This is a genomic window from Achromobacter veterisilvae, from assembly GCF_900496975.1.
Classification (GTDB): Bacteria; Pseudomonadota; Gammaproteobacteria; order Burkholderiales; family Burkholderiaceae_B; genus Achromobacter; species Achromobacter veterisilvae.
Genome location: NZ_UFQC01000014.1, coordinates 1 through 57120, shown reverse-complemented (window position 1 = coordinate 57120; position 57120 = coordinate 1). Strand labels below are relative to the sequence as shown.

Genomic DNA, 57120 nt, shown 5'->3' with positions numbered 1-57120 from the left:
CACGCCCAGCATTTCGCGGGCGCTCGAGGCGGTGGCCAGCGATCCGGGCAACGATGCCATCGTGCTGTTCGTCGGGCTGATGCACAGCATCGCCACGGCCTTCACCGACGCCATCGCGCATGCGCGCCAGCGCACGCGCCGTCCCATCATCGTGATCTGGATCGGCGTCAAGGAGACGTCGGCGGCCGTCCTGGAACAGGCCAGCATTCCGGTGTTCCGCGATATTCCTCCCGCCGTGGCAGCCCTGGGCGCCGCGGTGCGCCTCAACGCATTGCGCGAGGCGGCGTTGGCCATGCCGGCGCCGCCCGAGGGCCGCTCGCCGGCCGCGCCGGCCGGCAAGACCGCCTTCATGGCGGAGTGGGCCGGCAAGGCGCTGCTGCGCGACATGGGCATAGAGGGCATTCCCGCAAGCGTGCTGGTGGGGGAGGATCCGCCCGACAGCCTGCCCCGGCCATTGCGCTATCCGGTCGTCGCCAAGCTGCAGGCCAGCGATGTGCTCCACAAGAGCGACATAGGCGGCGTGGTGCTCGGGATAGCGGACGACGACAGCCTGCGGGCCGCGCTGCGGCGCCTGGGGCAGATCGCGCGCGATAGGCGCATCGAGGACTGGAGCATCCTGATCGAGGCCATGCAGCCGTTCGACCACGAACTGCTGCTGGGCTTGCGCCGCGATCCGAAGTTCGGCCCCACGCTCACGCTGGGCCGCGGCGGGGTCGAAGTGGAACTCGATCCGGACGTGGCCAGCCGCCTGTTGCCGCTCGACGCCGCGAGCATCCAGGAAATGATCGAGGGCTTGCGGTCGGCCCGGCTGCTGCGGGGGTTTCGCGGGCGGGCGGCGGTGGATGTGCCCGCGCTGGCAAGGCAGGTCGCCCGTCTGTGCGACGCTTTTCTCGCGCGGCCCGACCTGGCTGAAATCGAGATCAACCCATTGGCGGTGGGGGGCGGGCAGGCCTGGGTGCTCGATGCCGTGGTGGGCAGGTCCGAATGACCGGCGCGTCGGCCCATGTGCTGGTCCGGGACGCGGACGGCGTCCGCAACCTCGTCCTGAACCGCGCCGGCAAGGCAAATGCGCTCAGCGCGGCAATGCTTGCCGGATTGCGGCGTTCGATCGACCGCGTGGCGGAGGACGGCATCGGCATGGTCGTGCTCAGCAGCGCCTCGCCCACGCTGTTCTGCGCCGGCGGCGATATCGAGGAATTCGCCAGCGGCGCGGCGCAACTGGACGCGCAGGGCGCGGGCCTGCGCGAGCTCATGGCCGCGATGGCGCGTTGCCCGGCGCCCATCGTGGCCGTCGCCCGGGGCAAAGCCGCCGGGGCCGGCGTCATGCTGCTGGCGATGACCGATATCGTCATCGCCGCGGCGGACCTGAGTCTCGTGTGCCCGGAGATCGCCTTCAACATGTACCCCGTCATGGTCCAGGTCGCGCTGGAGACGAAGATCAGCGCGGCGCGGGCCAGGCAGTTGTGCCTGAGCGGCCAGCCGCTGGAGGCGGCCGCGGCCCGCGAGCTGGGCCTGGTGACCGACGTGCTGGCGGCGGGGGAGTTCGACGCGCTCGCGGCCCGGCGCCTGGCCTTTTATTGCGCGCGCGGCGAAGCGCTCGCGATCGCCCGCAAGGCGCGCCTGCGGATGGAGCCGCCCGAGGCGGTGGTCCAGCGGATCGAAGCGCTCGAGCCGCTGATGCACGAGAACTTCAGCCGTCCCGGCGTGCAGGAGGCGATACGCGCCTACCTGGCCGGGCTGCGCGGCGCGCGCGCCGATTGAGGGCAGGCCCGGTTTGTGCCGGGTGGCGCTCTATGCCACAATTTTTGACCTTTTCTATCCAGAGAAATTCTCTGTCTTCCGAATGACGACCGAACAGCCAGAAAAACTCGTGGGCGCGCTTGTGGGCGGGTTGCGCGTGCTCCGCTACCTCAGCGCGGCGCCCTCGGGCGTGGGCGTCACTCGCGTGGCGCGGGATCTTCAGCTCAATTCCAGCACTTGCTACAACTTCCTCAAGACGCTGGTCTACGAGGGACTGGTGACGTTCGACGAAGCCACCAAGACCTACTCCATCGCGCTGGGTCTGGTGGAGCTGGCCAAAGGGGTGCTGGAGCAGGGTTCCTACGTGAGGCTGATCCATCCGCACCTGCGCGATATCGCGCGCGTGCATGGCGTTACGGCGACGCTCTGGCAGCGCACCTCCAACGAGCGCGTCGTGCTGGTGGACCGGGCCGACACCGACAGTTCGGTGCGGGTCCACATGAGCGTCGGCCAGCGCCTGCCCATGTACATCGCGGCGCTGGGCCGATGCATGGCGGCGCATTCGGGCTTGGACGAGGACGAATTGCGCCAACGTTTCGACAGCCTGCGCTGGGACGACAAGCCCCCCTTCCGGGAATACCTGGCGGGCGTGCGGGAGGCGGGTGAAAACGGCTATGCGATCGACGCCGGCAAATACGTGAAGGGCGTGAGCACCGTCTCGGCCGCCGTGCTCGACGAATTCGGCAAACCGGCCATGGCCATCAGCGCGGTCGGCTTCAGCGCGCAGTTTTCCGGCGACGCGCTCAAGCGCCTGGGAGTAGACCTGCGCGATCGCGCCGCGCTGATCACGCGCGCGCTCTCGGGCGGCCGGGGCTGATCCTCCGCCTGGCTTGACGTTGCGCCCTTGCGCCCGCGCAGGCGCGGAAGGCGGCTGTCCGCCGCCTGGCCCGACTCCGTAAAAAACATGATTGACGTCCGCCGGGACCGTGCTTATCATTCATTTAACCGTCCGGTTAGTAAATTAACTGACCGATAACTAATATGTAACGAAGCAGCCGCAAGCCGGCGCTTCGATTCAGAAATCGCGGTGGTTACGAGGAGGCAATGGTGGCTAGCGCCAACAAAGAGCAATTGCTGGACGCATACCGGCGCATGTTGCGCATCCGGTTGGCGGAACTCAGGCTGGGACGCTTGTTCGCCGATGGAGAGGTGCCCGGGTTCATCCATCTCAGCATTGGGCAGGAGGCCGTCGCCGCCGCGATGGGAATGGTGCTGCGGCCGGACGACACGGTCGCGTCCACGCATCGGGGCCATGGCCATGCGCTGGCGAAGGGCATCGATATCGAGGAGTTCTTCCTGGAGTTGATGGCGCGCGACGAAGGAATCTGCAAGGGACGCGGCGGGTCGATGCACGTGGCCAATATGTCCATCGGCATGCTGGGCGCCAACGCGATCGTCGGCGCAAGCATCCCGATCGCCCTGGGCAGCGCGTTGGCCCATCAGGTCAGGAAAAAGGATGCCGTCGCGGTGGCCTTCTTCGGCGATGGCGCCATGGCCGAAGGCGTGCTGCACGAAAGCCTGAACCTGGCCTCGCTGTGGCGCCTGCCGCTGCTGTTCCTGTGCGAGAACAACGGTTGGGCGGAGTTTTCCCCCACCCACAAGCAGTTCGTGGCGCCGCTGGAAAAACTGTCGGCCGCCTTTTCAATTCCCCACGAAAAAATCGACGGCAATGACGTGCTGCGGGTGGCGGACGCCGCGCGCGCGGCCGTGCAGAGCATCCGCGCGGGCAACGGTCCGCGGGTGCTCGAATGCATAACCCATCGGTGGCGCGGCCACTATGAAGGCGATCCCCAGAAATACCGTCCTTCCGAGGAAATCGAAGGCCTGGGCGAACACGATCCGGTCGCGCGTTTCGAGGCGGTGCTCGATAAGCGGGGCGTGGCCAAGTCGCAGCGCCAGCAGGCGTACGAAGAGGTCCAGGCGCAGGTCGAACGGGCCGTCGAGCGTGCGCGCCAGGGCCGGTCGCCGGTCTGGCAGGCTGCCCGCGACGATGTGTACACCACTACAGAGGCGAACTGAGATGGCCGAACTTCGTTTTGCCCATGCCATCAACCGCGCGTTGGCCGAGTGCATGGAGGAAGACCCCGCGGTGTTCCTGTTCGGGGAAGACATCGCGGAGGCGGGCGGGCCGTTCGGCGTGACGCGTGGCCTGCATGCCCGCTTCGGTCCGGACCGCATCCGGGACACCCCGATCTCCGAGGCGGCGATGGCCAACGCCGCCGTCGGCGCGGCCTTGTCCGGCCTGCGGCCCGTGCTCGAAATCATGTTCATGGATTTCATGACGCTGGCCATGGACGCGCTGGTCAACCAGGCCGCCAAGGCGCGGTTCATGTTCGGCGGGCAGGCCAGCGTGCCGATGGTGGTGCGTACGCCGCACGGCGGCGGCATCAGCGCGGGCCCGCAGCATTCCCAATGCCTGGAAGCCTGGTTCGCGCATATCCCGGGCCTGAAAGTGGTGTGCCCCAGCAATCCCGCCGATGCCTATGGCCTGCTGAAATCCGCGATCCGGGATCCGGACCCGGTGGTCTTCGTGGAGAACAAGGCCCTGTACGCCCTGAAGGGCGAAGTGGCGGAGGATGCGGGACCGATTCCCCTGGGCCAGGCGCGGCTGGCCCGCGCGGGACGCGACCTGACGGTGGTCAGCTACGGCGCGACGGTGCACAAGGTGTTGCGCGCCGCCGAAGCGCTGGCCGCCGACGGTATTGAAGCGGAGGTCCTGGACCTGCGCAGCATCCAGCCCTGGGACGAGCAGGCGGTGCTTGCCTCGCTGCGCCGCACGCATCGGCTGCTCATCGTGCACGAAGCCGTCGAGGCATTCGGCGTGGGCGCCGAAATCGCCGCGCGCATGGCGGATATCGGCTTCGACGAGCTGGACGCGCCCATCGTCCGTGTCGCCGCGCCCTTCGTTCCGGTGCCGTTCGCCCCAGCGCTTGAAGAACAGTATCAGCCCCAAGAGGCCGACGTCATCGCGGCCGCGCGCAAGCTCTGCGCCTGACTCCAGGAGACAGCATGAACGAATCAAGCATCCTTGCCGAAATCCGCAACCGCGTCGGCATCCTCACCATCAACCGGCCGAAGCTGCACAATGCGCTCGATACGTCGACGCTGCTCCAGTTGGAGCAGGCGTTCGCCGCGCTGGAGGCCAACGACGAATGCCGCGTCATCGTCATTACCGGGGCGGGAGACAAATCCTTCGTGGCCGGCGGCGACCTGGCGGACCTGAATTCGCGCCAGGGGCTGGCCCACTACCAGGAATTCGCCGAAGACATCCACCGCGTATTCCGGCGCATCGAAATCAGCGACAAGCCCACGATCGCCGCGGTCAATGGATGGGCCCTCGGCGGCGGCACCGAACTGTTGCTCGCAATGGACCTGCGCATCCTGGCGGACAGCGCCATGATCGCGCTCACCGAGATCAACCTGGGCCTGTTCCCGGGGGCGGGCGGGACGCAACGCATCATCCGGCAGGTTTCTCCCTGCGTGGCCAAGGCGTTGATGTTCACCGGCGGGCGCATCGGCGCCGCCGAGGCCGTAAGCATCGGCCTGGCCAACCGGGTGGTGCCGCAAAGCCAGCTCATGGAGGAAACCCTCGCGCTGGCCGGCCAGATCGCCGGCAAATCGCCGCTGGTGCTCAAGTTGCTCAAGCGCACGCTGCGCGACGGCGCGGACATGCCGCTGGCCAACGCGCTGGCGCACGAGCAGGCCATGATAGGGCTGGTGCTGGATACGCGCGATGCGCACGAAGGCGTCGGCGCGTTTCTCGAAAAGCGCGAAGCGCGCTTTACGGGGCAGTAACCCATGAGCCCGTTGAACGACCTCCTGATGCCCAAGCTCGGCCTGACCATGACGGAGGGCATGCTGATCGAATGGTGCGTGGCGGCCGGCGATCAGGTCAAGGCTGGCGATCCCCTGTTCGTGGTGGAGACGGACAAGGTGGCCAACGAGATCGCCGCGGAAGCCGACGGCCTGATCGGCGAGATTCTCGTTCCCGCGGGGGAAACGGTGCCGGTCGGCGCGGTGGTCGCCCACTGGACGGGGCCGGGCCAGCAGGCCGTGCAGGAACCGGGCGGATCCGCCCCGGCCGAGTCGCCCGCGGCGAGCGTGCCGGCCGTCCCGCCCGCGCCCGCTACGGGCGGCAGGATCGTGGCCACGCCGCTGGCGCGGCGCCTGGCCCGCGAAATGGACCTGGACCTTGCCGGGGTCGTCGGCACGGGGCCGGGCGGGCGCATCAAGGCGGCGGACGTCCGCCACGCGAAGGCGCCGGCGCCGGAAGCCCCGCTCCAGGAGCGCGGGCAGCGCGTCGCCGCCAGCGGGCTGGTGCAGTCCATGGCCAGGCGGATGACGCAGGCCAAGCAGGTTCCGCATTTCTACCTGGCGGCGGAGGCCGAGATCGGCGAGCTGCTTGACTTGCGGCGCCGCCTGAACGATCAGCCTGGCGCGCCCAGGCTGACGCTGAACCATTTCGTTATCGCGGCCGTGGCCCGCGCGTTGGCGGCGCTGCCGCAGCAGAACCGCATCTGGAGCGACGGCCAGATTGTCCAGTTCGATGAGGTCGATGTCGGGGTGGCGGTCTCCACCGAGCGTGGATTGATGGCGCCTGTGCTGCATGGCCTGGCCGCGGCGACGCTGGACGGGATCGCCCGGCAGTCCGACGGCTTGCTCGAACGCGTTCGAAGCGGAAACGCCACGCACGCGGACATGAACGGCGGCGCGATCTCCATCTCCAACGCGGGCATGTTCAACGTCACCTACATGACGCCGATCATCAATCCGCCGCAGTCGGCGATTCTCGGAGTCGGCAGCGTGCGGGACGTTTTCCGCCCCGACGCGCAAGGCGCGCCGGCGCTCAAGCGCGAAATGGGCCTGGTGCTGGCCGCGGACCACCGGCTGCACGACGGCGCCGGCGCCCTGAAATTCCTCAATTACGTCATCGACCTGCTGCAGGACCCGTACCGGCTGCTGCGCACCCAGACTCAAGGATAGACCCCATGGATTTTTCGCTTTCGGACGAGCAGAAGCTGATCGTCGAGACCGCGCGCCGGATCGGCGAAACCTACGGCGTGGACTACTGGTACGAACAGGACCGCGAGAAGGCCTTTCCGCAGGAATGCTGGCAGGCCATTTGCGACGCCGGCCTCGCGGGCGCCGCATTGCCGGAGGCGCATGGCGGGTCCGGCCTGGGCATGGTGGAACTGGCGCTGATCGTCGAAGAGCTTTCGGCGGGCGGCGGTGGTTCGACGCTGGGCCAGTTGTTCATGATCAATCCGATATTCGGGGGCGTGCCCATTTCCAGGTTCGGCAGCGAACGGATGAAGCGCGAGCTGCTGCCCGGGCTGATAGGCGGGCAGATCAATTTCTGCATGGCGCTCACCGAGCCGGACGCCGGCACCAATACGCTGGCCATGAAGAGCTTCGCCGAAGCGCAGCCGGACGGCGGCTGGAGACTGGACGGCCGCAAGATCTGGATCACCGCGGTGGACGCCGCGCAGAAAATGCTGGTCGTGGCCCGCACCGCCAAGCCGGTCGAAGGCGCGCGGCCCACCGACGGCATCTCGATGTTCATCATCGACGTCGAGCGAGAGGGCCTGACCTATTCTTCCATCGACAAGGTCGGCACGCAGACCCTCAGCGCCTGCTCGGTGTTCTTCGACAACGTCCGTATCGAACCGCATGAACTGGTCGGCACGCTGGACAAGGGGTTCCGCGAACTTCTGGATGTGCTCAATACCGAGCGCATCGTGACGACGGCCAGCCTGGTCGGGGCGGGCCGCCTGGCTGAACGCCTGGCGGTGCAGTACGCCAACGATCGCAAGGTATTCGGCGGCAAGCCCATCAGCGCCTACCAGGGCTTGCAGTTTCCCCTGGCCCAGTCGCACGCCGAATTGCAGTGCGCCCGTCTCATGAACCTGAACGCCGCCGCCCTGTGCGACCAGGGGCTGCCGTACGGAACCGAGGCCAACATCGCCAAGCTCATCGGCTCGCAAGCGGCCAGCCATGCCATCGAACGCAGTATGCAGACCATGGGCGGCATGGGCTATGCGCGCGAATTCCACGTCGAGCGGCTGTGGCGCGACGCCCGCCTGTTCAAGTTTGCGCCGGTATCCGAGGAGATGATCCTGAACTACATCGCCATTCACGACCTCGGCATGCCGAAATCGTACTGAACCTGCACAATCGAGACGCGGGACCGGCTCCGGCCGCTACCCGCGCACTGAGCCGCCATCCAAGGGAGACCCAACATGTTCAACCTGAGCGCATCGATTGCGTATCACGCCCGGCGCGAGCCCGATCGCGCAGCCATCATCTACCGGGACGAGGCGATAAGCTACGCCGACTTCCAGGAGCGGATCCGCCAGGCGGCGGCCCTGCTCCAGTCGCGCGGCGTCGGCCGCAACGACGTCGTGGCCCTGTTCATGAAGAACAGCGCCGCCTTCCTGGAACTCGCCTTCGCCGCCAGCTATCTCGGGGCGGTCTTTTTGCCGATCAACTATCGGTTGGCGGCCCCGGAGGCCGGCTACATACTGGAAGACGCCAACGCCAAGCTGTTGTTCGTGGATGACGAATTTCCGGAAATCGTGGCGCTGGAAACGCCCAAGGTGATTGTCGATGCCGCGGCCCAGGCCGATTCGCGCCGCCTGGCCGAGCCTGGCCTGGCCGTTCCCGAGCAGGCCGCCACGGCGGAGCACGACCTGGTGCGCCTGATGTACACGTCGGGCACCACTTCCAGGCCGAAGGGGGTGATGCATTCCTACGGCAACATCCACTGGAAGTCGATCGACCACGTCATCGCGCTCGGGCTGACCAGCAAGGAGCGGCTGCTGGTGGTCGGGCCGCTGTACCACGTCGGGGCGTTCGACCTGCCGGGCATCGCGGTGCTTTGGGTGGGCGGCACGCTGTGCGTGCACCGTGAGTTCGATCCGGAGGCCGTGCTCGCGTCGATCGAACGCCATCGCCTGACCTGCGGATGGATGGCGCCCGTGATGCTCAGCCGCGTGCTGGCCGTGCCGAATCCCGAGCGGTTCGCCCTGGAGACCTTCGGCTGGTGCATCGCCGGCGGCGAGAAGACGCCCGAATCCCGCATCCGCGACTTTACCCGCGTGTTCACCCATGGCCGCTTCATCGACGGTTTCGGCATGACGGAGACCTGCAGCGGGGACACGCTGATGGAGCCGGGCCGCGAGATCGAGAAGATCGGCTCCACCGGCCGCGCCCTGCCGCACGTGGAAATCCGCATCGCCGATCACGAAGGACGCTGGCTGCCGGCCGGCCAGATAGGCGAAATCTGCGTGCGGGGGCCCAAGGTGACCCGGGGGTACTGGAACGCGCCCGAAAAAACCGCCGAGGCTTTTTTCGGCGGCTGGTTGCGCAGCGGCGACGTGGGCTACCTGGATGACGAAGGCTTTCTGTTCGTGACCGACCGCAGCAAGGACATGATCCTGACCGGCGCCGAGAACGTGGCTTCCAGCGAGGTCGAGGCCGTCCTGTACGAAATGCCGCAGATCGCCGAAGCCGCCGTCATCGGCGTGCATGACGAGAAATGGGGCGAGCGCATCACCGCCGTCGTGGTGCTCAATCCCGGTCAGACGTTGACGCTGGAGGAGATCGATCGCCATTGCCGCAAGCGCGTCGCCAACTTCAAGGTGCCGCGCGAGTTGAAGATCGTGGAGGAGCTGCCCCGCAATCCGTCCGGGAAAGTCCTCAAGCGGGTGCTGCGGGACCAGTACAACGCCTGACGCTCCATCGGGGAGCGGGCAGGACAGAAAAGGGGAAGACATCATGCGTTTGGCCGGACGATTCGCGGAATTTTCCGCGCAGCTTGCCATGGGGAACCTGCCGCAATCGGTGATCGAAAAAGCCCGGGCCTGCGTGCTCAACGGCTACGGCATCGCGCTGGGTTCGCATCCCACGCCGTTTTTCGGCGTGGCCGAGCGCGCCGCGCTGGCCATGGACGGCGAGCGTCCGGACGGCGCCACGCTGCTGGGCAGCGGCCGCCGCAGCACTGTCGCCGGCGCGGCGCTGGCCAACGCCGCGTTGTTCCATGGCCGGGCCCAGGAGGACACCTGCGGCGTGGCGCATTTCGGCGCCATCCTGCTGCCGCTGCTGACCGCGCTGGTGGAGCGGGGGGAAGGGCGCATGGAGGATTTCCTGCCGGCGCTGGTGGCGGGATATGAAGTGGGCGGCGCGCTGGAGTCCGCCTATTCGGCGCGGACCACGGCGGCGGGACTGCGCGCGTCGCCGCTCTACGGAACGATCGCGGCCGCGGCGGCCACGGCGCGGCTGTGGCGCTTGTCCGTGGAGCGGACCGCGGCGGCCCTGTCCAATGCCGCCTCGTTCACGGGCGGCATCCTGCAATCATTCGGAGACGGCACCGACGAGTGGCGCTATCAGGTCGGCATGGCGGGGCGCAACGGCCTGGCGGCCGCGACGCTCGCGGCCAACGGTTCGGTGTCGGCGGCCGGCGCCTTCGAGGGGCACGCCGGCTTCACGCGCGCCTTCGTCCGGACCGAGTGCGATGCCGATGCCATCGCCGGCGGATTGGGCAGGGACTGGTCCCTGCTCAAAGTCACGTTCAAGCCCTATCCCGTGTGCGCGCTCAACCAGACGCCGGTGCGCGCCAGCCTGTTGTTGCGCGAACGGCTGGGCGACCGGATGGACGGCTTGCGGGGCTTGCGGGTCTACCTCAATCCCACCGTCGTGGGTTATGCGGGCATGGACAAGGAAGGGCCGTTCCAGAGCGTTTCCGGGACGCTGATGAGCACGCAGTTCTGCGTGGCCACGACATTGCTGCACGGCGCGCCGACCATCGCGCGCATGGCGGATTTCGACGACGCGGCCGTCAAGGGCCTGATCCCCCGGATCACGCTCCATGCCGACGAATCGCTGGGTTTGCTGGCCTGCCGCCTGGAGGCCGATACGGGCAATGGCGAGCCCCCCTCCATCCTGCGGATGGACACCGACCATACCGAATACAGCTACGACCGGGCCCGTGTATCGACGCTCGTGCGCGGCATCGGCGAGGAAACCGGCGTGGCGCAACGCGCCTACGACCGCATCGAACGATTCGCGGCCGCTTTGCCGGACGCGGACCTGGACGATGTCCTGGCCGCTTTCAAAGAGATCCAGACGGCCCGCTGAGAGGCCCGCGGATGGCGCTTCGCGAACCCGGAGCGCCTCACAACGACGAGCAAGAACCTAGGAGGAGACAATATGTCCTGGTACAGGAAATCCACGCCCACGTGGCTGGCGGTGGCGGCCGCCATGCTGGTTTCAGGAAGCGCCCTGGCTGCCGACACGGTCAAGATCGGCATGACGTCAGCCCTGACCGGCCCCTACAGCGAATTCGGCGAAGGCAACCGCCGCGCCGTCGAACTCGCTGTCGAGCAGTGGAACGCCAAGGGCGGCATCAACGGCAAGAAGATCGAGATCGCCATGCTGCTGGACGATCAGTTGAATCCCGACCGCGCGGTGCAGAACATGCGCGCGATCCTGGACAACAAGGAGATCGTCGGCATCATCGGCCCGGCCGGCAGCGGCCCGACGCTGGCGGTGATCGACATGGCCCAGGCGGACGGCCGGCCCTACATGAACCCCATCGCGCAGACACCGGTAGTGACCTACTCCGGCGAGAAGACCGGCGAGAAACCGCGTCCCAATGTGTTCTCCTTCGCGCTGCAGAACGACATCGAGGCGGTAGCCATGGGCGAATACCTGGCGAAGCGCTTCAAGCGCGTCGGCATCGTGCATGAAAGCACCGCCTACGGCGTGACCGGCGTCGATTACCTGGCCGCCTCCATCGGCAGGAACGGCGGCGCCAAGCCGGTGGCCACGGACTCCTACAACCAGGGCGCGCAGGACATGACCGCGCAAGTGGCGCGCATGAAGCGCGCCAACGTCGACGCGATCGCGGCCATCGGCCTGGGCAAGGACCTGGCCGTCCTGCGCCGGACCATGGCGCGGCTCAACGTGAACGTCCCGCTGGTCGCTTCCAACGGGGCGTTGGGCCAGCCCTACCAGGAAGGCGCCGGCGACCTGACGCTGGGAACTCTGGGCACGATGATAGGCGCGTTCGGCAACCCCTTGCGCCCGGCCGCGGCGGATTTCGCCAAGGCCTACAAGGCCAAGTACGGCGCGGACCGCTGGTGGGGCAACGACCCGGAGAATCCGCAATTGTTCATGGCGATCTCGGTGTCCAACGGCTATGACGCGGCCAACGTCCTGTTCGAAGGGATACGGCTGGCCAATTCCAGCGACCCCAAGGCCATCATTGCCGCGATCGAGTCGATCAAGGACTTCCAGGGCGTGAACACCACCTACAACTTCTCGAAGGACCGCCACCATGGCATCGAGACCGACGGCGTGAAGGTGTTCGAGTACGTCAAGAAGGACGACAGGATCCGGCTGCAGCCGGTTGCCCAGTAATCGGCGCGCCGCGCATCCGGCGCCGTATCGCGCCGGATGCGCGCCATGCCTGCATGGATGATGGTGATATGGATTTCTTTATCCAAATGGTCGTTTCGGGATTGAGCGTCGGCGCCGTCTATGCGCTGATCGGCCTGGGCCTGAACCTGACGTTCTGGACCACGCGCGTGCTCAATTTCGGGCAGGGCTCGGTGCTGATGGCCGGCGCGATGCTGACGGCGGTCATGGTCGGCGCGGGGGTCAATGTCTTTCTCGCGGTGGGTGTGTCGCTGCTGGCGACTTCCTTCATCCTGTGGGTGGTCGAACTGGTCGGCGTCCGTCCCACGCGGCGCATCGCCGGCAGCATGGGGTGGGTGGTTTCCACCCTGGGGATAGGAATTTTTCTCCAGGGAGTGGCGAGCTGGCTGTTCGGCACGCAGGCGGTGGCGTTCCCGGACGTGCTGTTCAGCAGCGCGGATACCGTCGAGTTCATGGGCGCCTATCTCTCGCTCCAATACATCGCCGTGTTCGCCATCAGCGTTCTGATCGTCTGCCTGATGGAACTGTTCCTGCGGCATTCCGTCTGGGGCTACGGTGTGCGCGCGGTCGCTCACGACCGCGAACTGGCGTCGCTGATGGGCATTCCGGTCTACCGCGTGGTGGTCTTCTCATTCCTGGTCAGCGGCGTGCTGGCCGGGGTCGCCGGCATCCTGGTCTCGCAGGTGTCGGGCACCGTCGATCCGAATTTCGGCCTGCACCTGCTGATCCTGGCCTTCGTCGCCGCCGTGATGGGCGGGATGGGCAGCGCGTTCGGCTCGCTGGTGGGCGGGTTGATCCTCGGCGTCCTGGAAAAGCTGGTGGGTGGCTATGTATCTCCCGCGGCCGCGGAGGTCGTCGCCTTCGCGCTTCTGATAGGCGTGTTGACGGTGCGGCCGCAGGGGTTGTTCGGCAAGCGCGAAACAGTGAAGGTGTGACGACGATGAAACAGCTAGGGCAACTCCTGACGAACTCCTGGACGCTGGGCGCGCTGGCCGTGGCGCTGGCCATCGGGGCCGGCCACGTCGCGACCGGCACGGTGCAGATGTGGAGCTTCGTCATCATCAACATCCTGCTCGCGCAGGGAATCAATCTGCTGACGGGCATCAACGGCCAGATTTCCCTCGGCCACGCGGGTTTCTTCGCCATCGGCGCCTATGCCAGCGCGATCGCGCTGAAGTCCTTCGGCATTCCGTTTCCGGTCGCGCTGGTCCTGGCCACTTTCGCCGCGGCGGCGGTGGGGTTCCTGCTCGCGGGACCCGCCGGCCGGGTGCGCGAGTTTTACCTGGCGATGATGTCGCTGGGGTTCGGCCTCATCGTCTACGAGCTGGCGCGGGAGTTGCGCGGCGTCACGGGCGGGGTCATGGGTATGCGGGGCATTCCGTCGTCGCAGATCGGCACGTTGCAGATCTTCGGCTGGCACATCGACACGGTCGCCTATTTCCGCATCCTGCTGGCGGTGCTGCTGCTGGTGATGCTGATGCTGCGCAATTTCGTGAAAAGCCATTTCGGCCGGGCTTTCTACGCGGTGCACGTCAGCGAGATCGCCGCCGGTTCGCTGGGCATTTCGCAAGCCGCCGTCAAGCGCGCCGCCTATGCCATCAGCGGCGGCCTGGCGGGCCTGGCCGGGGGATTCTACGCCCACATGATCGGCTATCTCACGCCCGAGAGTTTCGGCCTCATGCGTTCCATCGAGATACTGGTGATGTCCATCGTGGGCGGCCTGGGCACGTTGGCGGGGCAGGTGTACGGCGCCATTCTCTTCACCTATCTACCCCAGAAGCTGCAGGCCTTCAACGACTACCAATACATCGTTTACGGCTTGATCCTGGTGTTCATTTTCACGCTGCTGCCCAAGGGGCTGGCCGGCTTGCTGCGCACGCAGACGCGCTACAGCAAGTTCGACCAGTTGGGGGCCGCCGCCGCGGGCACGGCCGAACCTCCGCTGTCCGTGCGCGAGCCCAAGGCGGGGCAGGACGCCGGCCAGCCGTTGATACGCATCGAGGACGTGGTCATGGAATTCTCGGGCCTGCGCGCGCTGGCCGGGGTCTCGCTCGCGCTGCGCGCGGGGAGCATCACGGCGCTGGTCGGCCCCAACGGGTCGGGCAAGAGCACGCTGGTCAACGTCGTGAGCGGCATCTATACGCCGACCTCGGGCCGCATTCTCTACAAGGGCCGGGACATTGCCGGCTGGCCGGCGCACAAGGTGGCGCGGGCCGGCATCACCCGCACATTCCAGGACCCGCGCAACGTGCCCACCTTCACCGTGCGCGAGAATATCCTGATGGGCGCCCACCGCCGCTATCGGCACGGCGCCGTGGCCGCGGCGCTCAATACGTCCGCTGCGCGGCGGGAGGAAGGCGCATTCCTGCGCCAAGTGGATGCGCTGATGGCGGCGGCCGGGCTGACCGAACAGGCGGACGCCACGATGAGCGAGCTGCCATATGGCATCCAGCGGCTGGCCGAAGTCGCGCGCGCCCTGGCGAGCGATCCGGAATTGCTGCTGCTGGACGAACCGGCGGCCGGCCTGTCGGAAGTGGAATCCGCGCATTTGGTCAGGCTCGTCCGCCTGGCGCGCGACCATGGCGTGGCCATCATGATCATCGACCATCACATGGATTTCCTGGCCGAACTGGCGGAGGAGGTCGTGGTGTTCGAGGCCGGAGAAGAGATCTACCGGGGCGACATGGACGGCATGCGCGCCGACTCGGCAGTGATCCAGGCCTATCTCGGCGTTGAGGAGCCCGTCCATGCTTGAAGTACGCAATCTGCAGGTCAGTTACGGAGCGATCGAGGCCGTGCGCGGCGTCAGCCTGACGGCGCGCCCCGATGGAATCACCGCGCTCATCGGCGCCAACGGCGCGGGCAAGTCGTCCTTGATGCGCGCGATTTCGGGCGTCACGCCCATCAAGGGCGGACAGATCCTGCTGGACGGCGAGGACATCTCGCGGCTGCCGCCGCACGAGCGAGCCCGCCGCGGCCTGGCGCACGCCATGGAAGGGCGGCGGATCTTCCATCAGCACACGGTGGAGGAGAACCTGATCACGGCCTGGCATTTCCGCAAGCCCAAGGGCAATTTCAAGGCCGCGCTGGAACAGGTGTACGGCAATTTCCCCGTCCTGGCGCAGCGGCGGGCGGCCAAGGCGGGGACGCTGAGCGGCGGGCAGCAGCAGATGCTGATCCTGTCCATGGCCACGCTGCACGAGCCGCGCTGCGTGCTGCTCGATGAGCCGTCGCTTGGCCTGGCGCCCATCGTGGTCGCCCAGATCTTCGACTTCATCAAGCAGTATTGCGCGCAGGGCAAGCGGGTCGTCCTGCTCAGCGAACAAATGGCCAGCCTGGCGCTCAAGGTGGCCGATTTCGGCTATGTGCTCAAGCATGGCCAGACGGTGTTCGAAGGGACGCGCGACGTGCTCACGCGCAATGCGGGCACGGAGCTTTCCAGCGCCTATCTGGGCGGAAGCAGGACGGAACAGGCGACATGAAAACGGACAAAACGGAAAAAGCGGACAAAGGGCCGATGGGCGACGTCATCGATACGGAATTGCTCGTCCTGGGCGGCGGGCCCGGCGGCTATACGGCGGCATTCCGCGCCGCGGATCTCGGCCTGTCCGTGACGCTGGTGGAAGCGCGCGAGACATTGGGGGGCGTCTGCCTGAACGTGGGCTGCATTCCGTCCAAGGCACTGCTGCACGCCGCGCGGTCGCTGGAGGACGCCCGGGCCTTGTCCGAACTGGGCATCGAGTTCGGCGAACCCCGGATTCGCCTGGACAAGCTGCGGACCTGGAAGGAGGCGCTGGTCGCCAAGCTGAGCGGCGGCCTTGCCGGCCTGGCCCGCCGGCGCAAGCTGCGGGTGGTGACCGGCAGGGGGGAATTCACCGGCCCGAACCGCCTGGCGGTCGCCGATGGCCCCACGGTGAACTTCAAGCAGGCCATCATCGCCGTGGGGTCGCATCCCGTGCGCCTGCCGGGCCTGCCGGAAGACCCCCGCATCATGGATTCGAGCGCCGCGTTGGCGCTCAAGGACGTTCCCGGGCGCCTGCTCGTCGTGGGAGGCGGCGTCATCGGGATGGAACTGGCCACGGTCTACGCGGCGCTGGGCGCCCGGGTCACGGTGGTGGAGCTGACCGAGGGCCTGCTGCCGGGTTGCGACCGCGACCTGGTCAAACCGCTGGAAGCGCGCGTGGCCGGCCGCTACGAGGCGATCCTGACCGGCACGCGGGTGGTCTCCGCGCAGGCGCGCGAAGATGGCGTGCACGTCATCCTCGAGGGGGCGAGCGTCGCCGGGCCCCAGGTGTATGATGCCGTCTTGGTGGCCGTCGGCCGCCGGCCCAACGGCGCCGGGATCGGGGCCGAACGGGCGGGTGTCCAGGTGGACGAGCGCGGCTTCATCGCGGTGGACGCGAGGCAGCGCACCAATGTCCCGCACATTTTCGCCATCGGCGACGTCGTCGGGGAACCCATGCTGGCCCACAAGGCGGCATACGAAGGCAAGGTGGCCGCCGAAGTCGCCGCGGGCAGGAAGGCCGGCAACGACGCCAAGGTCATTCCCGCCGTCGCGTACACGGATCCCGAAGTGGCTTGGGTAGGTTTGACGGAGACGGCCGCTCGCCGGGATGGCGTGGCGTACGAGTCGGCCAGCTTCCCATGGGCGGCCAGCGGCAGGGCGTTGAGCCTGGGACGCGGCGAGGGCTTGACCAAGATCCTGGTCGACCCGCGCACCCATGCCTTGCTGGGGGTGGGAATGGTGGGGCCGCAAGCGGGCGACCTGATCGCCGAGGCGGCGCTGGCCATCGAAATGGGCGCGGAGCCCGGCGATATCGCGCTGACCATACACCCGCATCCGACCTTGTCCGAGACACTGGCGTTCGCCGCCGAAGCGTATGAGGGCACGCTCACCGAGTTGTACCTCAATGGGAAAAAAAGTTAAATATGCGGCCGGTCCACGCAACTCACCGGGAGGGTTTGATCAGTGGCAACATGGAATAATTCGGTGCCGACGCACAAGGCGATGCATCAGTTGAAGCGCGAAGCGTTGTTGCGCCAGGCGATTGCCGCGTTCAACCAAAAAGGATTCCACGCTACGTCGCTCGGCGATATCGCGACCAGCCTTGGCGTCACCAAGGCCGCCTTGTATCACTACTTTCCGAACAAGCATGCGCTGCTGTACGAAGCCTTCGCTGAGGCGTTGCGCGTGGGCTTCGACGCCATCGAGCAGGCGGAACGCAAGGGCGGCACCGGCCTGGAGAAACTACAGCTCGCCCTCAAGGAGTACCTGGAGGTGACGCTCAGCGAAATGAGCCGGTGCGTCATCATCACGGAAGAGCACGCGCTCGAGCCGGACGACCGGGCCGAGATCGTCAGGCAGCGCGACCGCTTCGAAGCCAAGCTGCGCGGTTTCGTGCGCGAGGGGATCGAAGACGGGAGCGTCATTCCCTGCGATCCCAAGCTGGCCATTTTCTCGATTTTCGGCGCGGTGAACTGGGTGCCGAAGTGGTATTCCGATTCGGGCGAATGGAACAACAAGCAGTTGGCCAAGGGCATGTCCGAACTGCTGTGCCGTTCCATCGCCAGGCATCCGCCCGAAGCCTTTGCGCCCGATATCGGCAAGATGAAGGCGGACTAGGGTTCACGGCGATCCGATCGCCGTTCCCCGAAGGCTATTCGGCCTTCATGCCGGCCGACTTGACGATGCCGCCCAGGCGCTTGTCTTCGGCGGCGATGAAGGTCTTGAACTGCGCTACCGAGTTGGGTATGGGCTCGTAGCCGGCGTCGTTCAACTGTTTCTTGATCGCCGGCGTCGCCATGACCTGGGCGATGGCGCGGTTCATCGCCTCGATGACGGCGTCGGACGTTCCCTTGGGCGCGTACATGCCGCCCCAATGCGTGATATTGATTTGCGGGAAACCCTGCTCGGCCGTGGTCGGCGTGTCCGGCAGCAAGGGCGTGCGGTGGTCCGCGGTCGCGGCCAGCGCGCGCACCCGGCCGGCGGCGATGTAATTCCGGATCGATACGCTGGCTTCCGACGCCGCGTCGACCTGTCCGCCCATCAGCGCCGCGGAGCTTTCGGAGCCGCTCTTGTAGGGCACGATCGTCACGGGAACGTTCAGCGCCTGGCCCAGCATTTCGCCGACGAAGTGGCCGGTGCTGCCGGATCCCGCGGTGGCGAACAGGATGGGGTGTCCGCCGGCGCCGGCCTTTTTCTGCCAGTCCTTGAGCGTATGGATATCGCTCTTCGCATTGACGACGATCACCGACGACGATTCGAACAGCAGTCCGACGGGCACGAGGTCGGAGTCTTCATAGGGCATCTTGGCGCGCAACAGCTTGTTCGTGATGGCGCCGTTGCCCGCGACCAGGAAGATATAGCCGTCCGGATCGCTCTTGGCGACGGCGTCGGAACCGATCAGGCCGCCGGCTCCCGGCCGGTTGTCGATGACGACGGGCTGCTTCAGGTGTTCCGACAGCCCGGTCGCGAAGATGCGTGTCATGGCGTCCAGTTGGCCCCCCGCGGAGAACGGTACGACGAGCCGCAGCGGTTTCGTGGGCCAGTCGGCGGCGTGCGCGCCGGAGGCGAGCGCCAGTCCTGCCGCCAGCGCCAGGGCGCGCAGCGGGGAATAGAGTCGTTTTGCGTACATGGTTGTCTCCTTTGGTTATGGTGATGGCACTTCGCTTCTGCTTCTTATGGTTGCCGCGCGCCGCCTGAATCGGCCAGCGCCTGGCGCAGCACGGCGGGCAGGATGCCGCCGGCCCGCCAGATTTCCACTTCATGCTCGTTGTCCAGCCGGCAGGCCAGGGCCAGCCGGCGCGGCGCGCCGGCGCCGTGGATCACGCAGGAAACCGAGCCCTGCGGGCCCAGGCCGGCGTCGATGTCCAGATCATAGGTTTCGCTGCCGTCGAGTTCCAGGGTAAGGCGCGTGACGCCGGCCGGAAACTGCAGGGGCAGCACGCCCATGTTGACCAGGTTCGAGCGGTGGATGCGTTCGAAACTCTCCGCGATCACCGCGCGCACGCCCAGCAGCCGGGTGCCCTTGGCCGCCCAGTCGCGCGAGGATCCCGTGCCGTAGTCCTTGCCCGCCACGACGATGACGGGAACGCCCGCGTCCCGGTAGCGCATGGCCGCGTCATAGACGGGCATGGTCTCGCCGCCCGGCTCGTGGCGCGTGGCGCCGGCGGGTCCTTGCGGCAAGAGTTCGTTGGCCAGAGTGGGTTGCGCGAAGGTGGCGCGCATCATTACCCGGTGATTGCCGCGGCGCGCGAGGTAGGTATGCAGGTCGGAGGGCGCCACGCCCAGGGATAGCAGGTAACGGCCGGCGCTGGACTGAGGCGGAATCTCGTTGGCGGGCGAGATGTGGTCGGTGGTGACCGAGTCGCCCAGGATCATCAGGGCGCGCGCGCCCTGGACGTGGATGGCGCCCTCTTGCCGCGGCACATCCAGGTACGGAGGGCGGCGCAGGTACAGGCTCTGTTCATCCCAGGCATAGCAGGCGCCGGTGTCGGTGGGCAGGGCCAGCCAGGCGGGATCGCCTTCGAATACGTCGCGGTAGCGCTGCGTGAACAGGCCGGGCCGCACGTGCGCGGAGACCATCTCGTCGATCTCGGCATCGCTGGGCCACAGCTCGGCCAGGGGGACGGGAGTACCGTCCGGCCGCCAGCCGACGGGCTCCGTGTCCAGGTCCCGCTCCACCGTGCCGGCCAGGGCGAAGGCGACGACCAGCGCGGGAGAGGCCAGGTAGTTCGCGCGGGCCAGCGGGTGGACGCGTCCGGGGAAATTGCGGTTGCCGGAGAGAACCGCGGCGACGCGGGTGTTGCCCGCGGCGATGGCCCGCTCCGTCTCGGGCGCCAGCGCGCCGGACAGTCCGGCGCAGGTCGCGCAGCCGTAGCCGGCGGTATGGAAGCCCAGTTCATCCAGCGCAGTCTGCAATCCGCTGGCCCGCAGATAGTCGGTGACGACCCGGGAGCCGGGAGTGAACGACGTCTTGGTCCACGGCGGCGGACGCAGGCCCAGGGAAACCGCCTTGCGCGCCAGCAGGCCGGCGGCCACCAGCAGCCTGGGGTTGGACGTGTTGGTGCAACTGGTGATCGCGGCCAGCACCACCGCGCCCTCGGGCAGCGCGTCGCCCGCGGCCGCGGGCATGGCGGACGCCGCCTTCCTGAAGCTGATGGGCAGTTCGGCCAGGCTCACTCTTTCCTGGGGCTTGCCCGGTCCGGCGGCCACTCGTCCTATTTGCGCCAGATCCACGTCCACGATCCGGCTATAGCCCGGCTCCGGCGCTCCGGCCGCGCGCCACAGGCCGGCCGCCTCGGCATACCGGCGCACCCGTTCGACGTGCTCCGGGCTGCGTCCGGTGCGCAGCAGGTAGGACAGCGTTTCTTCGTCCACGGGAAAGTACGCACAGGTCGAACCATACTCCGGGGCCATGTTGGACAGGGTCGCGCGGTCCTCCAGGGTCAGCGTGCCGTCCAGGGCGTCGCCGGTGAACTCCACGAACTGCGCAACCACTTTGGCCTGGCGCAGGATGCTGGTGAGGCTGAGCACGATGTCGGTGGCGGTGACGCCGGGCGCCGGCCGGTTGCGCAGGCGCACTCCAATCGCCTCCGGCGCGCGCAGCACCACGGCGTCGCCCAGCATGGCGGCCTCGGCCTCGATGCCGCCGACGCCCCAGCCCAGCACGCCCAGCGCGTTGACCATGCTGGTGTGGCTGTCGGTGCCCACCAGCGTGTCGGGACAGGTGACGCGAGCGCCTTGCGCGGTGATCCGCGCCGAGGCGACCTCGGCCAGGTATTCGATATTGATCTGATGCAGGATGCCCTTGCCGGGAGGGACCAGGCGCAGTTTGTCGAAAGAGCCCTGCGCCCATTTGAGAAAGGCGTAGCGCTCGCGGTTCTGCGCGTATTCGCTGGCCTCGTTGGCGGCGCGCGCCCCGGCGTGGCCCGCCTGCTCGGCGATCAGCGAATGGTCCACGATCAGGTCCACCGGAATGTGCGGATTGATGCGCCGCGGGTCGCCGCCGCGCGCCAGTATGGCGTCGCGCATCGCGGCCAGGTCGATCAAGCTGGGTATGCCGCTGACATCCTGGGCCAGCACGCGAGTGGGGTACAGCCAGACATCGGCGGGCTCGCCGGCAGTGGACTGGGGGGCATCCGGATGGTAGGCCCGCAGCAGCGCCTGCGCGCGCGGGCGGCGATCGTCCGGGGCGCTTTCATGGCGCAGCGCATTTTCGATCAGCACCTTGGCGACGTAGGGCAGGCGCAGCGCGTCCAGCCCATGGGTGGACGCAAAGGCGGGGACCGAGAAATGGGATCCATATTCCGCATCGTCGTCGTACACGAGCAGGAACGGGTCATCCGGCGAGGAATGCATGATGGCGATGTCTCCAGTTGTATTTTTCCGTTCCCGCCGTCGGGCGGGAGGTGGCGGATCAGGCTGCCTTGCCGGCGTAGAGCGCGTCGAGTTTTTCTTCGTAGGCGAAGTATCCGATGCTTTCGTAGAGTTCCAGGCGCGTCTGCATTTCGTCCAGCATGGCGCGCTGCGTGCCGTCGCGGCGGATGGCCGCGTACGTCCGCTGCGCCGCGCGGTTCATCGCGCGGAAGGCCGACAGGGGGTACAGCGCGATGGCGACATCGGCCGCGGCGAGTTCGTCCACGGTCAGCATGGGAGTCTGTCCGAATTCCGTGATGTTGGCCAGGATGGGCGCGGGCAGCGCGCGGGCGAAGCCGCGGAATCCTTCCAGGTCGTGCACCGCCTCGGGAAAGGCGACGTCCGCGCCGGCTTCGATGCACGCCGCCAGGCGGTCCAGGGCGCTCTGCCTGCCCTGGCTGGCCAGCGCGTCGGTGCGCGCGATGATGACGAATTCGGGGTCGGTGCGCGCGTCGACCGCCGCCTTGATGCGATCCACCATTTCGGGCAGGGTCACGACCTCTTTGTTCGGCCGGTGTCCGCAGCGTTTGGCGCCGGCCTGGTCCTCGATCTGCATCGCCGCCGCGCCGGCCGCGATCAGCGATCGGGTGGTGCGCGCCACATTGAACGCCGACGCGCCAAAGCCGGTATCGGCATCGACCGTCAGCGGCAGCGGGCAGATCTCCGTGATCCGCCGCACGTCCGTCAGCACGTCTTCGAGGCCGACGATGCCCAGGTCGGGGACGCCGAGCGAGCCTGCGGCGACGCCGCCGCCGGAAAGATAGATGGCCTGGAAGCCGGCTTGCTGGGCCAGCAGCGCGTGGTTGGCGTTGATGGCGCCGACGATCTGCAAGGGGCGTTCGGTCTGCATTGCCAGGCGCATGCGCGCGCCGGCGCTTGCGGGGGCGGAGGGGGTGGGGAGGGACATGGGTGCTCCGTTGGAAGGGGATATGCCTACTCACGCAATTTGCGTACCAGGCTGGCTCCGCCCGTCGCGGGGCGGGCGGGGCGATGTTTCAATTTCAAAATTGAAATACATGGATTTCAATGGTGATATACGTGGGCACAACCGCTACAGGACCCGCCATGCTCCCCGCCTCGCCATCGACCGAACCGGATTCCGCCTCGTTGCCTCGCATCTGGGCCATAGGCATGGCGCGGATATCGCGCAGCTTTGCGCAGATACTGCCGCGCTTCGCCGGACGGGGAGAGTTCAAGCTCATCGAGGCGGGCTTCGAGGCGGCCGCCAACGCCATCAACCAGGCGGCCCGGCAGGGGCAGGTGGATGCGGTCGTGGCGGCGGGCCTCAATGGCGCCTATCTGCGGCGCCATGTGTCCGTGCCCGTGGTGCAGGTGAAGATCATCGGCTTCGAGGTCATGAACGCGCTCTCCACGGCCCGCCGCATTTCGCCGCGGGTGGCGTTGCTGGGGCAGGCGGGCCAGTATCCGGAGCTGGACACATTCCTGAGTACGTTCTCCCTGGATATCCCGGTCCGCACCTACCAGGATCCGGACGACGCGCTGGCGCAGGTCCAGGCGCTGAAGGGCGAGGGCATCGAGGTGATCGTCGGCTCCGGCCTGCTCGTGGATTACGCCGAGCGCATCGGCCTGACGGGCGTGCTGGTGTATTCGCCGGCGACGATCGGGGCGTGCATCGAAGACGCCATCGAAATCACCCGGCTGCAGCGGATCGAATCGGGGCGGCGCGAATACCTCAACGCGGTGCTGTCCAATCTGGACGAAGGCGTGGCCGCCGTCGACGCGTCGGGCAGGGTCCAGGCCCTGAACCCCGCGGTCGAGCGCCTGCTGGGCATCAGCGCGTCCGGCATGGCGGGGCGGCGGCTGGAGGAGATTTCGCCGGCGCTGTCGTTGGACGAGGTGCTGCGCAGCGGCAAGCGCGAGGCCGAATCCATCCATCGCCTGGCCGGCAAGATGGTGGTCGTGAACCGCATTCCCCTGGCGACCGGGGCTGGACTGTCGGGCGCCGTCCTGACCTTGCAGGAAGCCGGCGCCATCCACCGCGCCGACCGCAACCTGCGCACTCGCGCCCGGATGCGCGCCCACGCGGTGCGCTACACGCTGGACGATCTGTTCGGCACGGCGCCGCCCGTCGAGAAAGTGCGCATGCTGGGCCGGCGCTACGCCAGGGTGGATTCCACCGTGCTGATCGGCGGCGAAAGCGGCACGGGCAAGGAAGTGCTGGCGCAAGGCATCCATCAGGCCAGCGCGCGCCACAGTTTCCCCTTCATCGCCGTCAACTGCGCGGCGTTCCCCGAGAGCCTGCTGGAGAGCGAGTTGTTCGGCTACGAAGATGGCGCCTTCAGCGGAGCCCGCCGGGGCGGAAAGCCCGGCCTGTTCGAATCGGCCCATAACGGCACCCTCTTCCTGGACGAGGTGGGCGACATGCCGGCCGCGTTGCAGATCCGCCTGCTGCGGGTGCTGCAGGAACGCCAGGTGATGCCGGTGGGCGGCAGCGAAGCCGTGCCGGTCAACGTGCGCATCATCGCCGCCACCCACCGGGACCTGGCGGTCATGGTGGCCGCGGGGGACTTCCGCCAGGACCTGTTTTTCCGGTTGAATATTCTGCGCATCGACATGCCGACCTTGCGCGAACGCAGGCAGGACATCTGGCCGCTGGCGCAACTGCTTTACCTGCGCATTCAGGAGAACCTCGGCCTGCACCCGCACCGGCCGCTGTCTCCCGCCGCGCAGGCCGCCTTGATGGCGTATGCCTGGCCCGGCAATATCCGCGAACTCGAAAACGTGCTGGAGCGCCTGGCCGTATATCTGGTCGAGATGCCCGCGGATCTCACGGACGCGCAAATGCGGCGCGTCGTCGGCGACGTCGCGCCCGAACTGGCTGGCGGCGCGCCGGCGGATGGGGATGCGGAGTCGCTGGCCGACACCTCGCGGCGGCATGACGCGGCGCATATCCGGACGGTGCTGGCGCGCTGCGGGGGCAATCGCCAGGAGGCCTGCGCCATTCTTGGAATCAGCGCCACTACGCTTTGGCGCCGGCTGCGCGAAACTCGATAGCGGCGTCTTTCATCTTCCCGCGGCTTCCCGATGGCGAGTTATCGAATATAGGGGGCGTCAACGATTGTAAAGGCCGCGTCCTTTTAGGAATCGTCTTACTTTGGGCTGTGCGGCTGGTGGTTATCTTGGGGTTAACCCTCAAGCGAGAAGAAAACCACCATGAAGACCGTTATCCCCAGCATTCGCCTGAAACCCATAACAGCGGCTTGTATGCTGGCCATGTCCCCGATTGCCGCGCATGCGCAGGCATTGTCGGTGACGGATGGCCAGACGCATGTGCTGCCCGTCGATACCAACCTGAGCACCAGCGCGGATGCGACGGCGGGCTTCGGCATGCTGGTCCGCAACGCCAACTCGGTCGTCGAGGCCGACGGCCTGACCATCAGCACCAGCGGGCAGGGCGCCGCGGGCATCAAGCTCGAGTCGATGGGCAAAGCCGTCATGACGGGCGGTTCGATCCAGACCACCACGACCGCGGGCAACAGCAGTTCCGCCGCCTACGGCGTGTGGGTGACCGGCAAGGGCCTGGCGGAACTCTACGGAACTTCGGTGTCCACCTCCGGCGCCTTTGCCTATGGCCTGTACGCGTACACGGACCCCGCGCCGGCGCAGGTGGGGATTGTGGCCCACGATGTGACCGTGACCACGACGGGCGCGTCCGCGCACGGCGCGGTGGCGGCGTCCAAGGCGGCGATGGAGCTGGCCCGCGCGACGATCGCGACCACGGGAGACGGCGCTCGCGCGGTCAGCGCGCAACGCGGCACGATCAGCGTATCCGACAGTACGCTGACGACCAGCGGGGCGAACGCGCCCGGCCTGATGATCGCCGGCGACGGCTCCGGCATCGGCTCCAGCGCGACGGTGTCCAACACCCGCGTCGAAACGCGCGGTTCGCTCTCCAGCGGGGTCAAGGTGGAGGGCGCCAGCGCCTTGCAGTTCAGCGGCGGCACGATAGAAACCAAGGCGCTGGACGGCAACGGATCCCTGTCGGCCTTCGGCGTCTGGGTGACCGGCGGCAGCCACGCGGTTCTCGACTCGACGGCCGTGAAGACGGCGGGCGCCTATGCCTACGGTTTGTTTTCGACCTATGCGCCGACGGTGGCCGCGGCAAGCATCGACGCGATAAACACCTCGGTGGAAACCTCGGGCCTGAATGCGCATGGGGTTTTCGCGCACACGAAAAGCGTCGTCAACTTCGCCCTCGGCGATATCAAGACTTCGGGCAACGGCGCCACGGGCGCGCGTGCCGAAGCGGGCGGCGCGCTGCGGATGGACGGGGGCGCGATCACGACCCTGGGCAACAATGCGGCTGGCCTGATGGCCACGGCGAACGCGTCGGGGGTCAAGGCCACGGCCGTCGCGAACAACGTCGATATCGTTACGCACGGAGACGTCGCGGCGGGCGTGGCGGCGTTTCAACAGGGGTCGACAGTGACGCTGACCGGCGGGTCCGTGGAGACCCACGGCGCGAAATCCAACGGCCTGTCCGCGGAAGCGACCGCGACGGTGAATGCCGACGGGACCCGCATTTCGACGCGGGGCGCGACGGCTTATGGCGCCCGGGCGTACTACAACGGCGCCATCAATCTTCAGAACGCCATCGTCGCCACCCATGGCGCGGGCGCCAGCGGCTTGTACGCCAATGCTTCCAGCTCCATCGACGCGACGGAGTCCACGATCACCACCGACGGGCCGGCGGCGGCCGGGGTCGAATTGCTGTCCGCGGGCAGTGTGACGCTGAATCAGACCCGGGTCAGCGCCTCGGGCGCGGGTTCGCAAGGGATCCTCTCGTCATTCGCCGACAACACGGTGAGCATGACCGATAGCGCGGTCCAGGCCGCGGGCAGCGCGCTTGAAGTGGCCGCCGGATCGCTCCAGGCATCGCTGAACCGTTCGGCCCTGATCGGCGTCAATGGCGTGGCGCTGAATGTGATCGGCCGCCTGGACATGGTCGCCGACGACCGGTCCTACATTTCCGGCGCCGCCCTGACGGACCCGGGAACGGGCGTTTCGCACCTGCGTCTGGCCGGCGCGAGCCGATGGGATGTCACGGGGTCTTCCTCGTTGACGTCGCTGTCCAACGCCGCGAGCCACATCGACTTCGCCCCGCCCGCGAATCCCGCCGACGCGGCGCAGTACAAGACCTTGACGGTCGGAAACTACGCCGGGGCTGGCGGCAGCATCGCGCTGAACACGTGGCTGGGAGGTAGCGGTTCGGCTTCCGACAAGGTGGTCATAGACGGCGGGCAGGCCAGCGGCACGACCTCGATTGTCGTGCGCAACACCGGCGGGGGCGGGGCCCTGACGACCGGCGACGGAATCGCTGTCGTCGAGACGGTCAACGGCGGCACCTCCGACGCCGCGTCGTTTTCGCTGGCGGGGCGCGCCGCCGCGGGCGCCTACGAGTATCGGCTTTACCGGGGCGGCAGCGCAAACCCCGATGCGTGGTACTTGCGGTCCAGCCTCGAAACCGACCCCGATCAGGGCGGCGGGGAAACCGGGCGGCCCGCGCCCGAATACCGTGTCGAGGTTCCCTTGAACATGGCGCTTCCCTCGCTGGCGAATCATTTTGGCCTGGCGATGCTGGGCACCTATCACGACCGGAATGGCGAGGACTACGCCGACGCGGCGCCGGCGCAGCCGCACGGGAGATCCGCGTGGGGCCGCGTATTTGGAGAGACGGGCAGCGCCGGCAAGCGCGGCTATGACGCCCTGGTCAGGCAAGGCCCTGCATACGACTACGACATCGCGGGCGTCCAGGTGGGCACGGATCTGTATCGCCGCGAGCAACCTTCCGGCACTCGCGATATCGCCGGCGTATACGTGGGCGCGGCCACCGCATCGGCGGACGTGAGGGCGCCGGCCGAAGGCCGCGCGGGGTCGGCGTCGATGTCGGGCATATCGCTTGGCGGGTATTGGACGCGCAAGAGCGCATCGGGCGCGTACGTCGATGGCGTGGTGCAGGGCACCTATCACCCCGACGTCAAGACCCGTTCCGTCGGGGGAGAGCGCTCCACCTCTCGCGGATATGGCGGCGCCGCGTCGATAGAAGCCGGCTACCCGATCCCCCTGACGGCGCAATGGGCGCTGGAGCCGCAGGCGCAAATGATCTACCAGTATGTATCGCTGGACAGCGCCAAGGACAGTTATGGGCGGGTCAGGTTCGACGACACCCACACTGGCCATGCCCGTGTGGGCGCCCGGCTGACCCATCAGGCCGGCAACCCCAAAGGCGAGGAGGCAACCACATGGCTGCGCGCGAACCTGTGGCAACGATTCGGGGCGAATGGCCGAACCACCTTCTCCAACCTTTCCGGAGAGAACCCGGTGGCGATGGAGACGAAACTCGGCAGCACCTGGGCGCAGGTCGGCGTGGGGGTGTCCGGCCGCGTGTCCAAGCGCGTCAATGTATTCGCCGCGGGTGATTACAATCGCTCCATCGATGGTTATGCCGGGCACGGCGTGAGCGGCCGTCTGGGGGTTCGCGTCGTGTGGTGACGGCGCCGGCCGCTTGAATCCTACAAGGTTGAGTAAGAATGAGAATGTCCTTGCTGTTCGTGGCGGCCGTGGTGGCGGGATGCGCCAGCGGTTCCAGCGATCTGATCACCGAGGCCAAGGTGCAGGCGATCAAGCTGAACGTCACCACCTACGACGAGATGGTCCGCGATTACGGCCCGCCCCGGTCCCAGCAGTTCAACCAGGAAGGGCTGTTGACCGCGACCTGGTTCTATTTCTACGACGGCGCCTACGATGCGATGGACGACCAGCAGAAGCTGACCGTGATCTTCAACAAGGACCGCACCGTGAAGGACTATGCGAACGCTTCGGCGTCCGGGTCCGGAAGCGGGAAGGGCGCGGGCAAGCGCCGCTGAGGCCGGCTTTTCCGGAATTATTCTTCCGCGCGGCCCGTCGCTTCGGCCTGCCCCGCCGCCGCAAGATGTTCCAGCAGCAGTCCGGCGGCCGCCGGCAGGTTTTTTTCGTCGCGCATGCAGACGGCGAAGCGGCGGCGGCTCCATTCGTCCTTCAACGGCAGCACCCGCAATCCGTGGGCCATGGCATACGGCGTGGCCACTTCCATCGGGGCGACGCTGATCGCCAGGCCGGCCAGCACCACGCGGAAGGCGGAGTCGAAATTGCTGACCGTCACCCGGTGCCGCAGGGTCTTGCCGCTCTCGCTGGCGGCGGTTTGCAGCATCCTCAGCACGGCGCCGGCGGCGGGCATGTTGACGTGTTCGTATTCCAGCGCTTCCTCGAACCAGACGGCGTCGCGCCGGGCCAGCGGGTGGTCGGGTCCCGTGACCACGGCCAGGCGGTCGCCGCGGTAGGGGCGGGTGTGCAATCCGTGGAAATCGGCGGCGTCCCAGCAGATGCCCAGGCTGGCAATGCCTTCCTTGACGCCGCGCACCACCTCGTGGCTGACGCGTTCCTCCATGTCCACGCGGATATTCCGATGGGGCGCGGCCTGCAGGAACGCCGCGATGTCCTCGGCGAGGGATTCGGCCAGGACCGAGGCGGTGGCCAGGATGCGCACCTGGCCTTTCACGCCGCTGGCGTAGGCGGCCATATCGCGCTCGATGCGTCCGGAGCTGGCCAGGATGGCGCGCGCGTGTTCGAGCAGCGTTTCCCCGGCCGCGGTGGGTTCCACGCCTCGGCGCTTGCGCGTCAGCAGCTTGGTTCCCACGGTGTCTTCCAGTTGCGCCAGCCGCTTGCTGATGGCCGACCCCACGATGTTGGCATGCCGGCCGGCGCGCGCGATGTTGCCGGTCTCGCACACGGAGATGAACAGGCGCAGCGTTGTGATGTCCAGGTCGCGCATCGCAGTAGGGGCTCTTGATATTCCGGTTTGGAATTTTAAACGTTCCTTAATAGCGCTTGTGGATTGGATGGGAATATCTAAACTGATTGCTCCCAGATCGACCCGACACTGCGATGCCGCCTGATTGTCCAAGCCCCCATCCCGCCGCCGCCATCGTCCGAGAAGTGGGCCTGCGCGACGGCCTGCAAAGCCTGGCGATGGTGCTGCCCACGGCCACCAAGCTCGAATGGATCGACGCGGCCTATGCGGCCGGGCAGCGCGAGATCGAAGTGGGATCTTTCGTGCCCGCCCGACTGCTGCCGCAACTGGCCGATACCGGCGAACTGGTCGCCCACGCGAAGCGCCTGCCCGGCTTGTCGGTTTCGGTGCTCGTGCCCAACCTGAAAGGCGCCGAGCGCGCCCTGGCAAGCGGCGCGGACCTGATGCTGGTGCCGCTCTCGGCCAGCCGTGCCCACAGCGTGGCGAATCTGCGCAAGACTCCGCAAGAGGCGGTCGCCATGGTGCGCGAGATGCGCGCCGCGCGCGATGCCGCCGGTTCGTCCATGCTGATCGAGGGCGGGGTCGGCACCGCCTTCGGCTGCACGCTGCAGGGCGCGGTGCCTCCCGGCGAGGTCCTGCGGCTGGTGGCGGACTTGCTGGAGGCGGGCGCCGACCGCGTGAGCCTGGCCGACACCGTGGGCTACGCCGATCCGGCCGCGGTGCGGCGCCTGTTCGGGCAGGCGCGGCGCATCGCCGGCGACCGTCTTTGCTGCGCGCATTTCCACGATACGCGAGGACTCGGGCTGGCCAATGCGCTGGCGGCGCTGGACAGCGGCGTGGCGCGGTTCGATGCCTGCCTGGCGGGCATCGGGGGCTGTCCGCATGCGCCGGGCGCCAGCGGCAACGTCAGCACCGAAGACCTGGTGTTCATGCTGGAGAGCATGGGCATCGGCACGGGCGTGGACATGGCCCGCCTGCTGGCGCTGCGCGAGGCCGCGGTCCGCTGGCTGCCGGACCAGCCCTTGCATGGCGCGCTGTGGCGCGCCGGCCTGCCCAGAACCTATCCCGCGCCTTCCGGCGCCGCTTGAGCGCGCCGCCGAATTCCATCCGAGCCATTCCATGCCGAATACGCCAGACGCTTCCGTTGTTGCACCCCCCAATGCCTTGCCGCTGGCCGGCCTGCGAGTGGTCGAGTTCACGCACATGGTCATGGGGCCCACCTGCGGGATGGTGCTGGCCGACCTGGGGGCCGAAGTCATCAAGGTCGAGCCGGTAAAAGGCGACCGGACGCGCCACCTGCTGGGCGTGGGCGCGGGTTTTTTCCCCATGTTCAACCGCAACAAGAAGAGCATCGCCCTGGACATCCACACCCCCGCCGGCGCGCAGGCCGCGCGCCGGTTGGCGGCGAGCGCCGACGTCGTGGCCGAGAACTTCCGTCCCGGCACGATGGCCAGGCACGGCCTGGACTACGCGTCCCTGTCCAGGGAGAACCCCGGCCTCATCTATGTGAGCCACAAAGGGTTCCTGCCCGGTCCCTATGCCTTGCGCACCGCGCTGGACGAGGTGGTGCAGATGATGGGCGGGCTGGCCTACATGACGGGGCGCCCGGGCGACCCGGTGCGCGCCGGCACCAGCGTGAACGACATCATGGGCGGCATGTTCGGCGCCATCGGCGCCATGGCCGCGCTGATCCAGCGCGGCATCACCGGCCGGGGCCAGGAGGTGCAGTCGGCGCTGTTCGAAAACAATGTGTTCCTGGTGGGGCAGCACATGCTGCAGTATGCGATCACGGGCCAGCCTTCCGCGCCGATGCCGGACCGCGTATCGGCCTGGGCCCTGTACGACGTGTTCACCGTCAGGGACGGCGAACAGATATTCCTGGCGGCGGTCAGCGACTCGCAATGGCAGGCCTTTTGCGATGCGTTCGGGTTCGGCGATCTGAAGCACGACCCGGCGCTGGCGACGAACAATGACCGCGTGCGCCAGCGGCCCGCCTTGCTGGCCGATCTGCGCGAGCGCCTGGCGCGCTACGGCGCCGCCGAACTGGCAAGCGTGTTCGAGCGTATCGGCCTGCCGTTCGCGCCCATCGTCAAGCCGGAGGAACTGTATGACGATCCGCACCTGCGCGCGACCGGGGGGCTGGCGGACATCCGGCTGCCGGATGGCGAGCGGGCCGGGCAGATGGCGGGCGCGGCCCTGTTCCCCTTGATGATGGACGGCAAGCGCCTCGGGGTCAGGCAGCATCCGCCGGCGCTGGGCGCCGACACCGACGCCTTGCTGGAAAGTCTGGGCTACGCCCCGGACGAGATCGCCGCCCTGCGGGAACAGGGGGCGGCGGCTTGATGGGGCATTGAACCCGCAAGGGGAAGCGCGCGGCAGGTTCGCGCGACATAAAAAACGGAAAGGAGACAAGCATGGACAAGCAAAGCGCGGGTTGGAGCCGCAGGAGGGTGCTGGGCGCGTTCGGAGCCGCGATGCTGGCCGCGCCGGGCCTGCCGCGGGCACAGGGCGACCGGCCCGTGAAATTCATCCTGCCGGTCGGGGTGGGATCCGGCGTGGACACGATCACCCGCTCGGCGGGGCCGGCCCTGTCGGCCGCCCTGGGCCATACCGTGGTCGTCGAGAACCAGCCCGGCGCGGGCGGCATCGTCGGCACGTCGGCGCTGGTGCGTTCGCCGCCCGACGGCTATACGCTCGCCATGCTGTCGAACAATCACGTCATTTTCCCCAGCGTGTACAAATCGTTGCCGTTCGATCCGCTGGCGGACATCACGCCGATCAGCATGGTGGGGATGACGCCCTTCCTGCTGGTGGCGAATCCGCAGAAGATCCAGGCGAACGGCATCCAGGAACTGACCGCGCTGTTGCGGCGCCAGCCCGGCCGCTATAACTACGCGTCCTCGGGCAACGGCACCGTCCTGCACCTGGCCGCCGAGATGTACGTGCAGCAGGCGGGCGTGAAAGCCAGGCATATTCCATACAAGGGCGTCGGGCCGATGATGGCGGACCTGATGAGCGGACAGGTCGATTTCGGGGTCCTGTCGCTGCCTTCGGTGCTGCCGCAGGTGCAGGGCGGCGCGCTGAAGGCGCTGGGCGCCTGCGGCGGCGAGCGCATGGCGGCGCTGCCGGATTTGCCCACCCTGCGGGAACAGGGGCTGCCGGATTACGAGATAGGGGGATGGTTTGCCGCGGCGGGCCCGGCCAAGCTGCCCGCCGCCGACGTGCGCCGCGTCTATGGCGCGCTGGACCGCGCATTCAACTCGCCGGAGGTCAGGCAGGCCATGGCGGTCCAGAACAACAAGATCGTGCTGATGCCGCCGGAGCAGACCGTGGCGTACTTCCGCGCGGAAATGGCGAAATACGCGACGGTCGTCAAAGGGGCTGGGTTGGAACCGATGTAGCGCGCAGCCTCAGCTACCGTCCTGCTCCGCCGCGCGCAGGATGCCGTACAGCTTGTCCTTCAGTTGCAGCTTTTCCTTCTTCAGCACTTCGACCTGGTTGCCGGAGGCCGGCTGGATGCCGGCCTCCATATTCTTGATTTCCTGGTCCAGGTCGTTGTGACGCTGGAACAGCGCGGAGAAGTGCGCGTTTTCGGATTTCAGACGGGTGATGAGTTGGCGGTATTCAGGGAACATAAGGGCCTCTTGAAAGAACCGGTTGGCGGGTACTGCGAAAGCGCTGTGAGCCTGATGATCCTTGTGTCTTCGGTTCCATGACACGCCAACGTCGAGCCGTTGTCAACCGTCCGCCCGGACGGCGCCGGCCAGCGCGTTGATGCGGCGCAAACAGACGCGGCGGCCGAATTCCCACTCCAAGTGATTTTGTCCTGTTTGGTCACGAGTGATTACATGGGGATTCTGGCCCGGGGATACACTCGCTTCCCCGTGGTCAGCCATAAAAGTGACATGAAACAGCGCGCGCCCATCTATCGGCAGGTTTTCGATCTCTTCAAGCAGGACGGGCGCATCCGCCCGGGCACGGGGATGATCAGCGGCGTGATCGCGCTGTTCCTGGCGATCCTTGCCGTGCTGGGCGTGCTGGCCTTCCATTTCCCGGCGTACCTGACGACCCCGGAACTGCGCAGCTTCTATTCCGTGGACGCGATGCGGGCCCTGCTGTTCGGCGCGCTGCTGGCCTCAGGCACGATTGCGCTGGCCAATACGGTCCTGGGCCGCCAGCGCTGGCTGAACATCGCGGCCTTCGTGCTGGTGTGCGGCGCGGTCGCCGCGGGCGGCAGCAACGTGGTGGTGACCACGTCCAACACGGGCAATCATCCCTACCTGGGACTGGACTGGTTCATCCTGGACCTGCTGGCTTCCAGCACCGTGTTCATCATTTTCGAGAAGCTGTTCCCGCTGTATCCCGGCCAGCCGGTGTTCCGCATGGACTGGCAGGTGGACATGAAGCACTTCCTGTTCAACCACCTGTCGGTGGGGGCGGTGCTGCTGTGCATCAATTTCTTCGTGCACCGGCTGTTCTCCTGGGCGGCCTACGAACCCCTGCAACAGGCGATCGTGTCGCTGCCCTACCTGGCGGAACTGTTCCTGGCCGTGCTGGTGGCGGACCTGGTGCAATATGCGGCGCATCGCGCCTATCACGAGGTGCCGTTCCTGTGGCGCATCCACGCCGTGCACCACAGCACGCGCACGCTGGACTGGCTGGCCGGTTCGCGCCTGCACATCGTCGAACTGCTGATCACCCGCGTGGCGGTGCTGGGCGTGCTGTTCGCGCTGGGCTTTTCGAAATCGGTGCTCGACGCCTACATCATCATCGTCGGTTTCCAGGCGGTGCTGATCCATTCCAACGTGAAGCTGCCCTGGGGCTGGCTGCGCTACGTGATCGTGACGCCGGATTTCCACCACTGGCACCATTCGTCGGACACCGAGGCGATCGACAGGAACTACGCCGCCCACCTGTCGTTCATCGACTACCTGTTCGGCACCGCGGTGCGCGGCGTGCGCAACCGCCTGCCCGAGCACTACGGCATCCTGGACAACGACATGCCGGGCACCTTCCTGGCGCAGCAGGCCTATCCGTTCGCCCGCAAGAAATAGCGCGGCGGGCATCGCGCATCGGCATTCCTGATGACGTCCTGGGCCTTGCCGCAGCTTTCGATCAGCGGCATGGCGGCGTCGTCCGGATCGCTCATCCCGCCCGGTAGGCACGGAAAACGGGTTTCTGCGTCCCACTCGTCGGACGATGCGCGTCCGGGCTATTCCGGGACGGGACGCCCCGGGCGCCTCTGCGCATCGTGTTCGCGCCGGGCAATCTCCCGGTACTCCGTGCTCATGAAATCCAGCAAGTCCCGCACCCCGGGCAGCAGGCCCCGGCGGGACGGGAAGATGGCATGGACGCTGCCGGGCTCGGGCTGCCAGGGGGCGCCCACGTCCACCAGCGCGCCGGCTTCCAGCTCATCGCGGATCATCAGGAGCGGCAGGGCGACCACCCCCACGCCGCGCAGCGCCGCCTGCTTCAAGGCCAGCATGTCGTCCGTGACCAGGCGCGGGGTGAACGGCACGACCTGGCGCGAACCGTCGGGCCCTTCCAGGTGCCAATGCGATTCGCGCTGCTCGGTGCCCAGCGCCAGCGTGGGCTGCCGGCTCAGGGCCTGCGGGTCGGCCAGCAGCGCGATGCTCCGCGCCAGGACCGGGCTGGCCACCAGGCGCTGGCAGCTCATCCCCAAGGGTTTCATGACGAGGTCGCTGCTTTCGATGGGGCCGAAGCGCACGCGCACGGCGATGTCGAAGCCTTCGCGCAGCACGTCCACCGGGCGGCTGAAGCTCTTCAGGTACACGTGGACCTTGGGACACTGGACCATGAAGCGGGCGACCAGGTCGCCCAGGAAGTAGTAGATCAGCGCGGGCGGCGCGCTCATGCGGATCGTGCCCTGCGGTTCGGCGCGGGTGCGGTCGATGACCTCCTGGGCGGCCTCCGCGCCCGCCAGCATCGACAGGCATTGTTCGAAGTACTCCTGGCCCAGTTCGGTGACGGCAAAGCTGCGCGTGGAACGCTGGATGAGCCGCACCCCCAGCCGGTCTTCGAGCAGCGCGATGCGCCGGCTGAGGCGGGACTTGGGGATGTCCAGGGCGCGGCCGGCCGGGGCGAATCCGCCATTTTTGACGACCTGGACGAAGTAGTAGAGATCATTCAAGTCGTGCATGCCGGCTCCTGGTCGTTCTGAAAATGGGACATCAGGGCGAGCATATAACGGTCGTCGCCGTATTGTGTGCGCGAATGGGTCGAATAGTCCCCTCGCGCCCCGTGCAACGGAGACGGTTTTCCCTTTACATTCGGGTATTTCCAGGAGCCTCCATGCCAGCTTCCGACCCCGCGGCGCTCGCCCGCGACATCAAGGCGGCGCAGGACCACGCCGCTTCCATCGCCCCGGTCTCCGCCAGGTTCCCGCGCTTCGGCCTGGACGCGGCCTACGAGGTTGCCGCGCGGATCCACCGGGCGCGGCTGGCGGAAGGCGCGCAGGCCGTCGGCCGGAAGATCGGGTTCACCAATCCGGCGATGTGGGCGGCGCTGGGCGTGGATTTCCCGGTATGGGGCCGCGTCTATGCGCATACGCTCTTCCAGGACGACGGCGGCGAGTTCCGCTGCCGGCTGGACCGCTACGTCGAACCGCGCATCGAGCCGGAAATCGTGCTGCATTTCGGCGCCGCGCCGCCGCGGACGGACGATCCGGCGCGCATCCTGGACTGCGTGGACTGGATCGCCCACGGCTTCGAACTGGTGCAGTCGCATTACCCGGCCTGGCAGTTTCAGGCGGCCGATACCGTGGCGGACAACGCCTTGCACGCGGCGCTGTTCGTCGGCCCGCGGCTGGAGCCGGCCGATCTCGGGCCGGGCCTGACCCGGCCGGGCCTGACCTGGCCGAGCTTGGCCGACAGGCTGGCGCGCTTCCAGGTGGAACTGTCGTGCAATGGCGTCCTTCGCGAGACGGGCTGCGGCGCCAACGTGCTGGGCAGCCCGCTGGCGGCCGTGGCCCATCTGCTGGCGGCGCTGGCCGACCGTCCCGCGGACGAGGCGATCCAGGCGGGCGAACTCGTCACCACGGGCACGCTGACCCGCGCCTATCCCGTGCACCCGGGCGAGACGTGGAGCACCGCGCTGGACGGCATCGGCCTGCCGGGAATGCGGATCGCGTTCGAGGAATGACGCTGCGCGCCGGGAACGTGCCCTCCGGGATGCCTGGCGGGCGCTTCAGGCCGCCGCCAAGGCGGTCTCGTCCTTCCAGCGCTGCTTGTCGCGCAGGGGGGGCGCCCCGAACAGGCGGCTGTATTCCCGGCTGAACTGGGACGAGCTTTCATAGCCCACGGCGTGCGCCGCCAGCGCGACCCCGGCGTCGTCGGTCAGCATGAGCCGCCGCGCCTCCTGCAGGCGCAGGTGTTTCTGGTATTGCAGCGGGCTCATGGCGGTGGCCTGCTTGAAATGATGGTGCAGCGACGACACGCTCATGTGCACGTCGCGCGCGATTTCCTCGACCCGCAACGGCTGCGCGTAGTTGTCCCGCAGGATGCGGATGGCCTTGGCCACCCTGTTGAGCTGGCTGTCCTGCAGCACCGACTGGCGCAGCACCACGCCCTGGCCGTTCATCAGCAGGCGGTACAGCAGTTCGCGCTTGACCATGGGCGCAAGAATGGGGATGTCTCGCGGCGTGTCCAGCAGACGCAGCAGGCGCAGCACCGCGTCCAGCAGCGAGCCGCCCAGCGGGTTCACGCTGAGGGCGCGCGAGGCCTCGGCCGGCACCAGCGGGGGCAGGTTCTCGTCGCTGATCAGTTCCGTGATTTCCTCGGCGTTGAGGTCCAGCCGCAGTCCCAGATAGGGCAGGGCCGGACTGGCCACCGATACCTTGGCCACCACCGGCAGGTCGACCGAAGAAATCAGGTAGTGGAAGGGGTCGTACTCGAACGCCTCGTCCCCGATGAGCAGGCGCTTGGAGCCTTGCGCGATGACCGCCAGCGCGGCCCGCTGCAGCCCGGGCTTGGCGCCGGTGGGTTGCGACAGGCGGTGCAGGAACAGGCCTTCGATGGGGGTGTCCAGCGACCCTTCCAGGTCGCCGGTCATGCGTTCCAGCGTGCAGAGCAGTTCGCGCCGCGCCGGCTCGTATTCGACGGCGGCCGGCGGGCGGGCGCGATCGGCGGGAAGTGCGGTGGTCAGTGGCATGGGGAGGACTCCGGTGGCGCGCCGTTCGGCGCGGGAGCCGGCGGGGCAGCAGAGGATTAGGCGATTGCCAGTGTAGGCCCAAGTCGGGCGTCCTGGCTGCGGGCGCGGCGGGGCGTGGAGGAATGGGCAAAAAATTCGGAGGAATGAGCGTCCCCGGGCCGGTGGCGGGACATTGCCGGAGAATCAGGCAAAAAAAGGGCAGTATCGAGCAGCGCCGGCGTCCGCTCCGCGACGCATACTGCTCCGATACCGGCAGGCAGACCGCCCGCCGCGTCCCTGGAAGGAGCCCACCATGCGGTACAAGAAATTCGGAAGCACCGGCCTGTTCGTATCGGAACTGTGCCTGGGAACCATGACCTTCGGCGGCGAGGGCGAGTTGTGGAGCAAGATCGGCAGCCTGCAGCAGGAAGACGCCAACCGGCTGGTCGGCCGGGCGCTGGACGCCGGGGTCAATTTCATCGACACGGCCGACGTCTATTCCGAGGGCCGTTCGGAGATCATCACGGGCCAGGCGCTGCGCGACCTGAAAGTGGCGCGCGACGACGTGGTCATCGCCACCAAGGTCTTCGGCCAGACGGGCGCCGGCGTCAACGCCCGCGGCAATTCGCGCGCGCACATCATGGACGGCGTCAAGAAGAGCCTGTCGCGCCTGCAACTGGACCACATCGACCTCTACCAGATCCACGGCTTCGATCCCGCGACGCCGGTCGAGGAAACGGTCAGGGCGCTGGACAATCTGGTGCAGCACGGCCATGTCCGCTACGTCGGCGTGTCCAACTGGGCAGCCTGGCAGATCATGAAGGCGCTGGGCATCGCCGAGCGCCTGGGGCTGGCGCGCTTCGAATCGCTTCAGGCCTATTACACGATCGCGGGCCGCGACCTGGAACGCGAGATCGTGCCCCTGCTGCAAAGCGAGGGCGTCGGGCTGATGGTCTGGAGCCCGCTGGCCGGCGGCCTGCTCAGCGGCAAGTACGGCCGCGGCGGCCAGGCCGAGGCCGGCAGCCGCCGAGCCGTGTTCGATTTCCCGCCGGTGGACCAGGACCGCGCCTATGACAGCATCGACGCCTTGAGGTCGATCGCCGACGCGCGCGGCGTGTCCGTGGCGCAGGTGGCGCTGGCCTGGCTGCTGCACCAGCGGGCGGTGACCAGCGTCATCATCGGCGCCAAGCGCGTGGATCAGTTGGACGACAATCTGGCCGCCACCGGCATCCGGCTGACGGAAGACGAACTGGCCGCGCTCGACGAGGTCAGCGCCCTGCCGCCGGAGTACCCGGGCTGGATGCACGCGCGCCAGGGCGAATACCGCCGCAAGCAGTTGAGCGAATCGGACGGGGCGTAAGCCCGTCCCGGGGGGATGGCCCGCGCCGAAGACTAGAATGTCAGGCTCATCGCAGTGAGCGAGTTCTTGTCTTCGAGAGTCCAGCGTGGCCATTCCCTTTCTTCGCCGGCTGACGGCGGTGAGCCGCAGCCCGCAGGCCAACCGGCAGTTGGCCTACTTCCTGACCTTTACCGCCGGCGCGGTCAATGCCGGCGGCTTCCTGGCCGTCCAGCAGTACACGTCGCACATGTCCGGCATCGTCTCGATGATGGCCGACCACATGGCGCTGGGCGGGGTGGTGGTGGTCCTGCAGGGCCTGGCGGCGCTGCTGTCCTTTCTGGCCGGCGCGGCAAGCTCGGCCTTCCTGATCAACTTCGGGCGCCGTTCGCGGCTGGCCAGCGAATACGCGCTGCCGCTGCTGTACGAAGCCGTGCTGCTGCTGGGGTTCGGCCTGCTGGGCGCCAACCTGGAAACCCTGCGCTGGTTCTACGTGCCGGGCACCGTCATGCTGCTTTGCTACATCATGGGCCTGCAGAACGCGATGATCACCAAGGTCTCGCGGTCCGAGATCCGCACCACGCACATTACGGGCATGGTGACGGACATCGGAATCGAACTGGGCAAGCTGTTCTACTGGAACCTGGCCAGGGCCGACGCGCAGGCGCCGTCGCCCGTGCGCGCGGACCGCGGCAAGCTCACCGTGCTGAGCCTGCTGGTCGCGCTGTTCTTCGCCGGAGGCGTGACGGGCGCCTATTCCTTCTTCCATTTCGGGTTCGGCTCGACCCTGCCGCTGGCGCTGATGCTGATGCTGTTGGCGGCGGTGCCCGTCGTGGACGACATCCGCGGCTTCCTGCGGCGCATTTGGCGCGCCGCCCTGGCGCGGCGAACTACAATGCCCCACACCCGCGCGCGGGAATCGCGCAAGCGGGACGAAAGCGCCGCGGCCGCCGGTCCGGAACGGACCGGGCGCGGCGCGGACTCATAGGAGGAGCAGACTCGGTATGGACGCGGAATTCTGGTTGGAGCGGTGGCGCGAAGGCCGCACGCACTTTCATCAAACGCGGGTGACGCCGCTGCTGCAGAAGTACTGGCCGGCGCTGGGCGTGCCCAAGGAAGGCAGGGTGCTGGTGCCGCTATGCGGCAAGTCGCTGGACATGATCTGGCTCGCCGCGCAGGGCAATCCGGTGCTGGGCGTCGAACTGTCGCAACTGGCGGTGGAGCAGTTCTTCGCGGAGAATGAACTCAAGCCGCTTACGCACCAGTCGGTCTACGGCAGGCATTACGTGGCGGGCAATATCGAGATCATCTGCGGCGACATCTTCAAACTGGACGCGCAGATCCTGTCGCACTGCGTCGGCGCCTACGACCGCGCCGCGCTCGTGGCCCTGCCCGAGGCCATGCGCGCCGACTACGTGCGCCACGTCTACGGCCAGTTGTCGCCCGCCTACCAGGGCTTGCTGATCACGCTGGACTATCCGCAGGAAGAGATGCCGGGGCCGCCGTTTTCCCTGGTGGACACCGAGGTGCAGGCGATGTTCGAAGGCGTTTCGCCCGCCAGGATCATCGACCGCCGCGACATCCTTGAAAAAGAGCCCAAGTTCCTCGCGGCCGGCGTCAGCCGGCTGGATACGGTGGTGTACCACCTGGGCGCGCAGGCCTGATCCGCTTCAGGTCATCAGCCACCCGCCGGCCACGTCCAGCACCTGGCCGGTGACGAAGCGGGCCTGGTCCGACGCGAAGAACAGGCAGGCATCCGCCACTTCTTCCGGCGTGCCCAGGCGGCGCAGGGCGGTCACCTGCGCCACCGCGTCGTTGATCTCCTTGGGCACGGTCTTCAGCAGCGGCGTGCTGATGCGGCCCGGCGCCAGGCCGTTCACCGTCACCTGGTGTTCGCCCAGTTCGGCGGCCCAGTGGCGCGTGAGGCCGATCAGCGCGGCCTTGGTCGCCGCGTAGTGCGCGGCCACGATATCGCAATACGCCTTGCCCGCCACCGACGACATATTGATCACGCGGCCCTGCCGCTGCCTGACCATGTGAGGCGTGGCCAGGTGCGTCATGTAGAAGACGCTGTTCAGGTTCACCGACACCACGGTTTCCCATTCATTGGGCGGCATCTCCCAGACCTTCAGCGCGCGCCCGTCCGTCTTCGGCGAAATGCCGACGTTGTTCACCAGGATGGTGGCGGCGCCGAGTTCGCCGGTGATGCGGCCGTAGGCGGCCTGGCATTCCTCGAAGCGCGCCACGTCCGCATGCACGAAGCAGACTTCGTGGCCGCGCTTGCGCAATGCCTGCTCGTAGGCCTGGCCGCCTTGCGAATTGAAGTCGATGAGCCCCACGCGGCCGCCCTCGGCCAGGAATCCTTCGACGATGGCCGAGCCGATGCCGCCGACCGCGCCGGTCACGATGGCGACCTGGTCCTTGAAACGCCCGCTCATGCGCCCACCTTCAGCATGATCTTGCCGATATGCCTGCTGCTTTCCATCAGCGCGTGCGCGCGGGCCGCGTCGGCCAGCGGGAACACTTCATGTATCAGCGGCAGGCATTGCCCTTTTTCGATCAGCGGCACCACTTTTTCGGCCAGGGCCCGCGCGATCTGCTCCTTGTCCTCGTCCGATCTCGGCCGCAGGGTCGATCCCGTGAACTGCAATCGCTTGGTCATGATGGGCAGGGCGTCGATTTCGGCTTTGCTGCCTTCCAGGAAGGCGATCTGCACCAGCCGGCCATTGACCGCGAGCAGCCGCAGATTCTTGTTGATGTAGGCGCCGCCCACCATGTCCAGGATCACGTCCACCCCGGGCCCGCCGCTGCCCTGGCGCACCTCGGCCTCGAAGTCGGCGTCGCGGTACAACAGCGCGTGGTGCGCGCCCGCCGCCAGGCAGGCCTTCGCCTTTTCCTGGCTGCCGACGGTGGTCCAGACTTCGGCGCCGAAGGCGCGCGCCAACTGGATCGCGGTCAGGCCGATGCCGCTGGATCCGCCGTGCACCAGGAACCGTTCGCCGGGGGCGAGGCGGGCGCGGTCGAATACATTGGTCCAGACGGTGAAGTAGTTCTCGGGGATGGCCGCGGCCGACAGCAGGTCCAGGCCGCGCGGTACCGGCAGGCAATGGCGTTCATCGGCCAGGCAGTACTGCGCATAGCCGCCTCCCGGCGTCAATGCGCAGACCTGGTCGCCCACTTTCCAGGCGCTGGCCTCGGGGCCCGTGGCGATGACGGTGCCCGACACTTCCAGTCCCAGGTAGGGCGAGGCGCCCGGAGGCGGGGGATAGGAGCCCGAGCGTTGCAGCACGTCGGGGCGGTTGACCCCGGCGTAGGCCACTTCGATCAGCACCTGGCGGCCGACGGGCGACTCCATGTCGCGTTCTGCGACGCGCATGCAATCGGGCGCGCCGCCCTTGCCATGGTCGATGAATGTGCAGCGTAAAGACATAAAAGGTCGTTCCTTGGATTCAATGGCCCAGATAGGCCTTCTTCACGTGAGGGTCGCTGAGCAGTTCGGCGCCGGTCCCGGTGCGCACGATGGCGCCGTTCTCCAGCACGTAGCCGCGGTCGGCCAGCCGCAGCGTGCGGAACACGTTCTGTTCCACCAGCAGCACCGTCACGCCGTGCGCGGTGACGCCGCGGATGATGTCGAACATCTGCTGCACCAGCAGCGGCGACAGGCCCAGCGAGGGTTCGTCGAACACCAGCAGCCTGGGGTCGGCCATCATGCCGCGCGCGATCGCGACCATCTGCTGTTCGCCGCCCGAGAGCGATCCGGCGTATTGGCCCAGCCGTTCCTTGACGCGGGGGAAAATGCCCAGCACCTCGTCCAGCTTGCGCTGCACGATGGGGCGGGCGGCGCGCTTGTAGGATCCCATCAACAGGTTGTCGCGCACGGTGAAGTGCGGGAACAACTGGCGGCCCTCCGGGATCATGGTGATGCCGGCGTCCACGATGTCGTAGGGCTTGCGGTTGGTGAGGTCCTGGCCTTCGAATTCGACCTTGCCCTCCATGGCGCCGATGACGCCGCAAAGGGTCTTGAGCGTGGTGGTCTTGCCGGCGCCGTTGGCGCCGATCAGCGTGACGATCTCGCCGGCGCGCACCTCGAAGTTCAGGCCGTTCAGCACCTGGCTCTTGCCATAGCCGGCGGACAGGTTCGAAACCTTAAGCATCCTGGTACTCCTTGCCCAAATAGGCCTCGATGACGGCGGGGTTCTCCACCACGTCCTTGGGCGCCCCGCTGACCAGCACCGCGCCTTCGTTCAGCACGATGATGCGGTCCGACAGCGCCATGGTGGCCTGCATCATGTGTTCGATCAGCAGCACCGACACGCCCGAGTCGCGGATGCGGCGGATCATCTGGATGGATTTCTCGATGTCGGTGGGATTCAGGCCCGCCATCACCTCGTCCAGCAGCAGGATGCGCGGCTTGATCGCCAGCGCGCGGGCGACCTCCAGGCGCTTCATTCCGCCCACCGTCAGGCTGCGCGCCTCGATGTTCAGGGACTTCACCAGGTCGGTCTGTTCGGCGACCTTGAGCGCGATGTGCTCGGCCTCGTCGCGGTCCGACGTGCGGATGAAGGCGCCCAGCATGATGTTCTCGAGCACCGTCAGGCCCGTGAACGGCTTGGCGATCTGGAACGTGCGGCCCAGGCCCTGGTGCGCGAACTCGTCCGGCGTCTTGCAGGTGACCCAGTTGCCCTGCGCGTCCAGCATGGAGATGCCGCCCTTGTCGGGCGACAGGAAGCCCGACAGCAGGTTGAACACCGTGGTCTTGCCCGCGCCGTTCGGCCCGATCATGCCCAGGATCTCGTTCTGGTTTAGCGTCAGCGACACGTCGTCGGTGGCGCGCAGGCCGCCGAAGCTCTTGAACAGTTTTTCCGCCTTCAGCACCGGCTGCTCGGAGCGGACGGCGTTGTGCAGGCGAACTTCGTCCGCCAGTTTGCGCTTGGCGCGGGGCGTTCCCAGATAGGGCAGCCGCGACAGCCAGCGCTCGATGGCGGGGCCGAACGCGCCGGCCAGGCCGCGCGGAATCGTCAGCACCACCGCCACCAGGATCAGGCCGTAGATCAGGCCGTGCATGCCGTTGCCCACGCTGCTGAGCCAGCCCCGCGCCAGTTCGGCGATGGGCAGCACCAGGAAAGTGCCGGCGATGGGGCCGGTCACGGTGCCCAGGCCGCCGATCAGGGCGAACATGGCGACCTGGATCGACAGTTCCAGCGAGAACGCGGAGCTGGGATCCACGAAGGTCAGGTAGGTGATGTGGAAGGTGCCGATGATGCTGGTGAGCACGGCCGACACCACGGCGGCGATGATCTTCATGCGAACGGTGTGGATGCCGACCGCCAGCGCGGCGTCCTCGCGTTCCCGGATGGCGATCAGGTAGTGGCCGATGCGCGACTTGCGGATGTACCAGGACGCCCAGGTCACCAGCAGGAACAGGCCGAACGCGATGATCACGTAATTGATCTTTTCGCGGAACACGATCCAGGTCCAGCCGATGTTCAGCGGCAGGCTGATGCCGCTGGAGCCGCCGGTCCAGCTTTCTTCGTGGATGACCAGCAGGCGCACCACTTCAAGAATGGCGATGGTGGCCAGCGCGAAGAAGGGACCGCGCAGCCGCAGGGTGGGGTAGCTGATCAGGATGGCGACCGCCGCCGAGATAACCGCGCCCGCCAGCATGCCGAACCACGGGGAAATGCCGAAGTTCTGCGTCAGCAGGGTGGCCGTATAGCCGCCGATGCCGTAGAACACCGCGTGGCCCAGGGAAAGCTGGCCCGCGTAGCCGCCGACGATGTTCCAGGCCACCGACAGGGCCGAGAACACGAACAGCAGGACGAAAATGTTGGTCCAGAAAGGCGTGCCCATGACCACCGGCACGAGGAACATCGCGATCAGCAGGATAAGGCTGACGTAGGCTTTGGGATGTCGAAAATCGGGAAACACGTCTCGCTCCTTGTTGCTCTGATCACTCGGTGCCGACGCCGAACAGGCCGTTCGGGCGCAGGACAAGGATCAAGAGGAAGATCCCGAAATACACGACCTCTTTCAGGTCGGGGGCGATATAGAAGCCGGCCAGCGTGTCGACGATGCCGATGATCATGGACCCGGCCACGGCGCCGTACAGGCTGCCCAGCCCGCCCAGCACGACGATGACGAACGCCGTCAGCACGAAGTACGTGCCCACGGTGGGGAATACCGGGTACTGCGGCGCCAGCAGGCCCGCGGCGATGCCGACGAAGGCCGTGCCCAGGCCGAAGGCGATGGCGTAGACGTTGTTGACGTTCACGCCCATCAGGGTGGCGGCGTAGCGGTGCTGCGCGACCGCGCGCAACGCGCGGCCCAGGTAGGTGCGGTGCATGAACAGGTGCAGCAGCGCGGCCAGGCTCAGGCCGACCGCGAAAGTGATGAGCTGCCCCGTCACCATCGTGAACGGGCCCACGTCGATGGCGCTGGTGCCCAGTTCCACCGGCGCGCGGTAGACGTTGGCGCCGAAGATCACCAGGGCGAGATTCAGGAGGATGGTGGACACGCCCACCGTGGCGAAGATCTGGATGTGCTGGTCGGCGTTGAGCAGCGGCTGGATGATGCCTTTCTGCGTCAGCGCGCCCAGCGCGAACAGGATGACGGCGACCGGCACCAGCCCCGCGTACGGGTGGACGCCGAATTGCGCGGCGATCAGATAGACCATGTACATGCCTATCATCAGGAACTCGCCATGCGCGAAGTTCACGACGCGCACGACGCCGAAGATCAGCGTCAGCCCCAGGCTGATGATGGTGTACGCGCCGCCCAGCAACAGGCCGTTGATGACCAGTTGAATGAATAGTTCCATGTTGCAACCTCTTAGAGCGGGTTGCGGCCCCGGCCCGGCCGTGCTGTCGGCGAGGCCGGGGCGCGCGGACCCCGGGATACGTCAGGCGCCCCCGAGCGCCTGAGCACTGGGCTTATTTCTTGAAAACGGGTTTGCCGAGTGCGAGGTTGCTGGGCGCGATGGTGACGAGCTTGCCGTCCTGCCACTGCATCACATAGAACGTGGATGCGTTGTTCTGGCCGTCTTCGCCGAAATCGAAGGCCCAGCCGTTGGCCGTCTGGCCGGCCGGCTTCTTGTAGGCCAGGACCGCCTCTCGGATCTTGTCCTTGTCCGTGGATTTGGCGTTGCCGATGGCTTCGAAGAAGGCCTTGGCGCCGACGTAGTTGGTCAGGCTGTGGCCCGATTGCGGGTCGCTCTTGTAGGTTGCCTTATAGGCTTCCAGGAACTTGTCCAGGCCCGGCGCGCCGGCCGGATTGATGGACGCTTGCGGGAAGTCCAGGTCGAACACGCCGTTCATGTCGGCGCCCACGGCCTTGGCCGTGTCGGCCAGCGAATAGCCGCCGCCCGCGCCGATGATCACCTTGGGCTTGAAGCCCGCGGCGCGCGCCTGGCTGAAGAACAGGATGGCGTCGTTCTGGTAGGCCGTCTGCAGCACCACGTCGACCTTCGCGCCCTTCAGGCGCAGGATCAGCGAGGACAGGTCGACCGCCTTGGCGGAGTAGGGCAGCACCTCCGCCACGGTATAGCCCAGCTCCTGCGCGCGCTTCTTCTCGGTCGCCGCCACGTCGGTGCCGTAGGGGCCGTCTTCGTGGATGATGCCGATCTTGATGTCCTTGGGGTTCAGGCCCATGCCGGGCGCGATCGTGTCGTGCAGCGCGTTGACCACCGATACGCCGTACAGCGCGGTGTTGGGGTTGCTGCGGAACAGGTACTTGTAGCCGCGCGTGGTGATCTTGTGCGCGGTGGCGCCCAGTTCGAAGTACGGCACGCCGGCCAGTTCCGTGACGGGCGAGGCCGCGTACGAAATGCCGGACGCGTAGCTGCCGAAGACGCCGGCGACGTTGGAGGAGATCAGGCGCTTGGTTTCCGATACCGCCTGCGTCGGGTCGACGGCGTCGGCCTTGATGATTTCGATCTTCTCGCCGTTGACGCCGCCCGCGGCATTGATCTCGTTGACGGCCAGCTCCAGGCCGCGATAGCTCTCCTGGCCCAGGAGCGCGAGAGCGCCGCTGAACGGAAAGAGGGCGCCCACCTTCATGTCGGCCGCCGCGTTGCCGGCCGCCAGCGCGCCGCACACGCCCAGCGCCAAAACAATTTTGTTGAACTTGAACACTGTCTACGCTCCTTTGTCGGTATGGGGATGCGGACTTTTTGTATTGCCCGTCTTTTTTTAAATATATGATATATCTGCCGGCCGGGTAAGAAACCCCGCCTTGGATTCTAGTTGGGGTCGTAACCCACCGAATCGGGGAATTCCCTAAAGCCGCATGAATAAAGACTTAGCGGGCAATAATCAGGGTAAACGACTAGCTCTGGCCTGCCCTTGGGCGATAACTTCCGGTGGACGGAATCATTGCCGAAAGTGCCGGAAGATATCGTTTTTGTTCATATATCGTATATCATCAAACGCGCGCTTTTCAGAAGAATCCAGGAGACAGAAGCATGTTCGAGGAAGTGGATTTCGCCGGCAAAAAGGTGCTGATCACCGCCGGCGCGGATGGGCTGGGCCTGGAAATGGCCAAGGTGTTCCACCATGCCGGCGCCACGGTGTTCGTGTGCGACGTGAATGAAGCGCGCCTGGCCGCGCTGCCGGCGGAATTGCCCGGCGTGCATACCGCCGTGGCCGATGTGTCGGACGAGGACAGCGTGGCCGCGCTGTTCGCCGAGGTCCGCCAGAAGCTGGGCGGCCTGGACATCCTCGTCAATAACGCGGGCGTGGCCGGCCCCACCGGGTACGTGGAAACCCTGTCCAAGGCCGATTGGGACCGCACGCTGGCCGTCAACATCACGGGGCAGTTCCTGTGCGCGCGGCAGGCGATCGGCCTGCTCAAGGAATCCCGGGCGGGCGTGATGATCAACCTGTCTTCGGCCGCCGGCCACCTGGGATTCGCCGGGCGTTCGGTGTATTCGGCGTCGAAGTGGGCGGTGATCGGATTCACCAAATCACTGGCGATCGAACTGGGCGGCTATGGCATCCGGGTCAACGCCATTCTTCCGGGCGCGGTCGAAGGGCCGCGCATCCGCGCGGTGATCGCGGCGAAGGCCGAGACGCTGGGCCGTCCGGTGGAAGAGATCGCGGCGCAGTACGAGAACCAGGCCGTGCTCGGCCGCATGGTCACGGCGCGCGACATCGCCAATATGGTGCTGTTCAATGCCAGCGAGGCCGCCCGCAGCGTGACGGGGCAGGCCATCGTGGTGGACGGCTTCACGCAGAAGCTTTACTGATGGGCGCCGGCGAACCGGCGCGCTGCGCCGCCATCATCGGCACGGGCCTGATCGGCCAGGGCTGGGCCATCGTGTTCGCCCGCAAGGGCTGGGACGTGCGGCTGTACGACGTCAACGCCGCCATGCTGGCCGAGGCCAAAGGGCTGATACGGCAACAGCTCAACGAACTGGAAAGCCATGGGCTGCTGACGGGCGCGGACGCCATCATCGAGCGCGTCCACGTCGCCGGCAGCCTGCCGGACGCCTTGAAGGGCGCCAGCTATATCCAGGAAAACTCGCCCGAGAAGCTGGAGATCAAGCGCGCGCTGTTCTCGGAACTGGACGCCGCGGCCGAGCCGCAGGCCATTATCGGCAGCTCCACTTCCAGCATCCCGGCCAGCGAGTTCACGGAACATCTGCCGGGCCGGCATCGCTGCCTGGTGGCGCATCCGGTCAACCCGCCTTACCTGATCCCGGTCGTCGAACTGTGCCCGGCGCCCTGGACCAGCCAGGAGGCGCTCGCCGGCGCGCGCGCCGTGATGCTGGACATCGGCCAGAAACCGGTGCTGCTCAAGCGCGAAATCGAAGGCTTCGTGCTCAACCGCCTGCAGGGCGCCCTGCTGCACGAGGCCTTCCGGCTCGTCAGCCAGGGCATTGCCAGCGCCGAGGAAATCGACGCGACCGTAAAGGACGGCCTGGGGCTGCGCTGGTCGTTCATGGGCCCGTTCGAGACCATAGACCTCAACGCGCCCGGCGGCATTGCCGACTATTGCGCGCGCTACGGCGGCCTGTACCGGTCCATCGGCGCCAGCCAGGGCGAATGCGTCGCCTGGGAGGGCGCGCTGGTGGACGCCCTGTCGGACGAGCGGCGTTCCCTGCTGCCCACGGAAGACCTTGCCAAGCGCCGCTTCTGGCGCGACGAAAAACTGATGCGCCTGATGCGCCATAAGCAAGAAAACGGAGACGACAATGGCTAGACCCAAACAGAAAGTCATCATCACCTGCGCCGTGACGGGCGCCATCCACACGCCCAGCATGTCGCCGCACCTGCCGGTCACGGCCGACGAGATCGCGGAAGCGGCCATCGGGGCGGCCCAGGCCGGGGCGGCGGTGCTGCACCTGCACGCGCGGGACCCGGAGACCGGCAAGCCGTCGCAGGACCCGGCGCTGTTCAAGCCGTTCCTGGCGCGGATCAAGAACGAAACGGACGCCATCATCAACATCACCACCGGCGGCAGCCCGCACATGACGGTGGAAGAACGCATGCGCCCGGCCACCACCTTCAAGCCGGAGCTGGCGTCGCTGAACATGGGGTCGATGAATTTCGGCCTGTTCCCCATGCTGGGCCGCTTCAAGGAGTTCAAGCACGACTGGGAGCGCGAGCATCTGGAGAACAGCCGGTCGCTGATCTTCCGCAACACCTACCAGGACATCGAATCCATCCTGACGCTGGGCAACGCCAACGGCACGCGTTTCGAGTTCGAGTGCTACGACATCAGCCACCTGTACAACCTGGCGCATTTCGTGGACCGCGGCCTGGTGAAATCGCCGCCCTTCATCCAGTCGGTGTTCGGCATCCTGGGCGGCATCGGCCCGCATCCCGAAGACCTGATGCACATGAAGCGCACGGCGGACCGCCTCTTCGGCGACGAGTATGAATGGTCGATCCTGGGGGCCGGCCGCGCGCAGATGCAACTGGCGACCATAGGCGCCGCCATGGGGTCCAACGTGCGGGTGGGGCTGGAGGATTCGCTGTGGATCGGTCCGGGCCGGATGGCCGAGTCCAATCGCGTCCAGGTGGAACGCATCCGCACGATCCTGGAGGCGCTGAACCTGGAGATCGCCACGCCGGACGAGGCGCGCGCGAAGCTGGGCCTGAAGGGCAGGGACAACGTCGCGTTCTGACGGCCCGGCGGCCAGGCATTTCCGCCTGGCCGGCCGCTGACTGTTCAGACGTGGCGCCGCAAGGCGGCGGCCAGGGCGCCGGTATCCAGCGCGCGGTCGAAGTTGGCGGCGTGGCGGGCCTTCAGGCTCAGTTCCGCCGCCAGCGCCAGCTCCGCGTCGGACGGCGTGCCGGGGGCGCCCAGTTCGCGCAGGGTGGTGGGCAGTCCCACTTGCGCGTACCACTGCCTCAGGTCGGCCAGCATGCCGTCGGCGCGCTGTTCCAGGTCAAGCTGCACCAGCAGGCCGAGGGCAACTTGCAGGCCATGCGGCGATGTGGCCAGGCCGTCGATCTTGGGCAGCCCGCGCGTCAGCGCATGGGCGATGGACAGGCCGCCGCTTTCGAAACCGAGACCGCTCATGAGGATCATCGCTTCCACCACCCGCTCGAACGCCGGCGTGGGCCGGCCGCTGCCGGCCACCGCGACGGCGTCCGCGCCGTCGGCCAGCAGCGTGCGCAGGCAGCCGTCGGCGATGAATTGCGCGGTCAGCGGGGGCGCGGCGTCGTACATATTCCTGCCGCCGTTGCGCTGGCATTGCTCGGCCTCGAACTTCTTCGAGACCGCGTCGCCCAGGCCGGCGCGGAAGAAATGCGCGGGCGCGGTGGCGATGACGGCGGTGTCCACCAGCACGATCGTGGGGTTGAACAGCATGTGCTCCACCGCCAGGAGGTTGTGATGGGCATCGTAGAGGACGTAGTTCTTGCTGGTCGGCGCGTCGTTGGACGCGACGGTGGGCACGGTGATCAGGTGGCAGTGCGAGGACTTCGCCACCGCCTTGCCCGCGTCCAGCGATTTGCCCCCGCCCACCGCGATCACCATGTCCACGCCGGCCGGCGCGGCCTGCGCGCGCAATTGCGCGATGACCTCGGGCGTCAGGTCGCCCTCGACCGGCAGCGGAACCAGCGTTACCTGGTGCGCGGCGCAAAGCGCTTCGATTCTTGGTCCCAATACGCCATGGACATAGCTGTCGATGACCAGCGCGGCACGGCGGCCGAACAGGGCGGCGTACTGGCCGAGCGTGTCCAGGGCGCCGGCCCCCTGTATGTAGCGGCAGGGGGCGCCAAAAATCTTCAGCATCGGATCTTCCTATTTGCGGGGCTGAGGAGGGCGGTAGTCGAGCTCTTTTTCACGCTCGACCAGCCAATCGATCATGATCTTGCCGCCCCAGACGAGGTCGGCCTGGATGGCCTGCCTGGCCGCTTCCGAGTCGCGCGCTTCCAGGGCCTGGAGCACCGCCTCGTGGCGGTGCTCGTCCTGCGAGTAGTCCAGCCCCGACGTCTTGACGTGGAACACCTTGAGGATGGGGCCGGTAATCACCCAGAACGATTCCACCGTGTTGCGCAGGATGGGCTTGTTGCTGGCTTCGAGGATGGCGAAGTGGAATTTCCGGTTCAGGTAGCTGGCGCGCTTGGGATCGGTGGCCGTGCAGGAGATGAAATCCCGCTGCAGGGCGTTCAGGTTGTCCAGTTGCTTGCGCGAGATGTTCTGGGCGGCCTCGGCCGCGCCCATGCCTTCCAGGTGGAAGCGGATCTGCTGGATTTCGCGCAGTTTTTCCGAATTGACGTAGGGCACGTAGACGGCGGTGGCCGCCTGCATTTCCAGGCCCTGCTCGCTGATGAGCCGGAAGATGGCCTCGCGCACGGGCGTGATGGACACCCCCATTTCCTGGGCCAGTTCGCCAATGATGAGGCGCTCTCCGGGTTCGTACTGCCCGTTGATCAGGGCATTGCGGATTTCGTTGTAGACCCTGACGGAGAGGTTCTCTTTTTTTACCGGTTTAAGGCTCGACATAACGGTTGCGGGCTTGCTGTATTGATGGATCGGGTGGATTCGGGATGAATTCTAGCCCGCCATGGCCAATTCAAGCTCAATGGGTATATTATATATCATATATCTTAACAGCAACAGGAGACGCCCATGCGCCAGGAAAGGGAGGCCCCCTCGGAAGAGGAGGTCCGGCTATTGCGGGAAAAGGCCCGCTTCATCCGATTGGAGACGATCAGGCTGATCGAGATCGCGAAGGTCGGGCACTACAGTTCGGTGTTCTCGTGCGCGGAAATCTTCGCCGCGCTGTACTACGGCGTCATGCGCCTGCGTCCGGGCGAACCGCAATGGCCCGACCGCGACCGCTTCCTCATGGGCAAGGGCCACGCGGCCGTGGGCCTGTTCCCGGTGCTGGCCGACCATGGCTTCATCGAACGGGAACTGCTGGACGGCTACACCCGGCTGGGCAGCCCGCTGGGCGACCACCCGGACATGAGCAAGGTGCCGGGCATCGATTTCAGTTCCGGCTCCATCGGCCACGCGCTGTCCAATGGCGTGGGCATGGCGGTCGGCGGCCGCGTGGGCCAGCGCGATTTCAACGTGTTCGTCATGCTGGGCGACGGCGAGATGCAGGAAGGCCAGGTCTGGGAGGCGGCCCTGTTCGCCGCGCACAACCGCCTGTCGCGCCTGATCGCCATCGTCGACCGCAACGGCTATCAGCTCGACGGCAAGGTCGACGACGTCATGGGCGTGGAATCGCTGCGGGAAAAATGGCAGGCTTTCGACTGGGAAGTGCACGAAGTGGACGGCCACGACCTGCCGGCGCTGACCGCGCTGCTGCGCCGCCTGCGTGCCGACGAGGGGCGTGGAAAGCCGGCCTGCGTGATCGCCAGGACGGTCAAGGGCAAGGGCGTTTCCTTCATGGAGACGGAACCCGGCTGGCACCTGGGCTACCTGGCGCCGCAAGACGCGCAGGGCGCCATCGACGAAATCATGTCCCGCGAGATCTGAATGGCACATTCACAGACGCTTTCCCCCGATTCCTGGCAGTACCGCGCGCTGAACGCGGTGAATCCCGGGCTTTCCTATCTTTCGGACGCGCTGATCGCGTTGGCCGCCGAGGGGCATCCCGTGGTGGCCGGGTCGGCCGACCTGCAATATTCCAACGGGCTGAATCGTTTCGCGCAGGCCCACCCCGACCGCTACATCCAGTTCGGCATTTCGGAGCAGAACATGGTGTCGGCGGCGGCCGGCCTGGCGACGACCGGCATGATGCCGTTCGTTGCGACCTTCGCCTCGTTCCTGGGCCTGCTGTGCTGCGAACAGATCCGCATGGACGTGGCCTACACCAGGCTGCCGGTGCGTCTGATCGGCCACCACACCGGCATCAGCCTGGGTTTCTACGGCACCTCGCACCATGCCACGGAAGACATTTCGACGATGCGCGCGCTGGCCGGCCTGACGGTCGTGTCGCCCGCCGACGGGCCGCAACTGGCGTCCGCCATCAAGGCCTCGGTAGATTGGCCGGAACCCATTTATTTCCGCATCGGCCGCGGCCGCGATCCGCAGGTCTATGAAGACGGCGCGCCCTTCGAGTTCGGCCGCGCCATCGTCCACTCCACCGGCAGCGACCTGAACATCATCGCCTGCGGCATCACCGTGCACGCCGCCCTGGCCGCCGCCGGGCAACTGCGCGCGGAGGGGCTGTCCGTGGGCGTGATCGACATGCCCACCATCAAGCCCCTGGACCGCGATGCCGTGCTGGCGGCCGCGGGCAACTCGGGCGTGCTGATGACGGTGGAAGAGCACAATGTGCTGGGCGGGCTGGGCTCGGCCGTGGCCGAAGTGCTGGCCGACGCCGGCGCCGGCACGCGCCTGCGCCGCCACGGAATCTACGATGAGTACAGCCTGATCGCGCCGCCCACCACGCTGTATGCGCACTACAAACTCGATGCCGCGGGTATCGGCGAAGTCGCGCGCGAACTGGTCAAGGCCTGAACGACGGAGAAAACAATGAAGGAAATCACCGGAAATACCCGCCTGTTCGGCATCCTGGCCGACCCGATCCACCATGTGAAGACGCCGCAGCGCATGAACGAGCATTTCGCCAGGATCGGTTTCGACGGCGTGTGCGTCCCGTTCCACGCCCGGCCGGACGATCTTGCGGCCGTGGTCGAAGGGCTGCGCCGCCTGGAAAACCTGGGCGGCGTCATCGTCACCATCCCGCACAAGACCGCCATCCTGGAACTGGTCGACGACGCGACGCCGGTGGCGCGCAAGATCGGCGCCGCGAACGTGGTGCGCCGCGAGGCGGAGGGGCGATTGGTGGCGCACATGCTGGACGGCGAGGGCTTCGTGCGCGGCCTGCAGACGGCCGGCGTGTCCCTGGAAGGCAAAAGCGCCTACCTGGCGGGCGCGGGCGGCGCGGCCAACGCGATCGGCTTCGCGCTGGTCCAGGCCGGCGTGTCGAGGCTGACCATCGCCAACCGCACCGTGGCCAAGGCCGAAAACCTGAAGGCGCGGATCCTGTCCCTGCATCCCGGCGCCGACATCGCCATCGGCACGCCCGACCCCTCGGGGCATGACCTGGTCGTCAACGGCACGTCGCTGGGCATGAAGCCCGACGACGCGCTGCCGCTGGACGCCGGCCGGCTGACGCCGGAACAGTTGGTGTGCGAAGTCATCATGCAGCCGCGCGATACCGCGCTGCTGCTGGCGGCGCGGGCCCGCGGCTGCAAGGTGCACTACGGCGCGCCCATGCTGGCCTGCCAGATCGAACTGATGGCGCAGATGCTGGGCGTGGCGGATGCCGAGTAAGGCCGCGCAGCTATCCGGACTCTAGAAAAATGGGCGACTACGATTTCATCATCGCGGGCGGCGGCACGGCCGGCTGCATCCTGGCCAACCGGCTGAGCGCGGACGGCAAGTACCGCGTGCTGATGCTGGAGGCCGGGCACGAAGCGCGCAGCATGTGGATTTCGATCCCGGCGGGCTTTTCCAAGCTCCTGGTGAACCCGGACTACAACTGGCGTTTCGCCACCGAGCCGGAGGACAACGTGTACGGCCGGACGATAGCCGTGCCCCGGGGCAAGGGCGTCGGCGGGTCGACGCTGATCAACGGCATGATCTACGTGCGCGGCACGCCGCGGGACTATGACGGCTGGGAAGCCGCCGGCGCCACCGGCTGGGGCGCCAGCCAGGCCGAGCGCGTGTTCCGCAAGATCGAATGCTACGAGCGCGGAGGAGAGGGGCGGGGCAAGAACGGACCCATGCGCCTGGAAGAGGTGGCGGAGCGCTTTCCGGTGTCGGACGCGTTTCTGCGCGCCGCGCAGGAAGATGGCCAGCCTTTGAACGCGGACTACAACAGCGGCAGCCAGGAGGGCGTGGGCTACTACCAGGTGCTGCAGCATCGGGGCAGGCGCTGGAGCGTGGTGGACGGATACCTGCGGCCCGCCGCCGGCCGCAAGAACCTGCGCGTGGAATGCGGGGCGCACGTGACGCGGCTGCTCTTCGAGGGCAAGCGCTGCGTGGGCGTGGCGTACCGCAAGAACGGGCGGGAGCACACGGTCCGGGCGGCGCGCGAGACCCTGCTGTGCCTGGGGGCGGTGCAGTCGCCGCAGTTGCTGGAGCTGTCCGGCGTGGGCGATCCGGCGCTGCTGCAATCCTTCGGCATTCCCGTGGTGCATGCGCAGGCGCAGGTGGGCGAGCACTATATCGACCACTTCGCCACGCGCATGAACTGGCGCGTGAAGGGAACGGTGACGCTGAACGAAATGTCACGCGGCTGGCGGCTGGCGCGGCAGGTGGCGCGCTATTACGCCTGCCGCAAGGGCATCCTGACCTTGGGCACGGGGCTGGTGCACGGCTTCGTGAAAAGCGCGCCGGACCTGCCCGCGCCCGACGTGCAGTTTTTCTTCGTGCATGCCAGCTACGCGAACGCGGCCGAGCGCATCCTGGACCGGCATCCGGGCATGACGATCGGCGTGGCGCAATTGCGGCCCGAATCGGTCGGATCCATCCACATCAAGTCCGCCGATCCGCTTGCCGGGCCGGCGATCCGCCCGAACTTTCTGTCCGCCCAGGTGGACCGCGACAGCCTGGTGGGCGGAATGCGGGCGGCGCGGCGCATCGTCGGCCAGCCGGCCCTGCGGCCCTATGTGGAGGCGGAGATCAGCCCGGGGCCGGGTGTCGAAAGCGACGACGAATGGCTGGATTTCGCCCGGCGCAACGGCCAGACCATCTACCATCCCATCGGCACCTGCCGCATGGGCTCGGACCCCGCCGCGGTCACCGATGCGCGCCTGCGCGTGAACGGCCTGTCGGGCCTGCGGGTGGTGGACGCGTCGATCATGCCGAAGATGGTGTCCGGCAATACGCAGGCCGCCGTCATGATGGTGGCCGAGCGCGGCGCGGAGATGATCCTGGAGGATGCCGCGCGGTAGTGGTTATTCCGGTGTCTGACACTCGTGCGAGATGATGCCAGGTGTCTGACACCCGAGGAGATGGCCCGCACTCTGCTCCGGTGCCGCGTGGGTGTCTGACACCCGGGAACGCCGCCTCAGCTTGACGAGCATCTCGCACGGGTGTCAGACACTGGCATGTCGGCATCGCCATCTTGCCCGACACCGGGATCGAGCCGAACGGTCAGCGGATCAGGAACCCCGCGCCCACCGGGTCGTTCTTGTCGATGACCCAGCGCGCCGTGCCCAGGATGCTGGCCGTTCCCTTGACCGTGGGACGCACGGCCCGGGTGCCGTTCAGGTCCACCTCGCCCAGCAAGCAGCCTTCGAATACGCCGCTGCCCAGCAGGTCTTCCGACTTGATCGGCTGGTTCAGGCTCATCTTTCCGCGGGCCTCGAACATGGCCATCATCGCGCTGGTCGCAGGCCGCCGTCATGATGGTGGCCGAGCGCGGCGCGGAGATGATTCTGGAGGATGCCGCGCGGTAGTGGTTATTCCGGTGTCTGACACTCGTGCGAGATGATGCCAGGTGTCTGACACCCGAGGAGATGGCCCGCACTCTGCTCCGGCGCCGCGTGGGTGTCTGACACCCGGGTACGCCGTTTCAGCTTGACGAGCATCTCGTACGGGTGTCAGACACTGGCATGCCGGCATGTCCGTCGTGCCCGACACCCGGATCGAGCCGAACGTTCAGCGGATCAGGAACCCCGCGCCCACCGGGTCGTTCTTGTCGATGACCCAGCGCGCCGTGCCCAGGATGCTGGCCGTTCCCTTGACCGTGGG

Annotated in this window: 49 protein-coding genes and 1 pseudogene (1 of these 50 only partly in view); 34 read left to right on the top strand and 16 right to left on the bottom strand. The window is 67.2% G+C overall.

Annotated features, from left to right (window positions below; translation table 11 throughout):
- The 16 genes from AVE30378_RS14915 to AVE30378_RS14840 form a co-directional block, all read left to right on the top strand.
- On the top strand, window positions 1-988 hold the final stretch of the coding sequence (locus AVE30378_RS14915; RefSeq protein ID WP_244235053.1) for an acetate--CoA ligase family protein. It extends 1154 nt beyond the left edge of the window; only the last 988 of its 2142 coding nucleotides appear in the window; its start codon lies off the left edge, out of view; its stop codon occupies window positions 986-988.
- Window positions 985-1761, top strand: a complete 777-nt coding sequence (locus tag AVE30378_RS14910) for an enoyl-CoA hydratase/isomerase family protein (RefSeq protein WP_129241658.1) — start codon at window positions 985-987, stop codon at window positions 1759-1761. The genes AVE30378_RS14915 and AVE30378_RS14910 overlap by 4 nt, the downstream gene beginning before the upstream one ends.
- A gap of 82 nt (window positions 1762-1843) precedes the next feature.
- Complete coding sequence (locus AVE30378_RS14905; RefSeq protein WP_129241657.1) at window positions 1844-2617, top strand: IclR family transcriptional regulator; 774 nt, start codon at window positions 1844-1846, stop codon at window positions 2615-2617.
- A gap of 230 nt (window positions 2618-2847) precedes the next feature.
- Window positions 2848-3819: a thiamine pyrophosphate-dependent dehydrogenase E1 component subunit alpha gene (locus tag AVE30378_RS14900; protein ID WP_129241742.1), complete on the top strand. Its 972-nt coding sequence runs from the start codon at window positions 2848-2850 to the stop codon at window positions 3817-3819.
- Between the two features lies 1 nt (window position 3820).
- Entirely contained in the window at window positions 3821-4795 is a 975-nt protein-coding gene (locus tag AVE30378_RS14895; RefSeq protein WP_129241656.1) for an alpha-ketoacid dehydrogenase subunit beta, read from the top strand.
- 14 nt (window positions 4796-4809) lie between these two features.
- Window positions 4810-5595, top strand: coding sequence for an enoyl-CoA hydratase/isomerase family protein (locus tag AVE30378_RS14890; protein WP_129241655.1), 786 nt, complete (start codon window positions 4810-4812; stop codon window positions 5593-5595).
- A 3-nt stretch (window positions 5596-5598) separates the two neighbouring features.
- A complete protein-coding gene (locus AVE30378_RS14885) occupies window positions 5599-6783 on the top strand; it encodes a dihydrolipoamide acetyltransferase family protein (RefSeq protein ID WP_129241654.1) in 1185 nt (394 codons plus the stop codon).
- 5 nt (window positions 6784-6788) lie between these two features.
- Window positions 6789-7964: an acyl-CoA dehydrogenase family protein gene (locus tag AVE30378_RS14880; RefSeq protein WP_129241653.1), complete on the top strand. Its 1176-nt coding sequence runs from the start codon at window positions 6789-6791 to the stop codon at window positions 7962-7964.
- A 75-nt stretch (window positions 7965-8039) separates the two neighbouring features.
- Entirely contained in the window at window positions 8040-9533 is a 1494-nt protein-coding gene (locus AVE30378_RS14875; protein ID WP_129241652.1) for a long-chain-fatty-acid--CoA ligase, read from the top strand.
- Window positions 9534-9576: 43 nt separating this feature from the next.
- On the top strand, window positions 9577-10935 hold the full coding sequence (locus tag AVE30378_RS14870) for an MmgE/PrpD family protein (protein WP_129241651.1): 1359 nt from the start codon (window positions 9577-9579) through the stop codon (window positions 10933-10935).
- Window positions 10936-11007: 72 nt separating this feature from the next.
- Window positions 11008-12219, top strand: a complete 1212-nt coding sequence (locus tag AVE30378_RS14865) for an ABC transporter substrate-binding protein (protein WP_129241650.1) — start codon at window positions 11008-11010, stop codon at window positions 12217-12219.
- 68 nt (window positions 12220-12287) lie between these two features.
- Window positions 12288-13172, top strand: coding sequence for a branched-chain amino acid ABC transporter permease (locus tag AVE30378_RS14860; RefSeq protein WP_129241649.1), 885 nt, complete (start codon window positions 12288-12290; stop codon window positions 13170-13172).
- Between the two features lie 5 nt (window positions 13173-13177).
- The gene (locus tag AVE30378_RS14855; protein ID WP_165360193.1) at window positions 13178-14992 is read left to right on the top strand and encodes a branched-chain amino acid ABC transporter ATP-binding protein/permease; all 1815 of its coding nucleotides are present in this window, start codon (window positions 13178-13180) and stop codon (window positions 14990-14992) included.
- Window positions 14985-15719 carry an ABC transporter ATP-binding protein gene (locus AVE30378_RS14850; protein WP_129241647.1) on the top strand — a complete coding sequence of 245 codons (735 nt, stop codon included), beginning with the start codon at window positions 14985-14987 and terminating at the stop codon, window positions 15717-15719. Before AVE30378_RS14855 ends, AVE30378_RS14850 begins: the two co-directional genes overlap by 8 nt.
- Window positions 15716-17164: a dihydrolipoyl dehydrogenase gene (gene lpdA, locus AVE30378_RS14845; RefSeq protein WP_425265784.1), complete on the top strand. Its 1449-nt coding sequence runs from the start codon at window positions 15716-15718 to the stop codon at window positions 17162-17164. The genes AVE30378_RS14850 and lpdA overlap by 4 nt, the downstream gene beginning before the upstream one ends.
- 42 nt (window positions 17165-17206) lie before the next feature.
- A complete protein-coding gene (locus tag AVE30378_RS14840; protein WP_129241646.1) occupies window positions 17207-17860 on the top strand; it encodes a TetR/AcrR family transcriptional regulator in 654 nt (217 codons plus the stop codon).
- A 34-nt stretch (window positions 17861-17894) separates the two neighbouring features.
- Here the strand turns inward: AVE30378_RS14840 and AVE30378_RS14835 are convergent, their stop codons facing one another.
- Genes AVE30378_RS14835 through prpB form a run of 3 tightly spaced genes read right to left on the bottom strand, consistent with a single transcriptional unit; the run spans window position 17895 to window position 22562 of the window.
- The gene (locus AVE30378_RS14835) at window positions 17895-18872 is read right to left on the bottom strand and encodes a Bug family tripartite tricarboxylate transporter substrate binding protein (protein WP_129241645.1); all 978 of its coding nucleotides are present in this window, start codon (window positions 18870-18872) and stop codon (window positions 17895-17897) included.
- 44 nt (window positions 18873-18916) lie between these two features.
- Window positions 18917-21598: an aconitate hydratase AcnA gene (gene acnA / locus AVE30378_RS14830; protein ID WP_129241644.1), complete on the bottom strand. Its 2682-nt coding sequence runs from the start codon at window positions 21596-21598 to the stop codon at window positions 18917-18919.
- A 58-nt stretch (window positions 21599-21656) separates the two neighbouring features.
- Window positions 21657-22562: a methylisocitrate lyase gene (gene prpB, locus AVE30378_RS14825; protein ID WP_129241643.1), complete on the bottom strand. Its 906-nt coding sequence runs from the start codon at window positions 22560-22562 to the stop codon at window positions 21657-21659.
- A 158-nt stretch (window positions 22563-22720) separates the two neighbouring features.
- Here prpB and prpR point away from each other — a divergent pair, with 158 nt between their 5' ends.
- The 3 genes from prpR to AVE30378_RS14810 all read left to right on the top strand — a co-directional run bounded on the left by prpR (window position 22721) and on the right by AVE30378_RS14810 (window position 28542).
- A complete protein-coding gene (gene prpR / locus AVE30378_RS14820; RefSeq protein WP_129241642.1) occupies window positions 22721-24670 on the top strand; it encodes a propionate catabolism operon regulatory protein PrpR in 1950 nt (649 codons plus the stop codon).
- A gap of 219 nt (window positions 24671-24889) precedes the next feature.
- On the top strand, window positions 24890-28168 hold the full coding sequence (locus AVE30378_RS14815; RefSeq protein ID WP_165360192.1) for an autotransporter family protein: 3279 nt from the start codon (window positions 24890-24892) through the stop codon (window positions 28166-28168).
- 44 nt (window positions 28169-28212) lie between these two features.
- Window positions 28213-28542 (top strand): hypothetical protein, encoded by a 330-nt coding sequence (locus AVE30378_RS14810; RefSeq protein WP_244235051.1) that lies wholly within the window; start codon window positions 28213-28215, stop codon window positions 28540-28542.
- 17 nt (window positions 28543-28559) lie between these two features.
- Here the strand turns inward: AVE30378_RS14810 and AVE30378_RS14805 are convergent, their stop codons facing one another.
- Window positions 28560-29486, bottom strand: a complete 927-nt coding sequence (locus AVE30378_RS14805) for a LysR family transcriptional regulator (protein WP_129241639.1) — start codon at window positions 29484-29486, stop codon at window positions 28560-28562.
- A 113-nt stretch (window positions 29487-29599) separates the two neighbouring features.
- On the opposite strand from AVE30378_RS14805, the gene AVE30378_RS14800 reads away from it, so the two are divergent.
- From AVE30378_RS14800 to AVE30378_RS14790, 3 genes are all read left to right on the top strand, one after another.
- On the top strand, window positions 29600-30553 hold the full coding sequence (locus AVE30378_RS14800) for a hydroxymethylglutaryl-CoA lyase (RefSeq protein ID WP_129241638.1): 954 nt from the start codon (window positions 29600-29602) through the stop codon (window positions 30551-30553).
- A gap of 31 nt (window positions 30554-30584) precedes the next feature.
- Entirely contained in the window at window positions 30585-31808 is a 1224-nt protein-coding gene (locus AVE30378_RS14795; protein WP_129241637.1) for a CaiB/BaiF CoA transferase family protein, read from the top strand.
- Between the two features lie 71 nt (window positions 31809-31879).
- On the top strand, window positions 31880-32866 hold the full coding sequence (locus AVE30378_RS14790; RefSeq protein ID WP_129241636.1) for a Bug family tripartite tricarboxylate transporter substrate binding protein: 987 nt from the start codon (window positions 31880-31882) through the stop codon (window positions 32864-32866).
- A 9-nt stretch (window positions 32867-32875) separates the two neighbouring features.
- On the opposite strand, the gene AVE30378_RS14785 is transcribed toward AVE30378_RS14790, so the two are convergent.
- Entirely contained in the window at window positions 32876-33100 is a 225-nt protein-coding gene (locus AVE30378_RS14785) for an HP1242/YdcH family protein (RefSeq protein WP_129241635.1), read from the bottom strand.
- A gap of 270 nt (window positions 33101-33370) precedes the next feature.
- Between AVE30378_RS14785 and AVE30378_RS14780 the strand changes: the two genes are divergently transcribed.
- Window positions 33371-34519: a sterol desaturase family protein gene (locus AVE30378_RS14780; RefSeq protein WP_129241634.1), complete on the top strand. Its 1149-nt coding sequence runs from the start codon at window positions 33371-33373 to the stop codon at window positions 34517-34519.
- Between the two features lie 158 nt (window positions 34520-34677).
- Here AVE30378_RS14780 and AVE30378_RS14775 read toward each other — a convergent pair whose 3' ends face one another.
- Entirely contained in the window at window positions 34678-35625 is a 948-nt protein-coding gene (locus tag AVE30378_RS14775; protein WP_129241633.1) for a LysR substrate-binding domain-containing protein, read from the bottom strand.
- Window positions 35626-35777: 152 nt separating this feature from the next.
- On the opposite strand from AVE30378_RS14775, the gene AVE30378_RS14770 reads away from it, so the two are divergent.
- Window positions 35778-36626: a 2-keto-4-pentenoate hydratase gene (locus tag AVE30378_RS14770; protein WP_129241632.1), complete on the top strand. Its 849-nt coding sequence runs from the start codon at window positions 35778-35780 to the stop codon at window positions 36624-36626.
- Between the two features lie 45 nt (window positions 36627-36671).
- On the opposite strand, the gene AVE30378_RS14765 is transcribed toward AVE30378_RS14770, so the two are convergent.
- A complete protein-coding gene (locus AVE30378_RS14765; RefSeq protein ID WP_129241631.1) occupies window positions 36672-37634 on the bottom strand; it encodes an AraC family transcriptional regulator in 963 nt (320 codons plus the stop codon).
- Between the two features lie 292 nt (window positions 37635-37926).
- Between AVE30378_RS14765 and AVE30378_RS14760 the strand changes: the two genes are divergently transcribed.
- The 3 genes and pseudogenes from AVE30378_RS14760 to AVE30378_RS14750 all read left to right on the top strand — a co-directional run bounded on the left by AVE30378_RS14760 (window position 37927) and on the right by AVE30378_RS14750 (window position 40613).
- The gene (locus AVE30378_RS14760) at window positions 37927-38973 is read left to right on the top strand and encodes an aldo/keto reductase (RefSeq protein ID WP_129241630.1); all 1047 of its coding nucleotides are present in this window, start codon (window positions 37927-37929) and stop codon (window positions 38971-38973) included.
- Between the two features lie 85 nt (window positions 38974-39058).
- A pseudogene (locus tag AVE30378_RS14755) lies at window positions 39059-39838 on the top strand (YoaK family protein); the annotation flags it as partial.
- 115 nt (window positions 39839-39953) lie between these two features.
- Window positions 39954-40613, top strand: a complete 660-nt coding sequence (locus AVE30378_RS14750) for a thiopurine S-methyltransferase (RefSeq protein ID WP_129241629.1) — start codon at window positions 39954-39956, stop codon at window positions 40611-40613.
- Between the two features lie 6 nt (window positions 40614-40619).
- Here the strand turns inward: AVE30378_RS14750 and AVE30378_RS14745 are convergent, their stop codons facing one another.
- The 6 genes from AVE30378_RS14745 to AVE30378_RS14720 form a co-directional block, all read right to left on the bottom strand.
- Window positions 40620-41387, bottom strand: coding sequence for an SDR family oxidoreductase (locus AVE30378_RS14745; RefSeq protein WP_129241628.1), 768 nt, complete (start codon window positions 41385-41387; stop codon window positions 40620-40622).
- Window positions 41384-42379 carry an NAD(P)H-quinone oxidoreductase gene (locus AVE30378_RS14740; RefSeq protein WP_129241627.1) on the bottom strand — a complete coding sequence of 332 codons (996 nt, stop codon included), beginning with the start codon at window positions 42377-42379 and terminating at the stop codon, window positions 41384-41386. Before AVE30378_RS14740 ends, AVE30378_RS14745 begins: the two co-directional genes overlap by 4 nt.
- A gap of 19 nt (window positions 42380-42398) precedes the next feature.
- Window positions 42399-43103 carry an ABC transporter ATP-binding protein gene (locus AVE30378_RS14735; protein WP_129241626.1) on the bottom strand — a complete coding sequence of 235 codons (705 nt, stop codon included), beginning with the start codon at window positions 43101-43103 and terminating at the stop codon, window positions 42399-42401.
- The gene (locus tag AVE30378_RS14730) at window positions 43096-44877 is read right to left on the bottom strand and encodes a branched-chain amino acid ABC transporter ATP-binding protein/permease (protein WP_129241625.1); all 1782 of its coding nucleotides are present in this window, start codon (window positions 44875-44877) and stop codon (window positions 43096-43098) included. Before AVE30378_RS14730 ends, AVE30378_RS14735 begins: the two co-directional genes overlap by 8 nt.
- A gap of 22 nt (window positions 44878-44899) precedes the next feature.
- Window positions 44900-45766, bottom strand: coding sequence for a branched-chain amino acid ABC transporter permease (locus AVE30378_RS14725; protein ID WP_129241624.1), 867 nt, complete (start codon window positions 45764-45766; stop codon window positions 44900-44902).
- A 112-nt stretch (window positions 45767-45878) separates the two neighbouring features.
- Entirely contained in the window at window positions 45879-47078 is a 1200-nt protein-coding gene (locus AVE30378_RS14720) for an ABC transporter substrate-binding protein (protein WP_129241623.1), read from the bottom strand.
- A gap of 329 nt (window positions 47079-47407) precedes the next feature.
- On the opposite strand from AVE30378_RS14720, the gene AVE30378_RS14715 reads away from it, so the two are divergent.
- From AVE30378_RS14715 to kce, 3 genes are read left to right on the top strand one after another with little or no spacing between them, the layout of a single operon-like run.
- Window positions 47408-48190, top strand: coding sequence for an SDR family oxidoreductase (locus tag AVE30378_RS14715; protein ID WP_129241622.1), 783 nt, complete (start codon window positions 47408-47410; stop codon window positions 48188-48190).
- Entirely contained in the window at window positions 48190-49146 is a 957-nt protein-coding gene (locus AVE30378_RS14710) for a 3-hydroxyacyl-CoA dehydrogenase (RefSeq protein ID WP_129241621.1), read from the top strand. The genes AVE30378_RS14715 and AVE30378_RS14710 overlap by 1 nt, the downstream gene beginning before the upstream one ends.
- Entirely contained in the window at window positions 49139-50074 is a 936-nt protein-coding gene (gene kce / locus AVE30378_RS14705; RefSeq protein WP_129241620.1) for a 3,5-dioxohexanoate:acetyl-CoA acetone transferase, read from the top strand. The genes AVE30378_RS14710 and kce overlap by 8 nt, the downstream gene beginning before the upstream one ends.
- 44 nt (window positions 50075-50118) lie before the next feature.
- Here the strand turns inward: kce and AVE30378_RS14700 are convergent, their stop codons facing one another.
- On the bottom strand, window positions 50119-51189 hold the full coding sequence (locus AVE30378_RS14700; RefSeq protein WP_129241619.1) for a glycerol dehydrogenase: 1071 nt from the start codon (window positions 51187-51189) through the stop codon (window positions 50119-50121).
- 9 nt (window positions 51190-51198) lie between these two features.
- Window positions 51199-51903, bottom strand: a complete 705-nt coding sequence (locus AVE30378_RS14695) for a GntR family transcriptional regulator (protein ID WP_129241618.1) — start codon at window positions 51901-51903, stop codon at window positions 51199-51201.
- A gap of 126 nt (window positions 51904-52029) precedes the next feature.
- Between AVE30378_RS14695 and AVE30378_RS14690 the strand changes: the two genes are divergently transcribed.
- Genes AVE30378_RS14690 through AVE30378_RS14675 form a run of 4 tightly spaced genes read left to right on the top strand, consistent with a single transcriptional unit; the run spans window position 52030 to window position 56318 of the window.
- Window positions 52030-52887 (top strand): transketolase, encoded by an 858-nt coding sequence (locus tag AVE30378_RS14690; protein ID WP_129241617.1) that lies wholly within the window; start codon window positions 52030-52032, stop codon window positions 52885-52887.
- Window positions 52888-53874, top strand: a complete 987-nt coding sequence (locus AVE30378_RS14685; protein ID WP_129241616.1) for a transketolase family protein — start codon at window positions 52888-52890, stop codon at window positions 53872-53874.
- Between the two features lie 15 nt (window positions 53875-53889).
- On the top strand, window positions 53890-54693 hold the full coding sequence (locus tag AVE30378_RS14680; protein ID WP_129241615.1) for a shikimate dehydrogenase family protein: 804 nt from the start codon (window positions 53890-53892) through the stop codon (window positions 54691-54693).
- Window positions 54694-54722: 29 nt separating this feature from the next.
- Window positions 54723-56318: a GMC family oxidoreductase gene (locus AVE30378_RS14675; protein ID WP_129241614.1), complete on the top strand. Its 1596-nt coding sequence runs from the start codon at window positions 54723-54725 to the stop codon at window positions 56316-56318.
- 202 nt (window positions 56319-56520) lie between these two features.
- Here AVE30378_RS14675 and AVE30378_RS14670 read toward each other — a convergent pair whose 3' ends face one another.
- Complete coding sequence (locus tag AVE30378_RS14670; RefSeq protein ID WP_244235050.1) at window positions 56521-56718, bottom strand: proline racemase family protein; 198 nt, start codon at window positions 56716-56718, stop codon at window positions 56521-56523.
- Between the last annotated feature and the right edge of the window lie 402 nt (window positions 56719-57120).

Coding starts and splice junctions, on each gene's coding strand:
- AVE30378_RS14910 (WP_129241658.1), top strand. CDS start 985: ATGACCGGCGCGTCGGCCCATGTGCTGGTCCGGGACGCGGACGGCGTC.
- AVE30378_RS14905 (WP_129241657.1), top strand. CDS start 1,844: ATGACGACCGAACAGCCAGAAAAACTCGTGGGCGCGCTTGTGGGCGGG.
- AVE30378_RS14895 (WP_129241656.1), top strand. CDS start 3,821: ATGGCCGAACTTCGTTTTGCCCATGCCATCAACCGCGCGTTGGCCGAG.
- AVE30378_RS14890 (WP_129241655.1), top strand. CDS start 4,810: ATGAACGAATCAAGCATCCTTGCCGAAATCCGCAACCGCGTCGGCATC.
- AVE30378_RS14885 (WP_129241654.1), top strand. CDS start 5,599: ATGAGCCCGTTGAACGACCTCCTGATGCCCAAGCTCGGCCTGACCATG.
- AVE30378_RS14880 (WP_129241653.1), top strand. CDS start 6,789: ATGGATTTTTCGCTTTCGGACGAGCAGAAGCTGATCGTCGAGACCGCG.
- AVE30378_RS14875 (WP_129241652.1), top strand. CDS start 8,040: ATGTTCAACCTGAGCGCATCGATTGCGTATCACGCCCGGCGCGAGCCC.
- AVE30378_RS14870 (WP_129241651.1), top strand. CDS start 9,577: ATGCGTTTGGCCGGACGATTCGCGGAATTTTCCGCGCAGCTTGCCATG.
- AVE30378_RS14865 (WP_129241650.1), top strand. CDS start 11,008: ATGTCCTGGTACAGGAAATCCACGCCCACGTGGCTGGCGGTGGCGGCC.
- AVE30378_RS14860 (WP_129241649.1), top strand. CDS start 12,288: ATGGATTTCTTTATCCAAATGGTCGTTTCGGGATTGAGCGTCGGCGCC.
- AVE30378_RS14855 (WP_165360193.1), top strand. CDS start 13,178: ATGAAACAGCTAGGGCAACTCCTGACGAACTCCTGGACGCTGGGCGCG.
- AVE30378_RS14850 (WP_129241647.1), top strand. CDS start 14,985: ATGCTTGAAGTACGCAATCTGCAGGTCAGTTACGGAGCGATCGAGGCC.
- lpdA (WP_425265784.1), top strand. CDS start 15,716: ATGAAAACGGACAAAACGGAAAAAGCGGACAAAGGGCCGATGGGCGAC.
- AVE30378_RS14835 (WP_129241645.1), bottom strand. CDS start 18,872: ATGTACGCAAAACGACTCTATTCCCCGCTGCGCGCCCTGGCGCTGGCG.
- acnA (WP_129241644.1), bottom strand. CDS start 21,598: ATGCATTCCTCGCCGGATGACCCGTTCCTGCTCGTGTACGACGACGAT.
- prpB (WP_129241643.1), bottom strand. CDS start 22,562: ATGTCCCTCCCCACCCCCTCCGCCCCCGCAAGCGCCGGCGCGCGCATG.
- prpR (WP_129241642.1), top strand. CDS start 22,721: ATGCTCCCCGCCTCGCCATCGACCGAACCGGATTCCGCCTCGTTGCCT.
- AVE30378_RS14815 (WP_165360192.1), top strand. CDS start 24,890: ATGTCCCCGATTGCCGCGCATGCGCAGGCATTGTCGGTGACGGATGGC.
- AVE30378_RS14810 (WP_244235051.1), top strand. CDS start 28,213: ATGTCCTTGCTGTTCGTGGCGGCCGTGGTGGCGGGATGCGCCAGCGGT.
- AVE30378_RS14805 (WP_129241639.1), bottom strand. CDS start 29,486: ATGCGCGACCTGGACATCACAACGCTGCGCCTGTTCATCTCCGTGTGC.
- AVE30378_RS14800 (WP_129241638.1), top strand. CDS start 29,600: ATGCCGCCTGATTGTCCAAGCCCCCATCCCGCCGCCGCCATCGTCCGA.
- AVE30378_RS14795 (WP_129241637.1), top strand. CDS start 30,585: ATGCCGAATACGCCAGACGCTTCCGTTGTTGCACCCCCCAATGCCTTG.
- AVE30378_RS14790 (WP_129241636.1), top strand. CDS start 31,880: ATGGACAAGCAAAGCGCGGGTTGGAGCCGCAGGAGGGTGCTGGGCGCG.
- AVE30378_RS14785 (WP_129241635.1), bottom strand. CDS start 33,100: ATGTTCCCTGAATACCGCCAACTCATCACCCGTCTGAAATCCGAAAAC.
- AVE30378_RS14780 (WP_129241634.1), top strand. CDS start 33,371: ATGAAACAGCGCGCGCCCATCTATCGGCAGGTTTTCGATCTCTTCAAG.
- AVE30378_RS14775 (WP_129241633.1), bottom strand. CDS start 35,625: ATGCACGACTTGAATGATCTCTACTACTTCGTCCAGGTCGTCAAAAAT.
- AVE30378_RS14770 (WP_129241632.1), top strand. CDS start 35,778: ATGCCAGCTTCCGACCCCGCGGCGCTCGCCCGCGACATCAAGGCGGCG.
- AVE30378_RS14765 (WP_129241631.1), bottom strand. CDS start 37,634: ATGCCACTGACCACCGCACTTCCCGCCGATCGCGCCCGCCCGCCGGCC.
- AVE30378_RS14760 (WP_129241630.1), top strand. CDS start 37,927: ATGCGGTACAAGAAATTCGGAAGCACCGGCCTGTTCGTATCGGAACTG.
- AVE30378_RS14750 (WP_129241629.1), top strand. CDS start 39,954: ATGGACGCGGAATTCTGGTTGGAGCGGTGGCGCGAAGGCCGCACGCAC.
- AVE30378_RS14745 (WP_129241628.1), bottom strand. CDS start 41,387: ATGAGCGGGCGTTTCAAGGACCAGGTCGCCATCGTGACCGGCGCGGTC.
- AVE30378_RS14740 (WP_129241627.1), bottom strand. CDS start 42,379: ATGTCTTTACGCTGCACATTCATCGACCATGGCAAGGGCGGCGCGCCC.
- AVE30378_RS14735 (WP_129241626.1), bottom strand. CDS start 43,103: ATGCTTAAGGTTTCGAACCTGTCCGCCGGCTATGGCAAGAGCCAGGTG.
- AVE30378_RS14725 (WP_129241624.1), bottom strand. CDS start 45,766: ATGGAACTATTCATTCAACTGGTCATCAACGGCCTGTTGCTGGGCGGC.
- AVE30378_RS14715 (WP_129241622.1), top strand. CDS start 47,408: ATGTTCGAGGAAGTGGATTTCGCCGGCAAAAAGGTGCTGATCACCGCC.
- AVE30378_RS14710 (WP_129241621.1), top strand. CDS start 48,190: ATGGGCGCCGGCGAACCGGCGCGCTGCGCCGCCATCATCGGCACGGGC.
- kce (WP_129241620.1), top strand. CDS start 49,139: ATGGCTAGACCCAAACAGAAAGTCATCATCACCTGCGCCGTGACGGGC.
- AVE30378_RS14700 (WP_129241619.1), bottom strand. CDS start 51,189: ATGCTGAAGATTTTTGGCGCCCCCTGCCGCTACATACAGGGGGCCGGC.
- AVE30378_RS14695 (WP_129241618.1), bottom strand. CDS start 51,903: ATGTCGAGCCTTAAACCGGTAAAAAAAGAGAACCTCTCCGTCAGGGTC.
- AVE30378_RS14690 (WP_129241617.1), top strand. CDS start 52,030: ATGCGCCAGGAAAGGGAGGCCCCCTCGGAAGAGGAGGTCCGGCTATTG.
- AVE30378_RS14685 (WP_129241616.1), top strand. CDS start 52,888: ATGGCACATTCACAGACGCTTTCCCCCGATTCCTGGCAGTACCGCGCG.
- AVE30378_RS14680 (WP_129241615.1), top strand. CDS start 53,890: ATGAAGGAAATCACCGGAAATACCCGCCTGTTCGGCATCCTGGCCGAC.
- AVE30378_RS14675 (WP_129241614.1), top strand. CDS start 54,723: ATGGGCGACTACGATTTCATCATCGCGGGCGGCGGCACGGCCGGCTGC.
- AVE30378_RS14670 (WP_244235050.1), bottom strand. CDS start 56,718: ATGAGCCTGAACCAGCCGATCAAGTCGGAAGACCTGCTGGGCAGCGGC.